This is a genomic window from Agrobacterium sp. 22-226-1 (genome assembly GCF_053522345.1).
The window spans coordinates 1-57671 of sequence record NZ_JBNWCP010000017.1 but is presented as its reverse complement, the minus strand read 5'-3'; the positions used below and the strand labels follow the sequence as shown (position 1 = coordinate 57671).

At 59.5% G+C, this 57671-nt stretch carries 48 protein-coding genes and 2 pseudogenes (1 of these 50 running past the window's edge); 29 read left to right on the top strand and 21 right to left on the bottom strand.

The window, feature by feature from the left end:
* Positions 1–702: the 3' portion of a helix-turn-helix domain-containing protein gene (locus tag ACQZ5K_RS22770; protein WP_448741496.1), read on the top strand. Its footprint begins 222 nt before the window's first position; only the last 702 of its 924 coding nucleotides appear in the window; its start codon lies off the left edge, out of view; it ends in the stop codon at positions 700–702.
* Here the strand turns inward: ACQZ5K_RS22770 and ACQZ5K_RS22765 are convergent.
* Positions 672–1433, bottom strand: a complete 762-nt coding sequence (locus tag ACQZ5K_RS22765; protein ID WP_448741495.1) for an IclR family transcriptional regulator — start codon at positions 1431–1433, stop codon at positions 672–674. The two genes, ACQZ5K_RS22770 and ACQZ5K_RS22765, sit on opposite strands and share 31 nt — an antisense overlap.
* Before the next feature lie 136 nt (positions 1434–1569).
* Between ACQZ5K_RS22765 and ACQZ5K_RS22760 the strand changes: the two genes are divergently transcribed.
* From ACQZ5K_RS22760 to ACQZ5K_RS22715, 10 genes are all read left to right on the top strand, one after another.
* Positions 1570–2277 carry a 3-oxoacid CoA-transferase subunit A gene (locus ACQZ5K_RS22760; RefSeq protein ID WP_448741494.1) on the top strand — a complete coding sequence of 236 codons (708 nt, stop codon included), beginning with the start codon at positions 1570–1572 and terminating at the stop codon, positions 2275–2277.
* Positions 2274–2969, top strand: a complete 696-nt coding sequence (locus tag ACQZ5K_RS22755; protein ID WP_448741493.1) for a CoA transferase subunit B — start codon at positions 2274–2276, stop codon at positions 2967–2969. The genes ACQZ5K_RS22760 and ACQZ5K_RS22755 overlap by 4 nt, the downstream gene beginning before the upstream one ends.
* Before the next feature lie 10 nt (positions 2970–2979).
* Positions 2980–4185 carry a 3-oxoadipyl-CoA thiolase gene (gene pcaF / locus ACQZ5K_RS22750; RefSeq protein ID WP_078053168.1) on the top strand — a complete coding sequence of 402 codons (1206 nt, stop codon included), beginning with the start codon at positions 2980–2982 and terminating at the stop codon, positions 4183–4185.
* Positions 4186–4584: 399 nt separating this feature from the next.
* Positions 4585–5613, top strand: a complete 1029-nt coding sequence (locus tag ACQZ5K_RS22745; protein WP_448741492.1) for a LacI family DNA-binding transcriptional regulator — start codon at positions 4585–4587, stop codon at positions 5611–5613.
* A 278-nt stretch (positions 5614–5891) separates the two neighbouring features.
* Positions 5892–6833: a sugar ABC transporter substrate-binding protein gene (locus ACQZ5K_RS22740; protein ID WP_080857939.1), complete on the top strand. Its 942-nt coding sequence runs from the start codon at positions 5892–5894 to the stop codon at positions 6831–6833.
* Between the two features lie 137 nt (positions 6834–6970).
* Entirely contained in the window at positions 6971–7879 is a 909-nt protein-coding gene (locus ACQZ5K_RS22735; RefSeq protein WP_448741517.1) for a sugar ABC transporter substrate-binding protein, read from the top strand.
* Between the two features lie 46 nt (positions 7880–7925).
* Complete coding sequence (locus ACQZ5K_RS22730; protein ID WP_003519788.1) at positions 7926–8822, top strand: sugar phosphate isomerase/epimerase family protein; 897 nt, start codon at positions 7926–7928, stop codon at positions 8820–8822.
* Between the two features lie 10 nt (positions 8823–8832).
* Positions 8833–9843 carry a Gfo/Idh/MocA family protein gene (locus ACQZ5K_RS22725; RefSeq protein WP_448741491.1) on the top strand — a complete coding sequence of 337 codons (1011 nt, stop codon included), beginning with the start codon at positions 8833–8835 and terminating at the stop codon, positions 9841–9843.
* 8 nt (positions 9844–9851) lie between these two features.
* Positions 9852–10637 carry a TIM barrel protein gene (locus tag ACQZ5K_RS22720; RefSeq protein WP_448741490.1) on the top strand — a complete coding sequence of 262 codons (786 nt, stop codon included), beginning with the start codon at positions 9852–9854 and terminating at the stop codon, positions 10635–10637.
* A gap of 206 nt (positions 10638–10843) precedes the next feature.
* Entirely contained in the window at positions 10844–11890 is a 1047-nt protein-coding gene (locus ACQZ5K_RS22715; RefSeq protein ID WP_448741489.1) for a LacI family DNA-binding transcriptional regulator, read from the top strand.
* Positions 11891–11899: 9 nt separating this feature from the next.
* Here ACQZ5K_RS22715 and ACQZ5K_RS22710 read toward each other — a convergent pair whose 3' ends face one another.
* The 6 genes from ACQZ5K_RS22710 to ACQZ5K_RS22685 are packed head-to-tail and all read right to left on the bottom strand — an operon-like array spanning position 11900 to position 20040.
* The gene (locus ACQZ5K_RS22710; RefSeq protein ID WP_448741488.1) at positions 11900–12949 is read right to left on the bottom strand and encodes a carbohydrate ABC transporter permease; all 1050 of its coding nucleotides are present in this window, start codon (positions 12947–12949) and stop codon (positions 11900–11902) included.
* Positions 12950–12951: 2 nt separating this feature from the next.
* The gene (locus tag ACQZ5K_RS22705) at positions 12952–13947 is read right to left on the bottom strand and encodes a carbohydrate ABC transporter permease (protein ID WP_020808843.1); all 996 of its coding nucleotides are present in this window, start codon (positions 13945–13947) and stop codon (positions 12952–12954) included.
* A 1-nt stretch (position 13948) separates the two neighbouring features.
* On the bottom strand, positions 13949–15052 hold the full coding sequence (locus ACQZ5K_RS22700; RefSeq protein ID WP_448741487.1) for an ABC transporter ATP-binding protein: 1104 nt from the start codon (positions 15050–15052) through the stop codon (positions 13949–13951).
* A complete protein-coding gene (gene pglB / locus ACQZ5K_RS22695) occupies positions 15052–16404 on the bottom strand; it encodes a polygalacturonase PglB (RefSeq protein ID WP_448741486.1) in 1353 nt (450 codons plus the stop codon). Before pglB ends, ACQZ5K_RS22700 begins: the two co-directional genes overlap by 1 nt.
* A 5-nt stretch (positions 16405–16409) precedes the next feature.
* Positions 16410–17504 carry a beta-galactosidase BglB gene (gene bglB / locus ACQZ5K_RS22690; protein ID WP_448741485.1) on the bottom strand — a complete coding sequence of 365 codons (1095 nt, stop codon included), beginning with the start codon at positions 17502–17504 and terminating at the stop codon, positions 16410–16412.
* A gap of 13 nt (positions 17505–17517) precedes the next feature.
* Positions 17518–20040 (bottom strand): hypothetical protein, encoded by a 2523-nt coding sequence (locus ACQZ5K_RS22685; RefSeq protein ID WP_448741484.1) that lies wholly within the window; start codon positions 20038–20040, stop codon positions 17518–17520.
* Between the two features lie 195 nt (positions 20041–20235).
* Between ACQZ5K_RS22685 and ACQZ5K_RS22680 the strand changes: the two genes are divergently transcribed.
* Both ACQZ5K_RS22680 and ACQZ5K_RS22675 read left to right on the top strand, forming a co-directional pair.
* Positions 20236–21516, top strand: a complete 1281-nt coding sequence (locus ACQZ5K_RS22680) for an ABC transporter substrate-binding protein (protein WP_448741483.1) — start codon at positions 20236–20238, stop codon at positions 21514–21516.
* A 250-nt stretch (positions 21517–21766) separates the two neighbouring features.
* Positions 21767–23749 (top strand): phosphatase PAP2 family protein, encoded by a 1983-nt coding sequence (locus ACQZ5K_RS22675; RefSeq protein ID WP_448741482.1) that lies wholly within the window; start codon positions 21767–21769, stop codon positions 23747–23749.
* 56 nt (positions 23750–23805) lie between these two features.
* On the opposite strand, the gene ACQZ5K_RS22670 is transcribed toward ACQZ5K_RS22675, so the two are convergent.
* From ACQZ5K_RS22670 to ACQZ5K_RS22650, 5 genes are all read right to left on the bottom strand, one after another.
* Positions 23806–25029: an MFS transporter gene (locus ACQZ5K_RS22670; RefSeq protein ID WP_448741481.1), complete on the bottom strand. Its 1224-nt coding sequence runs from the start codon at positions 25027–25029 to the stop codon at positions 23806–23808.
* Positions 25029–27458 carry a TonB-dependent siderophore receptor gene (locus ACQZ5K_RS22665; RefSeq protein ID WP_448741480.1) on the bottom strand — a complete coding sequence of 810 codons (2430 nt, stop codon included), beginning with the start codon at positions 27456–27458 and terminating at the stop codon, positions 25029–25031. The genes ACQZ5K_RS22670 and ACQZ5K_RS22665 overlap by 1 nt, the downstream gene beginning before the upstream one ends.
* 109 nt (positions 27459–27567) lie before the next feature.
* Positions 27568–28536, bottom strand: coding sequence for a FecR family protein (locus ACQZ5K_RS22660; protein WP_448741479.1), 969 nt, complete (start codon positions 28534–28536; stop codon positions 27568–27570).
* An 84-nt stretch (positions 28537–28620) separates the two neighbouring features.
* A complete protein-coding gene (locus ACQZ5K_RS22655; protein WP_448741478.1) occupies positions 28621–29127 on the bottom strand; it encodes a sigma-70 family RNA polymerase sigma factor in 507 nt (168 codons plus the stop codon).
* Between the two features lie 197 nt (positions 29128–29324).
* Complete coding sequence (locus ACQZ5K_RS22650; protein WP_448741477.1) at positions 29325–30473, bottom strand: ROK family protein; 1149 nt, start codon at positions 30471–30473, stop codon at positions 29325–29327.
* 145 nt (positions 30474–30618) lie between these two features.
* Here ACQZ5K_RS22650 and ACQZ5K_RS22645 point away from each other — a divergent pair, with 145 nt between their 5' ends.
* The 6 genes from ACQZ5K_RS22645 (at position 30619) to ACQZ5K_RS22620 (ending at position 36416) form a co-directional block, all read left to right on the top strand.
* Positions 30619–31848, top strand: coding sequence for an extracellular solute-binding protein (locus tag ACQZ5K_RS22645; protein WP_448741476.1), 1230 nt, complete (start codon positions 30619–30621; stop codon positions 31846–31848).
* Positions 31849–31933: 85 nt separating this feature from the next.
* Positions 31934–32974, top strand: a complete 1041-nt coding sequence (locus tag ACQZ5K_RS22640) for an ABC transporter ATP-binding protein (protein ID WP_448741475.1) — start codon at positions 31934–31936, stop codon at positions 32972–32974.
* Complete coding sequence (locus ACQZ5K_RS22635; protein ID WP_269313727.1) at positions 32974–33828, top strand: ABC transporter permease; 855 nt, start codon at positions 32974–32976, stop codon at positions 33826–33828. Before ACQZ5K_RS22640 ends, ACQZ5K_RS22635 begins: the two co-directional genes overlap by 1 nt.
* On the top strand, positions 33828–34691 hold the full coding sequence (locus ACQZ5K_RS22630) for an ABC transporter permease (protein ID WP_448741474.1): 864 nt from the start codon (positions 33828–33830) through the stop codon (positions 34689–34691). The genes ACQZ5K_RS22635 and ACQZ5K_RS22630 overlap by 1 nt, the downstream gene beginning before the upstream one ends.
* 46 nt (positions 34692–34737) lie before the next feature.
* Positions 34738–35634 carry a glycerophosphodiester phosphodiesterase family protein gene (locus tag ACQZ5K_RS22625; RefSeq protein ID WP_448741473.1) on the top strand — a complete coding sequence of 299 codons (897 nt, stop codon included), beginning with the start codon at positions 34738–34740 and terminating at the stop codon, positions 35632–35634.
* Positions 35631–36416 carry an inositol monophosphatase family protein gene (locus tag ACQZ5K_RS22620; RefSeq protein WP_448741472.1) on the top strand — a complete coding sequence of 262 codons (786 nt, stop codon included), beginning with the start codon at positions 35631–35633 and terminating at the stop codon, positions 36414–36416. The genes ACQZ5K_RS22625 and ACQZ5K_RS22620 overlap by 4 nt, the downstream gene beginning before the upstream one ends.
* Before the next feature lie 105 nt (positions 36417–36521).
* On the opposite strand, the gene ACQZ5K_RS22615 is transcribed toward ACQZ5K_RS22620, so the two are convergent.
* On the bottom strand, positions 36522–37271 hold the full coding sequence (locus ACQZ5K_RS22615; protein WP_448741471.1) for an SDR family oxidoreductase: 750 nt from the start codon (positions 37269–37271) through the stop codon (positions 36522–36524).
* 95 nt (positions 37272–37366) lie between these two features.
* Between ACQZ5K_RS22615 and ACQZ5K_RS22610 the strand changes: the two genes are divergently transcribed.
* Positions 37367–38275 (top strand): AraC family transcriptional regulator, encoded by a 909-nt coding sequence (locus tag ACQZ5K_RS22610; protein ID WP_448741470.1) that lies wholly within the window; start codon positions 37367–37369, stop codon positions 38273–38275.
* Between the two features lie 60 nt (positions 38276–38335).
* On the opposite strand, the gene ACQZ5K_RS22605 is transcribed toward ACQZ5K_RS22610, so the two are convergent.
* From ACQZ5K_RS22605 to ACQZ5K_RS22595, 3 genes are all read right to left on the bottom strand, one after another.
* Positions 38336–38905: a flavin reductase family protein gene (locus ACQZ5K_RS22605; protein ID WP_448741469.1), complete on the bottom strand. Its 570-nt coding sequence runs from the start codon at positions 38903–38905 to the stop codon at positions 38336–38338.
* 11 nt (positions 38906–38916) lie between these two features.
* A complete protein-coding gene (fdxA, locus tag ACQZ5K_RS22600; RefSeq protein ID WP_448741516.1) occupies positions 38917–39252 on the bottom strand; it encodes a ferredoxin FdxA in 336 nt (111 codons plus the stop codon).
* Positions 39253–39356: 104 nt separating this feature from the next.
* The gene (locus ACQZ5K_RS22595) at positions 39357–39956 is read right to left on the bottom strand and encodes a superoxide dismutase (RefSeq protein WP_448741468.1); all 600 of its coding nucleotides are present in this window, start codon (positions 39954–39956) and stop codon (positions 39357–39359) included.
* 332 nt (positions 39957–40288) lie between these two features.
* On the opposite strand from ACQZ5K_RS22595, the gene ACQZ5K_RS22590 reads away from it, so the two are divergent.
* Positions 40289–41239 (top strand): bile acid:sodium symporter family protein, encoded by a 951-nt coding sequence (locus ACQZ5K_RS22590; RefSeq protein WP_006697363.1) that lies wholly within the window; start codon positions 40289–40291, stop codon positions 41237–41239.
* A 49-nt stretch (positions 41240–41288) separates the two neighbouring features.
* On the opposite strand, the gene ACQZ5K_RS22585 is transcribed toward ACQZ5K_RS22590, so the two are convergent.
* Positions 41289–42344 carry an aldo/keto reductase gene (locus tag ACQZ5K_RS22585; RefSeq protein ID WP_448741467.1) on the bottom strand — a complete coding sequence of 352 codons (1056 nt, stop codon included), beginning with the start codon at positions 42342–42344 and terminating at the stop codon, positions 41289–41291.
* Positions 42345–42528: 184 nt separating this feature from the next.
* On the opposite strand from ACQZ5K_RS22585, the gene ACQZ5K_RS22580 reads away from it, so the two are divergent.
* Positions 42529–43434, top strand: a complete 906-nt coding sequence (locus ACQZ5K_RS22580) for a LysR family transcriptional regulator (RefSeq protein WP_448741466.1) — start codon at positions 42529–42531, stop codon at positions 43432–43434.
* Positions 43435–43514: 80 nt separating this feature from the next.
* Here the strand turns inward: ACQZ5K_RS22580 and ACQZ5K_RS22575 are convergent, their stop codons facing one another.
* Positions 43515–44300, bottom strand: a complete 786-nt coding sequence (locus ACQZ5K_RS22575; RefSeq protein WP_448741465.1) for a 2-keto-4-pentenoate hydratase — start codon at positions 44298–44300, stop codon at positions 43515–43517.
* Between the two features lie 283 nt (positions 44301–44583).
* Here ACQZ5K_RS22575 and ACQZ5K_RS22570 point away from each other — a divergent pair, with 283 nt between their 5' ends.
* The gene (locus ACQZ5K_RS22570) at positions 44584–45768 is read left to right on the top strand and encodes an AGE family epimerase/isomerase (protein WP_448741464.1); all 1185 of its coding nucleotides are present in this window, start codon (positions 44584–44586) and stop codon (positions 45766–45768) included.
* A gap of 158 nt (positions 45769–45926) precedes the next feature.
* Here ACQZ5K_RS22570 and ACQZ5K_RS22565 read toward each other — a convergent pair whose 3' ends face one another.
* Both ACQZ5K_RS22565 and ACQZ5K_RS22560 read right to left on the bottom strand, forming a co-directional pair.
* Entirely contained in the window at positions 45927–47690 is a 1764-nt protein-coding gene (locus tag ACQZ5K_RS22565; RefSeq protein ID WP_448741463.1) for an ABC transporter ATP-binding protein, read from the bottom strand.
* Positions 47691–47959: 269 nt separating this feature from the next.
* Entirely contained in the window at positions 47960–49390 is a 1431-nt protein-coding gene (locus ACQZ5K_RS22560; RefSeq protein ID WP_448741462.1) for a mannose-1-phosphate guanylyltransferase/mannose-6-phosphate isomerase, read from the bottom strand.
* 322 nt (positions 49391–49712) lie between these two features.
* On the opposite strand from ACQZ5K_RS22560, the gene ACQZ5K_RS22555 reads away from it, so the two are divergent.
* The 6 genes and pseudogenes from ACQZ5K_RS22555 to ACQZ5K_RS22530 all read left to right on the top strand — a co-directional run.
* Positions 49713–50990 (top strand): glycosyltransferase family 4 protein, encoded by a 1278-nt coding sequence (locus ACQZ5K_RS22555; RefSeq protein WP_448741461.1) that lies wholly within the window; start codon positions 49713–49715, stop codon positions 50988–50990.
* Between the two features lie 173 nt (positions 50991–51163).
* Entirely contained in the window at positions 51164–52135 is a 972-nt protein-coding gene (gene gmd / locus ACQZ5K_RS22550; RefSeq protein WP_020811463.1) for a GDP-mannose 4,6-dehydratase, read from the top strand.
* 2 nt (positions 52136–52137) lie between these two features.
* Positions 52138–53133: a GDP-mannose 4,6-dehydratase gene (locus tag ACQZ5K_RS22545; protein WP_448741460.1), complete on the top strand. Its 996-nt coding sequence runs from the start codon at positions 52138–52140 to the stop codon at positions 53131–53133.
* 461 nt (positions 53134–53594) lie between these two features.
* Positions 53595–54905 (top strand): glycosyltransferase family 4 protein, encoded by a 1311-nt coding sequence (locus ACQZ5K_RS22540; protein ID WP_448741459.1) that lies wholly within the window; start codon positions 53595–53597, stop codon positions 54903–54905.
* Positions 54906–55359: 454 nt separating this feature from the next.
* Entirely contained in the window at positions 55360–56550 is a 1191-nt protein-coding gene (locus ACQZ5K_RS22535) for a glycosyltransferase (RefSeq protein WP_448741458.1), read from the top strand.
* 348 nt (positions 56551–56898) lie between these two features.
* Positions 56899–57265, top strand: a pseudogene (locus ACQZ5K_RS22530) (transposase); the annotation flags it as partial.
* A gap of 103 nt (positions 57266–57368) precedes the next feature.
* On the opposite strand, the pseudogene ACQZ5K_RS22525 reads toward ACQZ5K_RS22530, so the two are convergent.
* Positions 57369–57572: pseudogene (locus tag ACQZ5K_RS22525) on the bottom strand (integrase core domain-containing protein); the annotation flags it as partial.
* Positions 57573–57671 lie beyond the last annotated feature (99 nt).

Genomic DNA, 57671 nt, shown 5'->3' with positions numbered 1-57671 from the left:
GTCGTGCCGCCGGGGTTCGAACACGGCTTCCGGTTTTCACGCGATATTGGCGGGGTGATCGTTACCGTGCTGCCGGGCGCCCTGCCGGCTTCGGTGCAGGCGCTGCTGCTGCGGAATTTCCAGCGGCCTGTCCTTTTGCCGCTGCGGGATTTTGCCGATGGCGAACGCCTGCGCAACGGGTTCGAACAGATTTCCGCCGAATATGAAACACGCGAAACGGGCCGGGATGCCATTATCGAAGGTCAACTGGCCATCGTGACGGCGCTTCTGGCGCGGGCGGCGCGGCCGCTCCTGGAAGGAACCGGCGAAGGTCTGGCGGAACAGCGTTTCGAACTTTTGCTGTCACTGATTGCACGCCATATTCGCGAGCCGCAAAAGGCGGAGTTTTATGCGAAGAAGCTCGGTCTTTCCGAGACCCATCTCAACCGTCTGGTTCGCTCCGTTTCCGGCCTCAGCCTGCAGCGGCTGATCGCTAAGCGTCAGATCGAGATCGCCCAGCAGGAGCTGATCTTTACCGTTTCCAGCGTGCAGATGATTGCGGAGGGGCTGGGTTTTGCCGATCCGGCCTATTTCAACCGGTTCTTCAAGCGCGAGACCGGCATGACCCCGCGCGCCTGGCGGCTGGCGGAGCAACGGAAAATGGGGGATTCCGGCGCGCGGGAGGCGCCGCTTCAGACCAGCATTCTTGCCAGTTCCCGCTGAACGGCAAGGAGGGCGGGCAGGTATCGCTCCACGAGGTCTTCCATCGAGGCGACCGAGGCGGCGAGCCCGACATTGAGGGCGGCAACCGTCTGGCCGCGCATGGTTTTCAGCGGCACCGCGATGGAGCGAAGGCCTGTCTCGACCTCCTGATCGATCAGTGCATAACCGCGATGGCCGGTGGCCTCGATTTCGGCGAGCAGGGCGTCCATGGCAATAATGGTCTTTTCCGTGCGCGCCACCAGCCTCGAGGCTTCGAGAATGTCGCGCTGCCGCTCGGCCGTCTGCGCCGAAAGAAGTACCCGGCCCATGGAGGTGCAATAGGCGGGCAGGCGCGAACCCGGCATCAGCGCAATCGACATGACCCGCTGCTGCGCGGCGCGGGCGACATAAACGATCTCGGTCTCATCCAGAATGGAAACGGAGGTGCTCTGGCCGATCTCTTCGGAAAGTCGGTCGAGCAATGGCTGCACGATGCGCGGCAGCGGCATGGTGGCAAGACAGCCGGTGCCAAGCCGCAGCACCTTCGGCGTCACGGTAAAGAACTTGCCGTCATAAGCGGCATAACCGAGTTCCGAAAGCGTCAGCAGGCAGCGCCGCGTCGTGGCGCGGTCCAGCCCGGCGATCTCGGCGGCATCGGAAATTGACAGGCGCGGCCGCTCGGCGCTGAAGGCCTCGATCACCCGCAATCCCTTGGCGAGACCGCCCATCATGTCTCTTTCGCTGACGGCCATGTCGAGGCTCCATTTGTGCGATATACGAACAAAAATCATATAACGCACAAAATCCTTGCCGTCGAGCCGGTTTCGGATTTACCTCACGCTCAGGCAGCCTTGCGGGTTCCATCCGTCCGGCTGGATGGAGGTTTTAATGGACAAGACAATCAAGAGCGCGGAAGAGGCGCTTTCCGGCATCGGTGACGGTGCAACGATCATGATCGGTGGTTTCGGCGGCTCCGGTGCGCCCATCGAGCTGATCCATGCGCTGATCGACAGAGGCCCGAAGAACCTGACGGTCATCAACAACAATGCCGGCAACGGCCGCATCGGCATCGCCGCGATGATCGACGCCGGCATGGTCAGGAAGATGATCTGCTCCTTCCCGCGCTCTTCCGATCCGCGCGCTTTCACCGACCGGTATCTGGCCGGCGAAATCGAGCTGGAACTGGTGCCGCAGGGCACGCTTGCCGAGCGCATCCGCGCTGGCGGCGCGGGCATTCCGGCCTTCTACACCCCCACCGGCTTCGGCACGGAACTGGCCGAAGGCAAGGTGATCGCGGAATTCGACGGCCGCTCTTATGTGCAGGAACGCTGGCTGAAGGCGGATTTCGCCATCGTGAAAGCCGAGCTTGGCGATACCTATGGCAACCTCACCTACAACAAGGCGGGCCGCAATTTTAACCCGCTGATGTGCATGGCCGCAAAGACCACCATCGCGCAGGTCTCGAAGATCGTCGAAGCCGGTAAGATCGATCCGGAGCATGTCATCACGCCCGGCATTTTCGTGAACGGCGTCGTGGAAATCCCCGATCCGCAACAGGAAGAAGTTCTCATTCGTGCGGGAGTAGCCTACGCATGACCCAGACCATCGACACCCGCGAAGACATCAAGCTTTCCAACGCCCAGATCGCATGGCGCGCGGCGCAGGACATCGAGGATGGCGCTTACGTCAACCTCGGCATCGGCTTTCCGGAAATGGTGGCGCGTTATCAGCCGCCCGGCCGTCAGGCGATCTTCCATACCGAAAACGGCATCCTGAATTTCGGCGAAGCGCCGCCGGAAGGCGAAGAGGACTGGAACCTCATCAATGCCGGCAAGAAGGCCGTGACGCTGAAGCCGGGTGCGGCCTTCTTCCACCATGCCGACAGCTTCGCCATGGTGCGCGGCGGGCATCTGGATGTGGCGATCCTCGGGGCCTATCAGGTGGCGCAGAATGGCGATCTCGCCAATTGGCGCGTTGGCTCCAAGGGCGTACCGGCCGTCGGCGGCGCCATGGATCTGGTGCATGGTGCAAAGCAGGTCTTCGTCATCACCGAACATGTGACGAAGAACGGCGAACCGAAGCTCGTTGAAAAATGCGCTTTTCCGCTGACCGGCGTTGGCTGCATCACCCGCATTTATACCAGCCATGCTGTCATCGACGTGGTGGATGGCCGTTTCGTGCTGCGTGAAAAACTGCCGGCGATGACATTTGAGGAACTGCAGGCCATGACCGGCGCGCCCCTGGCGGTCGATGGCGAGGTTGCCGATCTCGTCGCCCCGGAACTTTGAGGAAAAACCGATGACCGATGCATTCATCTGCGACTATATCCGCACGCCCATCGGCCGCTTCGGCGGCGCGCTTTCTTCGGTGCGGGCCGACGATCTCGGGGCGGTGCCGCTGAAGGCGCTTGTCGAGCGCAACCCGTCCGTCGACTGGGAAGCCGTCGAGGATGTGATCTTCGGTTGCGCCAACCAGGCGGGCGAAGATAACCGCAACGTCGCACGCATGTCGCTGCTGCTCGCCGGCCTGCCGGTTTCGGTGACCGGAACGACGATCAACCGGCTGTGCGGTTCGGGCATGGATGCCCTCATCGCAGCCGCCCGCGCCGTGAAATCGGGCGAGGCGGAATTGATGATCGCTGGCGGCGTCGAAAGCATGAGCCGCGCGCCCTTCGTTCTGCCTAAGGCGGAGAGCGCCTTTTCGCGCAATGCCGAAATCTATGACACCACCATCGGCTGGCGTTTCGTCAACCCGCTGATGAAGGCGCAATATGGCGTCGATTCCATGCCGGAGACCGGCGATAACGTCGCCATTGACTATCAGGTCTCCCGTGAGGATCAGGACGCCTTCGCCGTTCGCAGCCAGCAGAAGGCGGCTGACGCGCAGGCCAATGGTCGCCTCGACAGGGAAATCGTGTCCGTGACCATCCCGCAGCGCAAGGGCGATCCGCTGGTGGTCTCGAAGGATGAACACCCGCGTGCGACCAGCCTTGAAGCGCTGGCGAAGCTGAAGCCGGTCAACAGGCGCGATGGCGCGACGGTGACGGCGGGCAATGCGTCCGGCGTCAATGACGGCGCGGCCGCACTCATCGTCGCATCGGCGGAGGCCGCGAAGAAATACGGTCTGACGCCGATTGCCCGCATTCTCGGCGGTGCCGCTGCCGGCGTGCCGCCGCGCGTCATGGGCATCGGCCCGGCCCCGGCCTCCGCGAAGCTGCTGGCCCGGCTCGGGCTGAAGCAGGAGCAGCTCGACGTAATCGAGCTGAACGAGGCTTTCGCCAGCCAGGGCCTTGCGACGCTAAGGCAGCTCGGCATTGCGGATGACGATGCGCGGGTGAATGCCAATGGCGGCGCCATCGCGCTCGGCCATCCACTCGGCATGTCCGGCGCGCGCATTGCCGGCACGGCGGCGCTCGAACTTTCGCTGACCGGCAAGCGTCTTGCCCTCGCCACTATGTGTATCGGCGTCGGGCAGGGTATCGCCGTGGCGCTGGAAAGGGTCTGATTGTCTGGCGGCATTCGACATCGCCAAAACGGTGCGAATGCCGCGGCCTCGATTTCTTCTTGAGCGACTTCTGCTCGTCCGGCACTCGGTTAGCGATTCTCTCGCCTTGGTACCTCCCTCATTCCTGTGCTTGTCACAGGAATCCAGTCCACGCGCGTCTGCGCGGCGCAAGGAGTCTTTTCAGCCCAAGGACTTGGGCTGGCTGGATCTCTGTGACAAGCATAGAGATGAGGGAGGCAACGGCATTTTAAATGCCGATCTCGCAAATTCGGCGCCTGCCTGATATTCACCTCCATGGCCTTCCCTGACGAAATCCTCCGGCATGCGTTGGATTCCATCATGATCCGTGACATGTTTTGCGAGATATGACAGGAATCTTTCCGTCTACGGGGTGCCCGCATGAAACGTCCGACCATCACAGATGTTGCGACAGCCGCCGGCGTCAGCGTCGCCACCGTCGACCGGGTGCTGAACGGTCGCCTGCCGGTGCGGGAGGAAACCTCCCGGCGGGTGTTCGAGGCGGCGGAGAAGATCGGTTTTCACGCCACCAACATCATTCGCCAGCGCATGCTGGCCGATATGCCGTCCTATAGTCTCGGCATCATCCTACGCAAGGAACGGCATGCCTTCTACCAAACCTTTGCCGACGAGCTGGAGCTTGCGGCGCGCAACGTCCGGGATCGCCATCTCAATCTGCGCATCGAATTTGCCCAGTCGGGCGAGCCGAGCGAGCTTGCGGCCCTTCTGGCGGGCATGAAGGGCCGCGTACAGGCCGCGGCGGCCACGGGGCCGGACCATCACGATGTCACCGCCGCCGTCGAGGCCCTGAAGGCGAAGGGTATTCCGACATTTTCGCTGCTTTCGGATTTCGCGCAGGGCGTGCGGGAAGCTTATCTCGGCGCCAACAACATGAAAGTCGGGCGCACGGCGGCCTGGATGATCTCGCGGCTGGCGCGCAGCAGGGGCAAGGTGCTTTTGCTGCTTGGCGGCCACCGTTTTCACGGTCATTCGCTGCGCGAAACCGGCTTTCGCAGCTATATGCGGGAATATGCGCCGGAATTCGAGGTGATGGATGCGCTAATCACGCTGGAAAACCGGCGGCTGACCTATGAGCTGGTGATGGACACCATCGCCAAGCACAAGGATCTGGTCGGCATCTATTGCATCGGTGGCGGCATGGAAGGCGTCATCGAGGCCCTGCAGCAGGAAAACCGGCAGGAAGCCATCGTCTGTCTTGTGAATGAACTGACGCCCGAATCCCGTCAGGCGCTGCTGGAAAAGCGTATCAGCGGCATATTCCAGACGCCGCTCCGTGAGTTATGCACGGACCTCATCGCCACCATGGTTCACAGCATCGAACATGGCATGGCGGAAACGCCGGGGCAGCGGTTTGTGCCCGCCCATCTGTGGGTTCCTGAGAGCCTTTGATGGCTTGATAGATTCTATCATAAATTCGGCGTCTCTTTCTATCAGCCTTGATGGTTTCGGCTGCCGCTGACCCGTTGACGCCGGGCCGGGACTGGGAAATCTTGCCTGCGTGTGGAGCGGGCAGGAGGCTGATCCACGATAATAACGATGTTTCGGATTGCTTCAGGCTGCGGACTTGTCTTCGCGGCGACGAGTACTTTTTGCCGGCAAACGGTGGCGGCGCGATGGGCGCTGAACCGTGCAGCCGGTTCTTTTCAAGGGTTTTGGAGGAGAACGACATGAAAAGACATTTCGCGATTGCAGCGCTCGCCACCATGCTGGCGACGACCGCCTCGGCGGAAACCATCGGCGTTTCGATGGCCCTGTTCGACGATAATTTCCTGACCGTGCTGCGCAACGGCATGATCGATTATTCCAAGGGCATGAGCGGCGTTTCGCTGCAGATCGAGGATGCGCAGAACGATGTCGGCAAGCAGTTGAGCCAGGTGCAGAACTTCGTCGCCGCCGGCGTCGACGCCATCATCGTCAACCCGGTGGATACGGATGCGACCGTGGCGCTTTCGCAGGCTGCCGCTGCCGCCGGCATTCCGCTCGTTTATGTCAACCGCCAGCCGGTCAACCTCGACAGCCTGCCGGAAAAACAGGCCTTCGTTGCCTCCGATGAAAAACAGTCCGGCACCCTGCAGACCCAGGAAGTCTGCCGCCTGCTGAAGGCCGCTGGCAAGGCGGAAGCGAAGGCGGTGGTGATGATGGGCGAGCTTTCCAACCAGGCGGCCCGTATGCGCACGCAGGATATCAAGGACGTGGTGGCGACGCCCGATTGCAGCTTCATCAAGCTTGTCGAGGAGCAATCCGCCAACTGGTCGCGCACGCAAGGCTCGGACCTGATGACCAACTGGCTTTCGGCCGGGGTGCAGTTCGATGCGGTGATTTCCAACAATGACGAAATGGCCATCGGCGCGATACAGTCGCTGAAGGCGGCCGGCCGGTCGATGGATGACGTCATCATCGCCGGCATCGACGCCACGCAGGACGCGCTGGCCGCCATGGCGGCGGGTGAGCTGGATGTGAGCGTTTTCCAGAATGCCGCCGGCCAGGGCAAGGGCGCGGTTGATACGGCGCTGAAACTGGCAAAGGGGGATGCGGTGGACAAGAAGGTTTTCGTACCCTTCGAATTGGTCACACCCGCAAACCTCAAGGACTATCAGGCCAAGAACTGAGACCGTTCGGGCCTGACAACGACGTGACAGACCGAAGACGCTGGAGGCGGGGGGAGGATATTCCGGCTTCAGCGATATCAGTGCGATTGAACCAGCGGAGGTTTTCCGCGGGAGGAAAGACTTTGAAAAACCTGTTGATGGCGACTGCGCTCTGCATTTTCGCAACGCCTGCCCTTGCCGAGACCCGTGTTGCGGTCTCCATGACATCGTTCGACAATCCGTTCCTGACGATTTTGCTGAACGGCATCAGGGCTGAGGCCGGGCGTGACAAGAACATCGAGCTTCTGGTGGAGGACGCCCAGCTCGATCCTTCGAAACAGCTCAATCAGGTGCAGAATTTCATCGCCAACGGTGTCGATGCGATCATCGTCAATGCCGTGGATGGCGATGCCACCTTGGCGATCACCAAGGCTGCATCCGCCGCAAAAATCCCGCTCGTCTATGTCAATCATCCGCCCGCCGAACTGGAAACCGGCCTGCCTGATGGCACGGCCTTCGTCGGCTCCAACGAACTCGATTCCGGCACGATGGAGGCGGAAGCCGCCTGCAAGCTGATGGGCGGCAAGGGCAAGGCCGTGATCCTGATGGGACCTTTGGAAAACCATGCGGCGCTGGTGCGCACCAAGGATGTGGAAACGGTGTTTGCCCGGCCGGACTGCAAGATCGAAATCCTCGAAAAGCAGACGGCGAACTGGAGCCGCACGCAGGCGCAGGACCTCGTTTCCTCCTGGCTGACGGCGGGCATCCAGTTCGATGCCGTCATCGCCAATAATGATGAAATGGCGATCGGCGCCGCGCAGGCGCTGAAGGCGGCGGGCGTTTCCATGAAGGATGTCGTCATCGCCGGCATCGACGCCACGCCGGACGGCCTTGCCGCCATGCAGGCCGGCGATCTCGACATTACCGTCTACCAGAATGCGACCAAGCAGGGCGAGGTCTCGGTTCAGACGGCGGTGAAGGCCGCTGCCGGGCAAGGCACCGAGAAGACGCTTTGGGTGCCCTTTGAACTCGTGACCCCGGAAAACATGTCCGCCTACGCCAAATAAGCGGGGGCTTCGACCCGGTCCATCTATTACTACACTGGAAACAGCCATGAAACATACGCTCGACCCCCACATGTTCCGACACCTTTCGCTGGCCGAGACCTGCCGCAAGGTTGCCGAACTCGGTTATGATTACGTCGAACTTTCACCCCGTCCGGATTTCCTCTCCTGGTGGACCCGGCCGAAGGTCTATCCCGAACGCGTCGCCGAATTCAAAAAGGCGCTGAAGGACCATGGTGTCGGCCTTGCGACGCTGCAGCCCATGTATCGCTGGGCAAGCCCCTATCCGGACGAATGGGAGGTGGCGATCGACAACTGGAAACGCGCCATCGAGATTGCGGTCGAAATGGAATGCCCGATGTTCGTTTCGGAATTCGGCCGCGGCGGCTCGCCGGATCGCAGCCTTAACGACCGTTCCGGCTTGCATCGCCCGGAAACCTGCGAAGCGCAGTTCTTCCGCGCCATGGATATTCTCGTGCCGATCCTTGAACGGGAAGGTCTGGTGCTGTCGCTGGAGGCCCATCCCGAAGACTGGATCGAGGAGATCGCGCCTGCCATCGACATTATCAAGACCATCAATTCCAAGGCGGTAAAGGCCTCCTTCATCGCGCCGCACACGTTCTTCTACGGGCCGGACATGGTGGCGAACCTGCGTGCGACCGAGGGCCATCTGGTGCATGTGCGCCTTGCCGATACCTATGACCACAACAAGTCGTCGCAGCTGCGCTACATCGTCAATCCCCCCGGTTCCAAGGTCAGGGTGCACCAGCACACCGATTTCGGCCAGGGCGAGATCGACTGGGAAACCTTCTTTGCGACGCTCGCCGACATGAAATTCGACGGTGTGCTCTCAAACTGCGTGTTTGCCTGGGAAGACCGTGTCGATGAAAGCGCGCGGTTCATGCTCAGCGAAACCCGGCGATACGTCGCCAAATACTGGAAATGAGGTTTTTCAAATGACTGTCAGAATTGGTGTCATCGGCACCGGCGCAATCGGGCGTGATCATGCCCGCCGTATCAACAAGGTTCTGGGCGGCGCGAAGATCGTTGCGCTGAGCGACGTCAACCGCGCCTCCGCCGAGGCGGTCAAAAACGACATCGCCCCGGATGCCGTCGTTTTCGCCACCGGTGAAGAGCTGATCGCATCGCCGGATGTGGATGCCGTGCTCGTCACCTCCTGGGGCGCAACCCATGAGCAATATGTGCTGGCGGCCATCGCCGCCGGCAAGCCGTGCTTTTGCGAAAAGCCGCTCGCAACAACGGCGGAAGGCGCAAGACGCATCGTCGACGCCGAGGTGGCGCATGGCAGGCGGCTGGTTCAGGTGGGCTTCATGCGCCGATATGACGCCGGTTACGTGGCGCTGAAACAGGCCGTCGATAGCAGGATCGGCGCGCCGATCATGGTGCACGCCGCCCACCGCAACCCGGCGGTTCCAGAGCAATATGTCACCCCGATGGCGATCCATGACACGATGATCCATGAGATCGACGTGCTGCGCTGGCTGCTTGACGATGACTATGTTTCGGCGCGGGTTCTCTTTCCCCGTTCGGCGGCCAGAAGCCATGCGCGGCTGAAGGACCCGCAGATCGTCATTCTGGAGACGGCGAAGGGCACGATCATCGACGTCGAAATCTTCGTCAATTGCCATTATGGCTACGATATCCAGTGCCAGGTGGTGGGCGAGGATGGCATTGCCAGCCTGCCGGAGCCGATGTCGGTGCAGACCCGCCTCGGCGCCAAGCTGCAGAACGATATCCTCACCGACTGGAAAGACCGCTTCATCGCCAGCTACGATGTGGAATTGCAGGACTTCATCCATGCGGCGGCGAAGGGCACGGCATCGGGACCTAACTCCTGGGACGGCTACGTGGCCGCCATCACCTCCGACGCCTGCGTAGCCGCGCAGGAAACGGACGGGGCAGCAGTTGAAATCAAGCTTCCCGCCCGTCCCGCCCTTTATCAGTGAGGTCTTTCATGCGTTTTGCCATCAACCACATCACCGCGCCCAAGCTTTCCCTTGAGGCGTTCTTTGCGACGGCCCGTGAGCTCGGCCTTACCGAAGTCGAAATCCGCAACGACCTGCCTGATATCGTCGGCACGGTGGATCCGGCCGAGGTAAAGGCGGCGGCCGAAAAGGCCGGTGTGACGATTATCTCGATCAATGCGCTTTATCCCTTCAACGTCTGGTCGGGCGACCTGCCTGCGCGGGCCGTCGCCATGGCCGATTATGCGGCGGCAAGCGGCGCGAAAGCGCTGGTGATGTGCCCGCTCAACGACGGTACGCCGGTGTCCTTTGACGATCTCGTCACGGCGCTGAAGGCCATGAAGCCGATCCTTAAGGAACGCGGCCTGATCGGCTTCGTCGAGCCGCTCGGTTTCCCGGTCTCTTCGCTGCGCACCAAGGCCGAAGCGATCAGGGCCATCGATGCGGCCGGTGGCGGCGATGTCTACAGGCTGGTGCACGACACCTTCCACCACCATCTCGCAGGCGAGACGGAGTTCTTCCCGGAGCGGACGGGGCTGGTCCACATTTCCGGCGTGATCGATCCTGCCGTCTCCGTAGCCGACATGCTCGACGCCCACCGCGTTCTGGTGGATGGCGAGGACCGGCTGGAGAATATCGCCCAGATCAGGACGCTCGAGGCGGCCGGTTACAGGGGACCTTACAGCTTCGAACCCTTTGCGACGGAAGTGCACGAGCTGAAAGACCCCGCCGCTGCCGTAAAGAGCAGCATCGACCATATCTCCCAGGCGCTCTGACCGCCTTGCCGCCCGCGGTTCGCTGCGGGCGGCGTTTCTTGCGGGGGATTAAAAACCCAGAGAAATCAATTCCGCATTTACGGATGATGCTGTAGTCTTCGAGCGACGAGAGAGCAGCAAACAGGCACGGGTATTCTTCAGATCGACTGCGTGAGGCAGGCTTTCTGCCCGCACCGTCCGAAGTAGAGTGGTTGAATTTCCCCTTTATGAAAATAGACAGGAAAACGACGCTTAAGGACGTGGCGCGGGAGGCGAATGTTTCGCTGAGCACGGCTTCGCACGCCATCAACGGCACCGCACCCTTGACCACGCAGGTGCGCGAGCGGGTGCTGGAGGCGGCACGCACGCTCGGTTATCTCGAAAACCGGCGACAGAAGGCGACGATCGCCACTTTGCGCGTCGTGCTTCTGGCCATGACCAATGACGCAGCTCCGCAGAGCGATCTCAACATGGTCAGCTGGACGATGCTGAACGGCTTCAGGCGCGAATGCGAGCGGCGCGGCATTCGCATCGTTCCCTATGTCAGCACAACGAGCCGGCTCGACCCGGTTGCGGTGGCGGCGGCGGCGGATGCCGACAATGTCGACGGTATCGTGATCCTGAACGATGACAGGCCGCAACTGGTCGAGGCGCTGTCTGCGCTTTCGCGGCCGGTGGTGCTGATCAATGGCGAGGACCCGGCCATGATTGTCGATACGGTGACGGCCGAGAACCGTTTTGGCGCGCGGCTCGGCATCGAACATCTGCTGTCGCTCGGGCATCGCAATATTCTGCATATCACCTGGAAAGGGCGCACGACGATCCGCCGCCGATATGACGGCTATAGCGACGCGTATCTCGCGGCGGGTCTCACTGTTCCCGCCGATATGGTCATCGAGGTGGAGAGCTACGAGCCGGAATGGGGCGAGGCCGCCACCCGTCGACTGCTGGCCGAGGAAAAACCGCTCAGAAACGCCACGGCGATTTTCTGCGCCGCCGATAATCTGGCGCTCGGTTGCCTGAAGGCCTTGACCGAGGCCGGAATCCGGGTGCCGGACGATGTTTCGGTATTGGGGTTTGACGATATCATGCCGGCGGCCTTCAGTGCGCCGCCGCTCAGCACCATCCAGTTGCCCGCCGACAGGCTGGGCGGCGCGGCGCTCGCGCTGCTGGAGCAGCGGCTTGTGGCGGCCGATCCCACCCGCCCGGCGCACCGGCTGGAACTCGGTTGTCGCCTTGTGCTGAGGGGCAGCATCGCGCCGCCCCCCAAATGATTTGTCGTTTTATTTCATCCCCGTGCCGGCAATGCCTGTCGTGATGTAACGCTGCAGGAACAGGAACACGACGGTGACTGGCGCCAGGCTGAGGAAGGTCATGGCGAGGATATAGTGCCATTGCACCGAGAACTCGCCCTGGAAGGCGTTCAGCCCCACCTGCAGTGTGAAGTTTTCACGGCTGCTGAGAACGATCAGCGGCCAGAGGAAGTCGTTCCAGCGCCAGAGCACCGAGAAGATGGCTAGAACCGCAAGCGCCGGCGCCGTCAGCGGCAGGATGATGCGCCAGAAGATACGGAATTCGCTTGCCGCATCGACGCGGGCCGCCTCGATCAGCTCATCGGGAATGGTCAGCATATATTGCCGCAGCAGGAACACGCCGGTCGGCGTCGCAACCGTCGGGATGATGACACCCCAGAGATTGTCGACGAGGCCGACGCCGACGATGACCAGATAGGCCGGCACCATGACGACGGTGAGCGGGATCATCAGGGTGGAGATGATCAGCACGAAGATCGCCTTCTCGCCGCGGAAGCGGTATTTCGACAGCGCAAAGGCGGCCATGGCATTGACGATCAGCGTCAGGACGGTTGCGACGAAGGTGACGAAGACCGAGTTCTTGAGGAAGGTTAAAAAGCTGAACCGGGTGAGCGGATCGGTGAAGTTCTCCGTCGCGATGGTCAGCTTCTGGACGGGCGTTATTTCCCGCGTGTCGACGCTGACGGGCGGGCCTGGATTGGCGGGATCGACCATCTGCGCTTTCAGCCCGATGCGGCGGACCATGGCCAGTTCCCGCTCCATGCCGTCGATGGGGGCTTTCCACAGGCTGAGAGGTTTGTCGTAACCCCGCACGTCCACCTGCACGGCGGCGCGCGGCAGAAGGCTCGGCGGAAACCGGGTGATTTCGGCCTCCGGTTTCAGCGATGACATGGCGGCCCAGACGACCGGGATGAGGACGGCGAGCGTGCCACCGATGAGCCAGACCCATGACAGGATATCGGTGAGGCCGATCCGGCCGGGGCGGCGGGTGCGCGTGAGGAAGGAGATGGCGTTGGACATGGTCAGGACTCCATCTTTTTGCCGAGGCGCAGTTGCACGAGCGTCAGCGCGAGAAGCACAAGGCCCATCAGAACCGATGCGGCGGACGCAAGGCCGAACAGCCTCAGATCGCTGCCGAAGGCCATCTGGTAGATATATTGCACCACGAATGTATTGGCCGTGCCCGGCCCGCCGCCATTGGTCAGAACCCATGCCTCGTCAAATATTTGCACCGAGCGGATCATCAGGAGGATGAGCACGACGAGCAGGTTGGGTCCGAGCAGCGGCAGGGTGATGCGGAAAAGCGTGCGCCGGGGCGAGGCGGCATCGATGGCGGCCGCTTCATAGAGGTCCTTCGGGATGGCCTGAAGGCCGGCAAGCAGGATCAGCGTATAAAAGCCCATGTGGAACCAGACCGAGACCACCACGACGAAGAAACGCGACCAGCCGACATCCAGCAGGAAGATTTCCGGCGGCACGCCGAGCATCTGGAAAAAGGCGTTGAGCAGGCCGTTGCGGTCGAGGAACCATTTCCAGATGAGGCCGATGACGACGGGCGACAGCAGGACCGGATAAAAGAACATGGCGCGGAAGAAACCGCGCGCGGCAATCGCCCGGTTAAGGATGAGGGCGGTGATGAGCGCGACCAGCAGCGTGGCGACGACGTTGAAGCCGACGAACCACAGCGTGTTCCAGATCGCGGTCCAGAACAGCGATTCCCGGCAGCTTCCAGGGTCCATGTAGCTCTGGCAATCCAGCAGCTTGCCGAAATTTTCCAGCCCGACGAAGGGGCGGTCGGTAATGAGAAGTTCGGTGCCGCCGGTGAAGGCGTAACCGACGGCAATGGCAATCGGCAGGAAGGTGAAGATACCGAAGAGAACGAGGTTCGGCATCAGGAAAATATAGGGCATGCGCCTTTTGCCGATCAGCCGCTCGATGAAGTTGAGCGGCACTTCGGCAATCGCCATCACGGCATCGAGCGCACGGTCGGACAGTCTCGCAAGCGTCGGATTGGCCATGCTAAACCCTCCCTTCGCTGTTCAGGCGCGGCAACGCCAGTTCGGTGGCGGGATCGAAGACATGCACCTTTTCCCGCGCCGGCATGATCCTCAGCACCGAGCCGGAAGCCGGGGCGAAATGGCCCGCCTGATGCACGATGATCTGCTCTTTCTCGCCCTGAAGGTTGCCGTAGAGATAGGTCTCGGTGCCGAGGCTTTCGTGATACTGCACCTCGAAGGGCAGGCCGGCATCCGCGATGGTGAAATGCGAAGGGCGGATGCCCGCGAGAACGGCCTGCCCGGGGCTGACGGCTGCCGGATCGACAAGGCAGGGCAGTGACACACCGTAGCCGGCGTCGATGGCGATGCTACCGTCGCTGCCCTTGGCGATGTTGCCCTTCAGCATGTTCATGCGCGGCGAGCCGAGGAAACCGGCGACGAAGAGATTGCGCGGATTGTCGAAAAGCTCGAGTGGGCTGCCCACCTGCTCGATGCGCCCGGCGCGCAGCACCACGATCTTGTCGGCCATGGTCATGGCTTCCACCTGATCGTGAGTGACATAGATCATCGTCGTCTTGATATCGCGATGCAGGCGGGTGATTTCGGCACGCGTCTGCACGCGCAGCGCCGCATCGAGGTTGGAAAGCGGCTCATCGAACAGGAAGATATCCGGTTCGCGCACGATGGCGCGACCGATGGCGACGCGCTGGCGCTGACCGCCGGAAAGCTGTTTCGGCTTGCGGTCGAGATAGGGCTCGATGGCCAGCATCCGCGCCGCCTCGTTGATGCGGCTTTCGATTTCCGCCCGCTTGAAACGGAGGTTTTCCAGACCGAAGGCAAGGTTCTTGCGCACGCTCATATGCGGATAAAGCGCGTAGGACTGGAAGACCATGGCGATCTTGCGCTCGGCCGGGGACAGCGCGCTGACATCGCGCCCGCCAATGCCGATGGTGCCGGAGGTGACGTCCTCGAGACCGGCGATGATGCGCAGCAGCGTCGATTTTCCGCAGCCCGAGGGGCCGACGAAGACGACAAATTCGCCGTTCTCGATCTGAAGATCGATGTCATGCAGCACATGAACGGCGCCGAACGCCTTGTTGAGGTTTTCGAGTTTCAGACTTCCCATCACCTGCTCCCTTCGGGCAAGTTCGTCGTCGCGACGATCTCTTGGCTGTTCCAGCCCTCGGGCAAGGGCGTCGTTCTTTTGATGGCGACATCGCGGGCCGCAAATCCTTCCACGCCGGCAAGATAGACCGCAGGCATTCCGCCGGGATAATCCTCCATTCCGACGATCCTGCCCTCAGCATCCTGCGTCCAGGCGTTGGCGCGGCCGGCGGCATGGGGGCTTGGCGCAATATCCGCATTGGTTGGGCGCAGATCGTATTGCAGGCCGGTGCCGAGCTTGCCGGGCTGCTGCGACAGCGTGATGCGTTCCAGCCGGACATTGTGAATGCCGGCCTTCGATATGGCGACGAGGTTGATCGCGCCTTCCATCGAACCGCTTAAGTCTTCCACGACCAGATTGTCGACGCTGCCGGCCTGACGCTCGGGGCGGCGGTCGACGACGGTGACGGTGACCGCTTCGCCCGAACCCCAAAAGCCGCCCGGCGTTTCGTGGCATTCGGTCTCGATCCTTGAAAAGCGGATGTTGCGCATCGCGCCGCCATCGCGGGAAAACAGGCCGACGCCTCGATTGGACTGGACGATTTTGCAATCCTCGAACACGACATCGGTGAAATCGCCGAAGGATTCCGTGCCGAGCTTCAGCGCGCAGCTCATGCTGGAAACGGTGCAGCGGCGAACGGTGATATTGGCGCAGGCTCCAACGGCCTTGCCGTCCGGCCCGGCGCTGGTCTTCAGGCAAATGCCGTCATCGGCGGTCGAGATGAAGCAATCCTCGATCAGGGCGCGCCGGCAGGCATCGAGCACAATGCCGTCGGTATTCGGCAGGCGGCGGTCGTTTTCGATGCGCAGATTGCGGAAATGAAGGTCTTCGCAATCGACCATGTGCAGCGTCCACATTGGCGAGCCACTGACGGACAGGTTTTCAAGGCGCACGTTGCGGCAGCTTTCCAGCACCATCACGCGCGGACGTTTTTTCGCCGGGACATAGGTGCCCATGGCCTTGTCGTCGCCGACGATGAAGTTTTCACCGCCGGCCTCGATGCGGCCGGGACCGGTGACGGCGATATTGCTTGCGCCGCTCGCGATGATCATGCCGCGATCGGAGTCTTCGGCAATCACCGAAACCCGGGTAAGGGCATAGGCGTCGTAATCGGAAACGGGGGCAAGCACCGCATCTTCGACAAGGTGCAGTTCCACGCCGCTTTTGAGATGGAGGCCGGCGCTGACGTGACGCCCGGCCGACAGAGACACGCGCCCGCCGCCTGCGGCTGACACTGTGTCGATAGCCTGCTGGATGGCTGCCGTGGCATCGAGGCCACCTGCCGCGACTGCGATGTCCTGACTGATGTTCATGATGCTCACGATGCCTTTGGCCTTTTCAGAAAAACGTCGATCAGAAGCAGCATTGTCAGCGCCTGCCCGTAAGGCGTGGGCAGATTGGGAATGCGGCGGTAGAAGTCGAGATCGTGGCCCATCGGCGTGCCGTCGGAAACGCCGTGGACGACGCCTTCATCGTCGATATTGCCAAGCACCGCCTTCAGCGCGCGTTCCGCATGCGGGCGATTTTCCTCGCCGAGAATGCCGGCCTCGATGCCGCGCAGAATGCCATAGGCGATGCCGGCCGTCGCCGATGTTTCCACCGGGGAGGTCGGGTCATCGAGCAGCGTGTGGAACATGCCGTCCTCGCGCTGATATAGCCTGAGCGACCGTACCTGGCTTGCCAGCACATTGGCGAGGAAACGCCTGTCCTTTTCGCCAAGCGTCGGCACCAGTTCGAAGAGTTCGGGGATGGCGACGGTGATCCAGGAATTGCCGCGCGCCCAGAAGGCGTCAGCGAAATTATGGCGTCCGTTGAAGGTCCAGCCGTGATACCAGAGCCCGGTGACGGGGTCCGAGAGATAACGCGTATGGATCATGAACTGGTAGACCGCCTCGTCTATCCAGTCCTGGCGTTTGCAGACGACGCCGGCGCGGGCGAGGAACAGACATGCCATGAACAGCGTGTCGTCCCAGAGCTCACCCTCGTTCAGCCGCTCCTTGACGACATGCTGGAAGCCGCCATCTTCGGTTTTCGGCAATTGATGCACCAGCCAGTCGGCCCAGTCTTCCACCAGCGCCCGGAAATCCGGCCGGTCGACATGTTCGGTGAGGATGACAAGCGGCAGCATTGGCGCGGAACTGTTGATCTGGCGCGGCGGCAGGCCACGGTCGATCTGCCAGCCATACCATGTCACGAGGTCGTCAAGCGCCTTCCGGTCGTTGGCGGCGAGCGCCCGGCGCAGGAAGCCGTAAAGGCCCACACCCACTTCCCAGTCCCATTCATCGAACTGGATCTTGCCATCGGAACTGCCGCTGACCAGACCTTCCTGAATGCCCTTGAGACGGCTGAAGGCGGCGGCGACATTGTCGATCGTCGTCCTGAGAGTGTCTTTTTCCATGCTTGGCTGGTTCATCTGTCAATTCCGCTTAGGAGTAGAAGGGTTTTGCAGCGCTGCCCGAAGCTGGGTCGGCGCTGTCGAAGGTGATTTTTGGTTGCGGGTGGTCATGGTCGAAGGCCATGGCCTGCCCGCCAATGGTGAATGCGCCGTCCCAGGTCAGGGTAAGCTCAGCTCCGCCCGGTGGCGTGACTGAGAGCAGCCGGCTTTCGGCATCGAAGCTGATCTGCGTGGCGAGGATTTTTTCCCGAAAACGGGCAAACTCCGCGACATCCCCGCAGCCGATGATGCCGACCCAGCCGGCGCGGCGGCCGGGCGATCTGATCTCGCGACTGGCGGTGGCGCCGGCGGAGATGGGCTCGAGCCCGTTGGTCGCATAAAGCGCGGCAAAGCCACGGCCCGAGCGGGTGACGAGCCAGTTGCCCTCCACCATCACCTCGTCCAGCCCGTCGCGGCCGAGATAGGCATGGGTCCAGTCGTTGCGGTGATCCTGCGTATCGAAGATCAGCATTGCCAGATCGCGATGTTGCGCCACGCGCGGCAGGATGCCGCTTCCCGCCCAATAGGAGGGGCGCTGGGTGCCCCACGGATTGTCTTCGCCCGGATGATTGACCCAGAGCCGCGCCATCGGGTGGCCGGCAAGCTTGATGTCCATGACATGCTGCTGATGGCCCTTGCGGCCAGTCTTGTGATCGACAACGGTGGAAAGCTGGGCGGCCTCGTTCTTGAACAGCACGAGCTTGCCGGGCTCCAGCCCCTGCGCATAACGTGCCTCGACCATACGGCCGCCTGTTAGCTGGGAAAGGGCGGCGAGATGCGCCGGTGGCAGGTAATCGCCGCAGCAGAACATCGGCAGCGAGGCAACGCCATTGTTCAGCCAGCCCTGACCGAAGGCGACCTGCGCAAAGGGCGCCAGTTCCGTCAGCGGCCCGGCGCGTAGCTCCTTGTCATAAGCCCTCCCTTGCGAACCGGAGGGAACGCCGCCGAGCGTGTGCAATGCGATCATTTCGAAGATGAGATCGATCTGGTGGCGCGCGCGGGCGGCAAGCTCCGGTCCCGCCCAATGTTCGATGGCGAGAAGGCCGATGAAATCCACGGGATAATAGGCGGCCGAATTCCATTCGGCGAGGCCATGCGCCTCGACGCTGTCGAACCAGCGCTCCAGACGGTCGGCGGCCAGCGCCGCCTGTTCTCTGCCGGTGCGGCCGGAGGCGGTGAAGACGGCATCCGGCAGATATTCACCAGCCAATAACTGGCTGGTGTGGAAGCAGAGAACATGGTTCTCGCTCCAGAACCACATGACGTCATTGCCCGGTTCGTCCACCCAGTAGCGATAGCCGAGGATCGAGGCATCGATCCGCGCCCGCATCTCTGCCGGCAGGCGGTCACCATAGGCGCGCACCAGCCACAGCAGCGGGATCATGACGAAATCGGAGCAGTCTTCCCGCCGATCAATGGAATGCAGCGTCGCATCGACGATGCCGCCGATCGTCTCGATGTTATCGCTGCCGGTGGCGACCATCGCCAGCGCGCGGCCGATGCGCCAGGCACCGAAACGGGCGCTGAAGGAGAGAGCCGCCTTTTTTCGCTCGTTGATATCGCCGCTGGATGCTTCCGGCGCGATGTCATGCATGAAAGCGGCGTCGATGACGCGGGTCACCGTTCCCGCTCCCGAACCCATGGTGATTTTTACACCGTGATATCCGTCCGAAATGCCTGTCGTTCCAGGGATCGTCAGCGAGGATTGCCCGGCCTTCAGCACGGTATCCATTTCCGCAAGCGTGGCGCGCTCATGCCCATGGCTTTTGACGGCGATGTGCACGGGCAGGTCGTTCGCAGGCGCCGCCCCGAAGACCAGTTCGAGGGCCGTACCGGAAAACACGTCCCGCGCCGGGCGAACATCGCGCACCAGCGCGGCGAGACGCTTCGTCTCCTCCCGGTCGAGCGGCACGGGCAGCACGACGGTCAGCGGTACGGCGTCAACGACCTCAAGTTCGAAGAACCAGATGATGTCGCGTTCCGCCAGATCCTCGCAGAGCAGCAGCACCTCGTTGTCGCCGGCCGAAAGATCGAGCGTGATGTCACGGCTGCTTTCGACATTGCGGATGAAGGGTTCGAAACGGACCTGTTCGACGCCGCCGACCCAGATGCGGACGCCGCCGCAGGTGCGCAGCCGAAAATGCGCCTGTCTTGCGATCTCGCTGCGGAAGGTGCCCTTCAGCCAGCGCTGCACATGGGTGGGAACGTGCCAGAAACCGGTGAATTCGACGCGGCGATTGGAGCCCGGCAGGTTGAGGTGCGATACCGGCCAGCTGGTATCGGGTGCGATATCGCGGCCGATCATGGTCTGCTGGAAGGCCTTGCGGCAGGGCAGGTCGCCCACATCCACGAAACCGTTGATGAAGCGATAGTTCACGCGGTCTTCGGCGGGGGCTGCGGTGCCGGGAAACGACGTCTCCACCAGATCGGAGACGATCCAGGCGGTCACCGTTTCGCCGTTTGCGACGGTATATGTCGGCTGCGACGCGTTCGCCGCAAATGGTCCATCTGTCATAATGGATCGCCTCCCGTCGATCTTTATGAAATTATTTTCACAAAACGATTTTCGCTTTTCCGCGTCGATTTGTGCGATTTATGCAAAACAAACAGCTTGACGTTTATTCTGTCAAGCCGCAAAACATTATAAATCGAATTAAGCAGAGGAGCTTTCGTTCGATTTATGAAAATATTTTCATTGGGAGGATGAGCATTGATGAAATTGTTTTCGGGTGTCAGCGCCCTCGTAGTGGCCTCTGTCGCCGGTCTTGCGACGGCTGAGGCCGAGACCCGCACGATTACTTTCCTTTTTACGGATGACGACCAGGGTTACGTGCAGCGCATGTCGGAACTCAGCAAGGAGTTCGAGACGGCCAATCCGGGTGTGAAGATCAATTTCGTGTCTTCGGGTTATGACGCGGTTTCCAAGCAGCTGCCGGTGCAGCTTGCGGTGGGCGAAGGTCCTGATATCGCCAAGATCACCGATTGGCAGCTAGCGCCCTATTATCTCGACATGCGGCCCTATATGAAGGACGCCGAAGCCTTTGCGAAGCTGCATGGCTCCAGCCTTAACCAGCTTCGCCTGCCGAATGTCAACGATCCGCAGTCAATCAACGGTTACATGGCGTCGCAGACGCTGAACCTGCCCTTCATTAACAAGACGCTGTTCGAGCAGGCAGGCGAGCCCTTGCCTGGCCCGACTGCCAAGTTAAGCGAGATCGTAGAAGCGTCCGCCCGCGTCGCAAAGGCGACTGGCGTGCAGATCCCCTTCACCATGGACCGTTCCGGCCACCGCTTCTCCGGCGGCGCCTTCTCTTACGGCTCGACCTATGTGAAAGACGGCAAGTTCAGCTTCCCGGACGATGCGGCGAAGAAATACATCACCGATCTCTTTTCATGGACGCAGAATGGCAGCTTTCCGAAGGAGATGTGGGGCGCCGCTGGCGGTTCGCAGTACAAGAACATGGGTGACGAGTTCGTCAACGGCAATGTCGTGACGTATCTTGCCGGCAACTGGATGGTCAATCCGTTCCAGAACAAGATCGGCGACAGTTTTGAATGGACGGCGATCAATGCGCCCTGCGGCGATGCCGGATGCTACGCCATGCCCGGCGGCACTGCCATTGTCGGCTTCAAGCGCACCAAATATCCGGAGGATGTGGCTCACTTCATTGAATTTCTCGGCTCCGAAAAGGTGCAGCGGGAAATCGCCGAGAACTACGTCATCCTGACCGGCGCGGAGATCGTCGATCCGCAATACAAGCTGAAGAGCGAAGACGCCAAGGCGGCGATGAAGGTGTTCCTCGACAACAAGAAGAACGTGCCGCAGGCCGCCCGTGAGTTCGAACGCGCCAAGGGCGGCAGCGCCATGTATCAGCAGATCGTCCAGCGCATGAGCCAGCTCATCGTCGGCGAGTTGACGCTCGACCAGACCTACAAGGTGCTGGAAGATGACGTCGCCAAGATCAACGAGGCCGTCGCGGTCAAGAAATAACGGCGCGACCATCTGCTTCTGGCGGATTGAAGAAGCCATCGAGAAATATGCCCGGAGCATTTCTCTAGGCATATTTCGCTTCTTCTTCTGTAGACCGCGTATCCTCGCCAGGGAAGCTGCCGCAGATCCGTTCCCGTCGACCCATCGAAAAACTGAAATATGCTTCGTTTAAACCTGACGATGGGGTGCGCCGAACGCGGTGCTGCCTGTTTTCGTCACGTGTCACTCGCTGAAAATCATAGGATTCGTCATGGCCAGACTGAAGATGTCGTCTTTCTTTTCCGCACGCTCGAGCCTGCTCGCCACCGCCGCATTGGTGGTTCTGGTTCCGGGCGCGCAGGCGTTCGATAGCACCCGGCCGGCAGGTCAAGGTTATGCCATCGCGGTGCCGGAACCGGCAGCATCATATCCGCTTCCGCTTGCCGACAATTATCGCAACCAGACCGGCAAGAATGAGAAGGGCGAGGCGGTTCGCGCCTATGACGACCGGGACAATCCGATCATCGAAATCCTCTCCGGTTTCAACCGCATCTGGACGCTTGGCGATGAAAAATGGGCGGATGGCGGGGCCAATGGCGATGGCCCGGCGGATTTCAGCCATGTGAAGATCGTCGATCCCGCCGTCTGGCAGGAAAACATGCGTTACGTGCTTTCCGTGACCGGCGAGAACCGCACCCGCGCCGCCGCTTTCGAAGCCTATATGAACGACCGGCGTTCGCAGGGCTACAGCGTCATCGACGGCATGGGGCCGCTTGCCGCCTGGTATCGCGAAGGGGCGGGCGCGACGACGACGATCAATCATACGCTCGCTGATTTCGATCCGAACGAGGTCATCACCCGCAAGGAAGACGACAAGGGCACCGAGGCAGGTGCAGCCGATAGCGAACTGAAGGATTTCGTCGCCTTCATGAAGGTGATCCGCGGCCCGGAGGGCACGACGTCGCCGGCGAAATATTTCTATTCCACACCACGACCCTGGCGCATGAACGACAAAGGCGAGGTGATCGAGACCGGCAAGGAAACGATTGGCGACCGCAGCTTCGAAAGCCATGAGAGCGATCCGGGCGTCATCGTGCCGGCGCTGAAATATGCGCGGGAAAATCGCGGGCGCGGCAAGGATGGCGGTTTCCCGAGCGGGCACACCAATGCCGCCTATCTTGCCGCCATTGCCTATGCCTATGCGGTGCCGGAGCGCTTTTCCGAATTGCTGGCGGCTGCCTCCGAACTCGGCGAGAGCCGCATCGTCGCCGGCATGCATTCGCCGCTCGATGTGATCGGCGGCCGCATCACCGCAACCGCCATGGCCGCCGCCATGTTGCAGGACCCCAAAAATGCCGAGGTGAAGAAGGCCGCGCATGCGGCCTTGCAGGCCTATTTCGCTAAACGTCTGCCGCAGGGCCAGTCGCTCATCGATTTCGCCCATGGCGCAAAGCCGGATGTCGACCAATTTGCCGACACGGCGAAGAACGGGGCGGATTATCGCAGGCGCATGACCTATTCCTTCAGCCGCGACAGGGCCGCGGGTGACGCGCCGATGGTGGTGCCGAAGGGGGCGGAGGTCCTGCTGGAGACACGTTTGCCCTATCTCGATGCCGCCCAGCGCCGCACCGTGCTGTTTTCCACCGGCATCGAGGCCGGTTATCCGCTGCTGGATGACAGCAATGGCTGGGGCCGCATCAATCTGGTCGCTGCCGCCAGCGGTTACGGTGCATTTGACGGCGATGTCGAGGTGACGATGGACGCTGCCGCCGGCGGGTTCAATGCGGCGGACAGATGGACGAACGATATTGCCGGGGCAGGGCGTCTCGTCAAATCCGGCAGCGGAGCGCTGACGCTTGGCGGCCATAACAGCTATGGCGGCGGCACCATTCTCAGGGAGGGAACGCTGGTGGCGTCGTCCGCCGATGCGCTTGGAACCGGCGGCGTGCTGGTCAGCGGCGGCACGCTTTCGCTCGGCGGAGAGACGGATCTTGTCATCGGCGGCGACTATGCGCAGTCGGGTGGCACGCTGGCGGTCGATCCGAAAAAGGCTGCGCTTCGGATCAAGGGCAATGCGGTGCTGGACGGCGCGACGCTGAAGCTCGTTTTCGATGGCGACGCGCCGGCTGCCGGCACGCGGTTTGACGTGATTTCCGCCAACGGCCTGACCGGGGCATTCGCCACGATAGATGCGGGCAATGTGAAGCTGCGGCCGGTCTATACCGGTTCGGCACTGTCGGTGGTGGTCGAATAGGCCGATGCAAGAGGCCTGCCGGGCGCGGTTTAAGCCGCCGCGCCCGGAGGTTCGGTTCAAGAGTCCTGCCGTCGCATCAGCAGGAAGATGACCGGTGCGGCGAGCAACGAAACGATGGAGGCAATGATGAAGGAGGCCTGATAGCCGAATTTTTCGGCGATCGCGCCTGCGCCCAACCCGCCGATCATGCCGACAACGCCATCCATGCACTGGAACAGGGTGAAATCGACCCCGGCCTGCCGGGGGTCGGACCAACCCATGAAGCAGGCGTAAAGCGCGACGAAGCCGATGGACATGATGCCCGACGAGCTAGCCACCGCAACCGCCATGACGACCCATTGCGAAATATCGCGATGAACGCTGAAATAGGCGAAAAGGCTGAGCAGCGCCGTCTGCACGAAGATGGCGATGAGCAGGATTCGTGACGCCCCGTAGAGGCGTACCAGCGTGCCGCCGAGCAGCGCGCCGGCGAAACCGACGATCATGCTGCCCACGCCATTCAGTGCGCCGATGGTGGCGAGATCGAAACCGTAATCGACCAGAAACGGGCCGAGCATTGCCAGACCCCATTTCTGCGCCGCGACATAAACGGCCGCAACCAGAAGGCCGGTGCGGACTTCCCGTCGCTTGAGCGCGTTTTTGATCGATGGCAGGTGGTCCCGTGTTTGCGTGACCGTTCTTGCCGCCGGGCCGAACAGGAAGGGGAGCGCGAGCAGGATGACGAGCCCGGCCATGACCAGCGTGGCGCTCGTCCAGCCGGCGCGCTCCACCAGCACCAGAAACAGGCCGGCGCCGATGGCGGAGCCGAGATAGGAGCCGCCCACCTGTGCGGCATTGCCCCAGCCATGATGCTCTTCCGCCAGCGTTTCGACCGCATAGCCGTCGCAGGCGATGTCGACTGTCGCCGTCACCAGCGCGATCACCGACAGGATGGCGATTGCGACGGAAACCGGCGACGGGCCGGTGAAAGCAAGAACAGTGAGGCCGCAGGCGCAGGCGGCGATGCCCGTGCCGACGATCACCCGCGACCGGTTCCTGCCGACGGGCGGCAGCCGGTAACGCTCCACATGCGGCGACCAGAGGAATTTCAGCGCCCAGGGCAGAACGACGAGATAAAGCAGGCCGATCTGGTCCAGCGGCAGCCCGGCGGTTCTGAGCACCGCCGGCAGGCCGAGAAAGGTCAGCCCGCCAATCACGCTCTGGCCGACATAAAGCCCCCCGACCGCCACGAAGACGGCGGCCGGCGACGGCTTGGTTGTGGCAGGGTTCTGCTGCAGCATCAGAAGCGATACCGGATGCTGCCGACGACCTTGCGGCCTTCGTCATAATAGCAGAAGCCTGTGGTGCAGACCTGTTTCACCTCGTCGAGAAAGTTGGTGGCGTTGATCTGCAGTTTCACGCCTTCCAGCGAGGGCAGGGCCTTGCCGAGATCGTAGCGTAGCGAGGCGTCGACGAAGGTGCGGGCCTCGTTGTCGAGAATGGGCGTGTGCTGGTTGTCGCCGAAGCTCGATCCGACATAACGAACGCCCGCGCCGATGCCGATGCCTTCGAGCGCACCGCTCTGGAACTCGTAATCGGCCCACAGCGAGAAGGTGTGATAGGGCGAGGAATTGAGCTGCTTGCCCACCGTTTCCGACGTCAGTTTGGTAATTTCAACGTCGTTATAGGAATAGGAGCCGATGAGGCTCCAGCCATTGTCGAGCGAGGCCGTGGCTTCGAGTTCCACGCCGCGCGAGCGCAGGTCGAGCTGGCGCAGCAGGTTGATGCCGGACGAGGTCTCATAGACCGTCGCATTGTCCTGATCGAGATTGAAGAAGGCGGCGCTCAGCAGGGCGTTATATTGCTGCAGGGCATATTTCACGCCGAGTTCATATTGCTTGCCGACCGTCGGCTGCGCCTGGCCCGTTACCGTTCCCGTGGTGATGATGACGCCCGGATTGGCGACGAAGGAGGTGCCGTAGCTGACATAGGGCATCACGCCGCTGTCAAAGACATAACCGAGGCTGGCGCGGCCGGTCGTCTTGGTTTCATCGCCGTCATAGGTTGGAGCCGTTGCGTCTCCGACGGTCTGGGCCTGATATTCGGTATCCAGCCAGTCGTGACGAATGCCGGCCGTCAGGCGCCAGCGGTCGATTTCGACCTGATCCTGCGCATAGATGCCGAGCGTGTTCATCCGCTGGGTCAATATCAGCGATACATCCGGCGTATAGGTATAGGTGTCGGTGAACAGGCCCGGCCCGCTGCCCTGTTTCGAGGTGTAGGACATGTGGCTGAAGTCGATACCGGTCAGCAGCGTATGTTTCGCCGGGCCGGTGTCGAATTCGGTCTTCAGGTAATTGTCGGCGGAGACGCCTTCATTGTCCTCGATGGTGATGCCGGGATAGTTGGCGAAGACCCATTGCTGGTCGGCCGAAAGGGCCGAATAACGCGCCTTGCTGTAGAAGGTGACGTTGTCGTTGATTTCATGCTCGAACTCATAGCCGATACGCCATTGTTTCTGCTCGAAATCATTAAAACGGGAATCGCCGCCATAAACCGGCGTCGCGCCGATCGACTTGCCGTCGCTGCCGTAATTGTTGATGTATCCCCAGGTGCCGCCGGTGGTGCTGTCCATATATTCGCCGAGCAGCGTCAGCCTGGTGCCGGCATCCGGCTGGAAGGTGAAGGCCGGCGCGATGAACAGCCGGTCGTCCTTGATGGCGCTGATTTCGTTGCGGCCGTCGCGGGCCACCCCGGTCAGGCGGTAAAGCATGGTCTTCTCGTCATCGACGGCGCCGGAAAGATCGAAAGCGCCCTGCACGCGGCCGAAGGAGCCATATTGCAGCTCCACCTCGCGCAGCGTTTCTTCGGTCGGGCGTTTCGAGATGATATCGACAATGCCGCCGGAGCTGCTGGCACCATAGATGGAGGCGGCGGGACCGCGCAGGATGGAAACCGCTTCCACGCCATAGGGCTCGAGCCGGGCGCTGCCGTTTTGGCTGCTGACCTGCCGCAGGCCATCGCGGAAGATGCCGGTGGTGCTGAGATCGGTGCCGCGCACCTTGAAGGCGTCGAAACGCGGCTCCGCGCCATATTGGCCGATGCGCGCGCCGGGCGTGTAGTTCAGTGCTTCCGAGAGGTTCTGCGGCTTCAGGTCATCGAGCTGCTTGCGGCTGACGGTGGTGATCGACTGGGCGGTTTCGGCAACCGGCGTATCGGTCTTGGTGGCGGTGCGGCCGGATTTGCCGACATAGCCATTGCTCTCGATGATGCCCCTGGCGCCTTCAAGGCCGGTGCCCTGCACGGTGATCGGCGCAAGCAGGGTGCTGCCGGCAGCAGCCGAACCGCCGCTTTCGCCGGTCTGGCTGGCGGGATCGAAAATGCGGACGGTATTGCCGCCGGCCAATGCATAGTTCAGTCCCGATCCGGCCAGAAGCCCGCTGACGGCCGCCGATACGCTGAGTGTGCCCTTGACGCCGGCCGTGCTGCGGCCCCTGGTGATCGCGGAGGGGTAGACCATGCGCAGATTGGCCTGACGGCCGAAGCTGAGGATGGCGTTTTCCAGCGGCCCTGCGGGAATGGAGACGGTGACGGTGGCGGGTGCGCCGCTTGCGGCGGGCGGTGTCTGCGCGCTGGCGGCCGTGGCGCCCGGACCTGCGGCGACGATACCCCCGATGATCGCCGTCGTCGTCAGCCAGAACCAGCCGCGTGCCTGCTTGCCCAAATTCATGTCATTCCCTCTCACTCGTGATCTCATGCCCCCCGCTGAAACGGGTCCTGATTGCCTAGAGTGAAAAGGCGGGCCGACTCCTGACGTCGGATTTGCGAAAAAAGTTATTTTATCGCGAGCGGACGAAAACCAGCATTCCGGAAAGCCGCGATACCGAAACGGGAAGGCTTTCTTCGAGAATGGTGAGCGCCTGATCCGTGTCCTTCAGGTCGAAGATGCCGGAGACGTGCTGCCTCGCCGCCGCCTCATCGAGGATGACGATGCGGCCCCGGCGATATTGCGAGAGAATATCGAGAACCTCGCGCAACGGCTGGCCGGAAAAGACGAGCTTGCCTTCGCGCCAGGCCATGCTGTTGGCGACATCCTTGCGGGCGCGCACCAGCCTGCCGTCGCCGCCAAGGGTCACAGCCTCTCCGGGTGTCAGCACGGCGATCTCGGCGCCTGTGGTCACTTCCACCCGGCCTTCCTCCACCTGCACCTCCTGCGGCAGCGAGCCATTGCCGGTGCGCACCGAATAATGGGTGCCGAGCGCCTTTGCCGTCAGCGCTCCATCCTCGACGATGAAGGGCCGCTCCGGGTTTTGGGCGACATCGAAATAAGCTTCGCCGCGAAGAAGGGTGATACGCCGTTCCTTTCGCGAATAATGAACCGCAATCGCCGTGTCGGTGTTCAGGCTGATGCGGCTGCCGTCTTCCAGCGAAAGCATGCGTGTTTCGCCGATTTCGGTGTAATAATCCGCCTGCCAGCGGTCCTTCAATCCGCTTTTCTCCGCAAAAAGCGCTGCAAGCCCGATGAGGCAGAGACCGGCAACACCCGCCAGCATTGCCCGGCGAGGTCCGCGCCGTTTTCGCTGTTCAACCGGCGCAAGCTCTATATCGCCAAGCTCGCCCCAGAGGCTCTGCATGTCTTCATAGGCGCTGGCATGGGCGGCATCGGCCCGCAGCCAGACATGAAACGCCTCGCGCTCCGCTTCCGTCGCGTCTCTGGATTGCATGCGCGCCACCCACAGCGCGGCCTCTTCGGCCAGAGCCTCATCGGTCAAGCCGTTATCCTTCAGACCGTCCGGGCGCTTGTTCATGTCCTGATCTGCCGTTTGTTGCGTGCTAAGATGTGGTCCTTTTCCCTTATAGAGTGAAAAAGGATGCGAACACCTGATGCCGGTCTACATTTTTATTTGCGCGCGGACCTGACGGCAGTGCAGCAGCGCCTTGATGATGTGTTTTTCCACCATGTTGCGGGAAATGCCGAGACGAACGGCGATCTCGCCATTGGAATGGCCATGCAGGCGGCTGAGTACGAAGACCTGCTGGCAACGCCTGGGCAGAGCCTCGATGGCCCGCGCCATTAAAATAAGGTGCTGCCGCCCGGCGACGATCCGCTCCTGCCCCGGCTCTTCGCAGGCAACGGCAAAGCCGTCTTCGTAAGGTGCGAATAACGGCCGCTCACGCGACTGGCGAATGGCTGTCAGGCGGGCGACGGACCGGGCGATCTGGAAGAGATAGGCCTGTGGATTGTCGATCAGCGTCGCATGAGAAACCTCCAGCGCCCGCAGCAGGGTTTCCTGCATGGCGTCGGCGGCGTCTTCCCGGTTCTGCAGGCGCCGGCGGAAAAACCGCATCAGGCGGCTTTCCTCCTCGGCATCGAGAACCTGTAACAGGGCTTTGCTCATCAATCGACCCGGTGGCGTATTGGCCTGGCGCATGAAGCAGCCGGATATGCTGCGTCATGTCGCGATAAACATGATATTTATAATCATATTTATCGCCTTCGGATGCAAGCTGCCAACCAGTAAAAAACCGGGGGCGAAATCAGGCTCACGTTTCCGTGATGATTGTTGCGGGATTACATCAGGCCGCCTGGGCTGAGTTACAGGAAATAACGCACCCTGAGCGGCAGCAGCGCCGCGCCGAGAGCCGAGGGATCGCCCTTAGCCTCGCCGAGAACCAGCTTCGCCTCCTTCGGGCCGACACCATAACGATGTTCGCGCCGGGAGGGCATGTGCGTGCGTTCGATCATCATCCGACCAAGCGCACGCGGCAATTGCCCGCCAAAGACGATAGCCTGCGGATCGAGAACCGCGATCAGGCTCGCCACCAGCCTGTCCACCTGCGGCATCGTCTCGGCGAGCCACTCCTCGACGCCCGGCCATGCGGGGTCGAATTGCTGGTAGAGCGCTTCGATGGAATGGATGTCGACGCCGTTTTTCTGGAGCGTGGCGATCAGATATTGCAGGGCCGGGCGTTTGGGCGATTCATCCGGGCTGTATATGCCGCTGAATTCGCCGGCATTGCCATGAAAGCCGTGAAACGGCTGGCCACCGAGGATCAACCCGCCGCCGAAACCGTAATTGAAGGACAGATAAGCGAAGGTCTGGCACCAGGAGCCGACACCACGAAGACTTTCGCCGATCGCGCCGGTGGTGGCATTGTTCTCCAGCCAGACCGGCAGGCGGAACCTCTCTTCGAGGATCGGCTTCAGGTCCATCAGCGACCAGTCGCGCAGGGGCTCCGGCGCATTGAAGGCGCGGTCCTCAGACACGAAGAAGCCGGACATTGAAAAGCCGAGGCCAAGCAGGCGCTCCCGCGGGATGCGATGTTCCGAGAGCAGCCTGTCGAGGGCCAGAGACAAAGCGACAAGCGTCTCCTCCCGGTCCTCCGGAAGCATCTTCAGTTTTTCTTCGACGACCACGTCGCAGCGAAGATCGGCGATACAGATCACCACGGAGTCGGTGTTGATGGAAATGCCAAGCGAATAGGCCGCTTCCGGCACCAGTTCGATGGTGGGGCTCGGCTGGCCGCGCGTGCCCTTGAGCGGCGCGCCGGTTCGCAGAAGCCCGCGCTCCAGCAGACCTTCGATCAGCCGGTGCACGGATTGCTGCGTCAGGTTGGTGTGACCGGTGATCGATGCGCGGGCGATGGGGCCGTGGCGGCGGATGATATCCAGAATGAGACGCTCATTCTCGCTGGCAAGCGGCTGGCGATCGAAGGTCTGGCGCGGCGTCTGATCTGTTGTCATGGCCTTGGATAACGGCTGTGCGGGGCGGCGGCAACATGGGGCATCCGTTTGCGACAGCATTTTTCACTGGACTGTCACAAATATTACACTTAGAGTGTATTAATAAGGGGCCGGTCTACAACGGGTCCCCAGGAGGAACCATTCAATGCGCATGAAATTTCTTGCGATCGCCACGCTTGCGCTGGCGACGACGGCAGCGCCGTGCCTTTCCGCTGACAGCAATATGAAAAACCTCGACTTCGATCTGTCGAAGGTCACACGCGACAATTTTTACGAGATCGTCGTTCCCGCCGCCAAAGCCGAGGGCTCGGTGACGATGTATAATTTCGCCGGCAGTTTTGCCGATACGTGGAAGGAGCTGATCACCCGTTTCGAAGCCAAATACGGTATCAAGGTCGCCTATAGCGACGTGAAGGGCGATCAGGCGAACCAGCAGCTGATCGCGGTGCAGGCGGCAGGGCAGGATTCGCCCGTCGACGCTTATTTCGCCGGTGGCGGCAGCTATCCGCTGCTGTCTGCCAAGGGTGTTGTCGGCAATATTGCGCTGACGAAAATCCTGCCGAACATGGCCAACTACAATCCGGAACTGGCCGAAACCGTCTTCGGCAAGGCGCATGGCGGCAGCTTCCCGCTGGTGCATCTCAACCAGACCGCAATCGGTTACGATTCCGCCTTCGTGAAGGCCGAGGATGTGCCGAAAAGCTTCGAGGATCTTCTCATCTGGGCCGAAAAGAACCCCAAGCGGCTTGGCGTTACCCTGCCGGCCAAGGGCGGCTCGGGCGGCGGTTTTATCTATTCGGTGGCTCTCAATTATCTCACCGGCGACTGCCGCAAGCAGCTGACCGACTATAACCAGACGCTGCAGCAGGCCGAAGACTGGGCGATGGAGTCCGAGTGCCTTACGCCTGTCTGGGACTATTACCGCCGTCTTCTGGCCGTGGCTGAGCTGACCAATGGCAATGCCGATACGCTCAACCTCATCAACAATCAGCAGCTTTACATGGGCACGGTCTGGGAAGATCAGGTCATGAGCTTCCTCGGCACCAAGCAATTGCCCGACAGTTTCCGCGTCACGCTTCTGGAAAAGGGTCAGGTTGGCTCTGGGGACGCCATGTTCGTGCCGGCCAACGCCAAGAATGTCGCTTCGGCGCTGCTTCTGATCGACATGGCGATGAGTAAGGAATTCCAGCTCTGGAAGCTGGAAAACAAGGCCTCCCGTTCTCCACGCGCCGATGTCACCAACGATCTGATGCCGAAGGCTGTGCAGGAGCATGTGCTGCCCCAGAGCGTCTATCCGCGCCTGTCGCTGCCGGCTTTCTGGGACATGTCGACGGCGCTTGCCGAAGCGCTCGATGAAAAAGTCCTCAACCAGTAACGCCATCAGGATGACCGGATCGTGCGGCCGCAAGTGCCATGCTCGGTTCGGATACCCTTGGTCAAAAATATGAGGGAGGCTCGCCATGAGTGAACTCGAGATCAGCAATATCTGCAAGGACTACGGGGCGAGCCGGGCGCTTCATCCCGTGTCGATCGCCGTGGAGCGGGGCGAATTCGTCACCATTCTTGGGCCCTCGGGTTGCGGCAAGTCCACGCTTTTGCGCATCCTCACCGGTATCAGTCAGCCTTCGGGCGGTGAAATCCGGCTCGGCGGCAAGCGCATCGATCAGGCGCCGCCGGAAGCGCGCGATATCGCCATGGTGTTCCAGTCCTATGCGCTTTTCCCGCATATGTCGGTCGCCAAAAATCTCGGCTTCGGCCTGAAGATGAAGAAGGTCGCGAAGGACGAGCGGGCGCGTCGCATCGCCCATGCGCTTGATATCTGCAATCTCACCGGTCTGGTGGATCGCATGCCCCGGCAATTGTCCGGCGGCCAGCAGCAGCGTGTGGCGCTGGCGCGGGCCATTGTCATGCAGCCGAGCCTGCTTCTGTTCGACGAGCCGCTCTCCAATCTCGATGCCAAACTCCGCGACACACTGCGCCATGAGCTGACCGAGCTTCACCGCCGCATCGGCGCCACCAGCCTTTATGTGACGCATGATCAGGCCGAAGCCATGGCGATGTCGGACCGGATCGTCGTCATGAATGCCGGCCGGGTGGTCGAGATCGGCACGCCGCTCGAGCTTTATCGTGCGCCGAAACACGCCTTTACCGCCGGCTTTCTCGGCCAGACCAATCTTCTGCCGGTCTCCGCTGAGGGCCAGCAGGCGCAATTGCCCTGGGGCCAGTCCGTGACGCTTGATCGGGTTGCCGCCGGCAATGTCCAGATTTCCGTTCGTCCGGAAAATATTCACATCCGCGCCGATCAGGCCGGTGAGGGCACGGTTTCCTCCGTTTCCTTCATGGGCGCCAATGCGCTCTATACGGTCGAGATCGGCGGCCGCCAGATAAGGGTCAGCCAGTCCGGCGCGGAAACCCTGATCGACGCCGGGCAAAGGGTGGCCCTGCAGTTTCCCGGTTCGGTCCATCTTCTCGATGACAGGATGGCGGGGGAGGCGGCATGATGGCCCGGCTTCTGCGTGACAGGCGCGCCCAGCTTCTGTTCCTGCTCTTGCCGGGTGTTGGGTATCTTCTGGTCTTCTTCGGCGGGCCTCTGCTATCGGCGCTGATCGGCAGCTTCAGGCAGGAGGACGGCAGCTTCACGCTGATGTTCTATGAGCGGATTTTCACCCGCGCGTCGATGATCCGGGGGCTCACGACCTCCATCTATTACGGTGTCATGCCTGTCATCGTCTCGCTTGCGGCCTCGGTGCCACTGGCGCTTCTGATCCGCAAGAGCTTTCTCGGACGAAAACTGTTCAGCGGCCTTTACAAGCTGCCGATGGCGGTGCCGGGCATCATCGTCGGCCTGATGGTGATCGTGGTTTTCGAAAGGGGCGGGTTCCTCGACCGGCTGGTCGCGCCGCTGGGGCTCGAACTGCCCAAGCTCGTGCGCGACGACTGGGGCATCGGCGTCATTCTCGCCAGCGTCTGGAAACAGATACCCTTCATGACGCTGATCATCACCAGCGCCTTTGCAGCCATTCCCGAGGATATACGTTATGCTTCCCGCACGCTTGGCGCTTCGCGGCTGAAGACATTTTTCTTCGTGGAAGTACCGCTCGCCATGCCAGGCATCACGGCCGCCATTCTTCTCACCTTCATCGGTTCCATGGGCTCTTACGCCATTCCGGATATCGTCGGCCCGCCGACGGCCCGGCCGCTTTCGGTGCTGATGGTCAAGGAATTCAATCAGGGTCGGTTTAATCAGGTCTATGCCATGGGCATGGTTCTGAGCCTCTTCGCGGTCTCCGTGCTTATTCTTTATTATTCCCTCACATCCCGCATCGGCCCCGGGCAAAACCGAGGAGACGCATGATGAGTGTTATCACCATCGACCCCGCCATCACTCCCCGCCGCCACGCCTTCACGCCCGAGGACCGGATTTTTGTCTCGATCGGGCTGTATGGCGCGCTGACGCTTGCCATCGCCGTGCCGCTGGCGCTGATGTTTCTCTGGAGCATTGCCGACGGCTGGTCGCCGCCGCTTGTCGTGCCGAAGGATTATACCACGGCGCGCTGGGCAAGCATTCTGAGCGACGGTAGCCTCATCCGCGCCGCCGTCAACAGCGTCGTCATCGCCATCGTCGTCACTTTCCTGACGGCAGTCATAGCTCTTCCGACCGCCTGGGCGATGGCGCGGTTTCCCTTCCGGCTGAAGCGGCTGGTGGAAATCTTCATTCTGGCGCCGATCATTATTCCAGGGTTGGTCGTCGCCGTCGGTATCGGGCAGGTGTTCCTGCTTTTCGGCCTCGCCTATTCGGTAACGGGGGTCATCCTCGTGCAGATCGTCGGCACCCTGCCGCTGATGATCCGGCTGATGACGGCGGCGCTGGAGACCATTCCAGACGACCTCATCCATGCCGCCCGTTCGCTCGGCGCAGGAACAGTCGGCATCGTCCTCCATATCATATTGCCGCTGGCGGTGCCTGGGCTTCTGGCCGGCGGGTTGATGTCCTTCATCGGCAGCTTTGAGGAGTTCGATAAGTCCTTCATCGTGGGCGCGCCCGTCGTCGAGACGCTGCCGATCAAGCTTTACATGTATCTCGATCCCTATTCGATGCAGCTGCCGCTCGCCTCCATCGTCTCCTTCATCCTGCTTCTTCCCGCACTCATCGTCTTCATCATCGCCGGCCGCATCCTGCGCGACGACCTGATGGCGGCGGGCATGGGGAAAATCTGATCCGGGCGCTCAAACCCGGTAATTGCAACGTCCGAAAGTGAAAACCATGCACCAGACCCTTGCCACCTCCCGAAAGACTTCCACTCCCTGCAATGTGCTTGCGCTCTGCACCCGCGACAATGCGGCCATCCTGACCGTCGCCCATCGCGGCTTCTGGACGGCCACCGCCGAAAACTCGCTCGCCTCCGTCCGCGCCGCGGTCGCGGCCGGTGTCGAGATGATTGAGATCGATACGCAGGCGACGGCCGACGGCCGGCTGGTCGTCATTCACGATGAAACGCTCGACCGCACCACGACTGGCAAAGGGACGGTGAGCGAATTGCCGTTCGAGCTGGTTCGCGCAGCCAGGCTGAAGTCTGGCGCGGGCGGTGATGCGGCTGATGTGACCGACGAGTGCGTGCCGACGCTGGAAGAATTGCTGGAAGAGGCGCGCGGCAGGATCACCGTCAATATCGACACCAAATTCACCCGCGATCTGCCGCAGGTCATGGAAACCGTGCTGCGGCTTGGGGTCGAGGATCAGGTGCTGGTGAAGACCGATATCGATCCGGAAGCCGGCCATTTCGAAGTGCTGGATGCCGACTGGTTCGGCAAGATCCCGCATATGCCGATGTTCCCGGTCCGGAAGGGCAAGTTCGCCGAGGATCTGCGCCGTATCGAGGCACTGAACGCGCCGATGATCGAGGTGAAATTCACCGATATTGCCGATCTGGCCGAGGGCCGTGCCGAGATGGAGCGCCAGAATATCCGGCTGTGGATCAACACGCTCGATGTGTCCCATTGCCTTGATTTCAACGATACGCGAGCGCTTTCAAGACCCGAAGCCGTCTGGGGTGCCCTCGCCGAGGCCGGTGTCGGGGCGATCCAGACCGATGAAGTCGAAGCCTTCACCGGCTGGCTGAAGGCGGGCACTGGCGAAACCGGCAGGGAGTGGAAACGATGAGCGAGCGTCTCGACCGCGCCGTCGCAATTATCGAAGAAGCGATGGGCCTTGCCCTTCGCTTTTTCGAGGCGCGCGACGCCATCGCCACCCGGACGAAGGGTTTTCAGGATTTCGTCTCAGAAGCCGATGTCACGGTCGAAAGGTTCGTCCGTGACCGTCTGGCGGAAGCCTTTCCCGGTGAAATGGTGCTGGGCGAAGAAATGGGCGGTGTGGCCGATGACGCCTACTGGATCATCGATCCCATCGACGGCACCGCCAATTTCCTGCGCGGCTCCCCGCTCTGGGGCATCTCGCTCGGCTTCGTGCGGAGCGGCCGACCGGAACTCGGCGTCGTCGCCATGCCGGTCTTTGGTGATATCTACGCGGCGGCGGATGGAACCGGGCTGATGCTGAACGGCAAGCCGCTTGTCCGCCATGTACCCTTCGAGGCTGTGCAGGTCATGTCGCTCGGCGACAGCGCCGCCGCCGATGCGGAAGAGGTGGCGGCCCTCAATGTCGGGCTCAGGCATGCGGGCTGGGTGGTGGAATCCATCCGCTCGACATCGATTGGTCTCGCCTTTGCCGCACGCGGCATCTTCGACGGCCATCTGCAGAAGCTGACCACCATGTGGGATATCGCCGGCGGCACCGTTCTCGCACGGGAGGCGGGTCTCGATGTCCGCATCGGAAACAGGCCCGGCAGCGGCATTCCGTGGGTTGCCGCAGGAACGCCGGCATTAATGGCGGTGACGGAGGGGTTGTGGCTTGAGATCGCAGGAAGAGTGCCGGCGGAACCTGCGTGACCTCCGGGTAAAGTCGATGGCAGATGTGCTGAAACATCTGCCATCTGCATATCGCCGGCTGAAACGCCGCAACCGAGCAATGTCCGGTCAGGCCGCTATCGATCGTCAGTTCGCCCGAGACAGCGCAATTGCGTCAGGACCTGCGGGAAAACGAAGCTGGCCGGATAGGTCATGGACGGCGCTCCAGATCGCTTCGGCAACATCGCCTTCGCTGGTCGTCATGGCCGGTTTGGCGAAGCCTTCGAGGATTGGCCCTGCAAAGTCCATGTAATCGTCCGGCAGCAGCTGCTCCAGCGGCAGGATGGCGTTTGTCGTGAAGCGGGTGGTCGGGGCATAGCCCGGTTCCACCAGTTTCACCCGGATGTTGAAATGACCGAGCTCATGCGCGAGCGAGCCGGAGAAACCTTGGACAGCCTGCTTGCTGGCGGTGTAGGCGGCGGCGAGCGGGAAGGAGGCGAGCGTCGCGCTGGATGTGACGTTGATGATCGTGCCGGATCGGCGCTTTCGCATCTGCGGGATTATCGCCTGCGTCATTGCCATCAAACCGAAGCTGTTGGTGTCGAAGATCGTGCGGATCGCCGACATTGGCGTTGCCTCAAAAGCGCCGACCATGCCGATGCCGGCATTGTTGACCAGCACGTCGAGCGGACCTGCCGCATCGATCAGCGCCGCGATGCTTTGTTCGTCCGTCACATCCAGCGGCAGGACGCGCAACCGGTCCGTGTCGCCAACGAAGCGGTCGGGATCTGGATGCCGCATGGTCGCAACGACATTCCAGCCGCGCGAAAGGAAGAGCTCGGCGGTTGCCTTGCCATAGCCCGATGAGGTGCCGGTGATGAGGATCGTTCTGGTCATCATAATCTCCATTGTTCGATATGACCGGAGATAGACGATGTGTTCTGGATGATATATGCTCTTAACACCAAAATTTATTATTGATCGTCCGGAGAATGGATCCTCTTAGCGATATCATCGATCTTTTGCGGCCGAACGCCGCCGTTTCGAAGCCGATTTCCGGACGAGGCCGATGGGGCGTGCGTTATCGCGCCTATGACGCCCCGGGTTTTGCAGTCGTCCTGGCCGGTGCCGCTTGGGTCATGATCGATGGCCGGGAACCGCTGCGGCTGGCGCGTGGCGATTTTCTGCTTTTGCCCTCCACGCCCGCCTTCTCGCTCTGCAGCGATATTGACGTCGACTGCATTCCGGTCGAACCACAAGATCAGGCGGTGCGGCATGGGGAACAGCAAGGGGAACCCGATTTCGTTGCGCTGGGAGGAAGTTTCACGTTCGAGCGGGTCAATGCGGCGCTGCTGCTTTCGTTGATGCCCGAGCTGATCCATGTGCCGGCGGGTGAGGGCGGAGCATCCCGGCTGGCGCGTCTGATCGAATTGCTGGCGGAAGAATGCACGCGCGAGGATGCGGGCAAGGAACTGATCATCCGGCGCATGCTGGAGGTTTTGCTGGTTGAAGTGCTGCGTCGGCCGAATGCGGGCAACGAGGCAATTCCGGCGGGACTGGTGAAGGGAATGCGTTTGCCGGGGCTTGCCCGCGCATTGTCCGCCATGCACGCCAATATCCGCGCGAACTGGACCGTGGCCGAACTGGCCGGTATCGCCGGCATGTCGCGCTCGGCCTTCGCAGCGCGTTTTCATGAAATGCTCGGCTGCGCGCCGATTGAATATCTGGCGCGATGGCGGATGGCGCTCGCCAGGGACGCGCTGATGCGCGGGGTGAAGTCTCTCGACGATATAGCGGAGGAGATCGGTTATGAATCCGCCAGCGCATTCAGCACCGCTTTCCGCAGGAGAACGGGTGTCGCTCCGGGCAGCTTTGCCCGTGCGAACAGCGACAGACACTGACTGCGCGGATTTTCCCTAGTCGTGCCGGTCACAGCGAGGGCAGGAGCCTTTTCGGACCATCTAGAGGGAATGACGTTGATCCGTGCCGGTATAGGCGCGTTCGCTCCAGAGCAGGGCTTTGCGCAGCCTATCCGATATTGCTTCGGTTATGGCGCCCACGAACAGGATATGGTCTGCGGCATCGATGGAGCCGACAAGTTCGCAGTCCATGGACAGAAGCGCATCGGCAAGTCTGGGGCTTCCTGACGGCCAGGCATCCCAGGCTCCGACGCTGAACCGGTCCGGGTGATTTGCCTTGCCCGCAAAGACATCGGCAATTTCCTCCTGTCCTCTGGCCAGTGCCGCAACGGAGAAGCGTCGGCTCGCTGTGATGAGATCGACCATGCGACTGCTGGCGTCGATGGAAATCATCAGAAGCGGCGGTTCTGCGCTGAGCGGCATGAAGGAGGTGATTGTGCGCCCAACCCGCTCTCCGGCGTGGCAGGCCGCGGCCACCGCAACCGTGAAGGTTAGGCCGGCCATTGAATCCTTGAATTCACGCGGGGAGATCATCGGAGAGGCGCAAGCTTTCAGCGGAACATGCGCGTGATTGACCACGCCGCCATCGATCAGCCTGAGATTATGAGACATGGCGTGCCGGGCTAACCGCCCGCTCCCGGATTTTTCGAAAAAATGGACATTTTTGCCGCAGCGCCATTCATGATGTCGGCATTGTCAGGCGGTAACTTTTTCTCATGCACGCGCGGCCAGATGCCGGAATAGTGACGGTTGAGGTCGAGCCAGACATGCAGCCCCGCTTCGGTATCCGGCCGGATCGCGGCGGCGGGACATTCGCCCTCGCAAATCCCGCAGTCGATACATTGATCGGGGTGAATGACGAGCATGTTCTCGCCTTCATAAAAACATTCGACCGGACAGACTTCCACGCAGTCCATGTATTTGCAGGCGATGCAGTTTTCGGTGACGACATAGGGCATTGAGACGCTCAAAGGGAGTTGCAGCCGGACGGCGGCTGTCCGGCTGCGCCTGATCCGGCCGGCCGCCCAGGGCAGCGGGACCGGCCGGATCGGTGGGGCTCAAATCAAAGGCGGGCGGCGACCGCCTGCCAGTTCACCAGATTGTCGAGGAAGTTTTCGAGGTAAGCGGGGCGCTTGTTGCGGAAATCGATGTAATAGCTGTGTTCCCACACATCGCAGCCAAGAAGCGCCTTCTGCCCGAAGCACAGCGGATTGACCCCGTTTTCGGTGCGGGTGATCTTCAGCGAACCGTCGGTATCCACCACTAGCCACGCCCAGCCCGAACCGAACTGGGAGGCGCCGGAGAGGGCGAAATTCTGCTTGAACAGCGCGACCGAACCGAAGGACTGCGTCAGCGCATCTTCCAGCACCTTGGGGATCGCATGATTTTCCGGCCCCATGATTTCCCAGAAGAGATTGTGGTTCCAGTGCTGGGAGGCATTGTTGAATATGCCGGATTGCGCCACCGCGCCCGTCTCATAGGTGCCCCGGACGATCTCTTCGAGGCTCCTGTTTTCCCATTCGGTGCCGACGATCGCCTTGTTGAGGTTATCGACATAGGCCTTGTGGTGAAGATCGTGATGGAACTTCAGCGTCTCCTCGGACATGCCCGAGGGGGCGAGCGCATCATGGGCGTAGGGGAGGTCGGGAAGCTGGAAAGCCATGGGGTGTCCTTTGTCAACTGTTCGCTCAAGAGCATGGAAAGAGCCTTGCGAAAACAAGGTGACAGTACTTCTAGGACCTCAACCATGGTTCAGGTCAAGAGGTTTTTTTAAGAGTAAGGGAACCGCAATCGGCTGCCCGATTTGTCCCGCGATCCGCCGGAAAGCGGCAGCCATGGATTGCGATCTGACATCGCCGAAAGCCCGGTCGCCGCGCCATCGGCGTTCAATCTTTTTCCAAATAGTTCATCGAGCGGCCGCTCGTCGTTCGTTGTGACCTTGACACAGTGACATCGCGGCCTAGACGGGTCAGGTGTTCATTTTGGAGTATAGACATGAAAACACTGGCAGCCGTTTCGGCTTTTGTAGGCAAGACCTTTGCCGCCTGGGTCATCCTGTTCGCCGTGCTCGGCTTCTTTTTTCCGGATACGTTCAAGCAGATTGCGCCGTGGATCGTCACGCTTCTGTCGATCATCATGTTCGGGATGGGGCTCACACTTTCGGTCGATGACTTCAGGGAGGTCGTAAAAAGGCCGTTCGATGTGACGATCGGCGTGCTCGGCCAGTTTCTCATCATGCCGCTTCTGGCGGTGCTGCTCACCCGCATCATTCCCATGCCGCCGGAAGTCGCGGCGGGCGTCATTCTGGTCGGCTGCTGCCCTGGCGGCACATCTTCCAATGTCATGACCTATCTCTCCAAGGGCGATGTCGCCTTGTCCGTTGCCTGCACCTCGGTCACCACGCTTGCCGCGCCACTGGTAACGCCATTCCTCGTCTGGCTGTTTGCGAGCCAGTTCCTGCCGGTTGACGGCTGGGCCATGTTCCTCAGCATCGTCAAGGTCGTTCTGGTTCCGCTCGCTCTCGGCGCCGCCCTGCAGAAGCTGCTGCCCGGTCTCGTCAAGACGGCCGTTCCGGCTTTGCCGCTGGTGAGCGTCATCGGCATCGTCCTCATCGTTTCTGCGGTGGTGGGAGGATCCAAGGCGTCCATCGCCCAGTCCGGGCTGATGATTTTTGCCGTCGTCGTTCTGCATAACGGGCTTGGCTATCTCCTCGGTTACCTCGCGGCAAAGGCAACGGGCCTGTCGCTTGCCAAGCGCAAGGCCATTGCAATTGAGGTGGGGATGCAGAATTCGGGCCTCGGTGCGGCGCTTGCGACGGCCTATTTCTCGCCTCTCGCCGCGGTTCCGAGCGCCATTTTCAGCGTCTGGCACAATATTTCCGGTGCAATCCTGGCAAACTGGTTTTCGGGCCGGGTGGATGCAGGCTCCGCCAACAAAGCCGCCTGAAGCTCCGCATTTGTCAGGCCGCCTGTAATTCAGGCGGCCTGACCCTGCGTTAGAACGGCATAGTCCGGCGTGCTACGGCCGGTGGATTAAGCCGGGCAAAGCCCTCCTGTCGCTGATACGGGAAATGCGGATAGGGAGCAGTCGTCTCGCTGGCCTCGTCCAGCGTCGCTACCTGTGCGGACGTCAGTTCCCATCCCACGGCATCGAGGTTCTGGCGAAGCTGCTCCTCATTGCGCGCGCCGATGATGACCGTGGAAACAGTCGGGCGTCGGAGCAGCCAGTTGAGGGCGACCTGCGGCACCGTCCTGCCGGTTTCTTCCGCGACAGCGTCGAGCGCATCGATCACGCGGTAGAGATGTTCATCATTAACCGGTGGGCCGAAGCTCGCGGTCTCATGCAGGCGGCTACCTTCGGGCAGCGGTGTGCCGCGGCGGATTTTTCCGGTTAACCGCCCCCAGCCAAGCGGGCTCCAGACCATTGCGCCAAGACCCTGATCCGCGCCGAGCGGCATCAGATCCCACTCGTAATCCCGGCCGATCAGGGAATAATAGACCTGATTGACCACATAACGCGGCCAGCCATATCGATCCGCGACGGCAAGCGATTTCATGATCTGCCAGCCGGAAAAATTCGAGACGCCGGTATATCGCACCTTGCCGGAGCGGACGAGCGTATCGAGCGTCGACAGCACTTCCTCAACCGGTGTGAAGGCATCGAAGGCATGGAGCTGAAGGATATCGATATAGTCGGTCTTTAGGCGGTGCAGGGCGTCATCCACCGCGCGCAGAAGCCGGAAGCGGGATGACCCGGCCTCGTTCGGCCCGTCACCCATCGGCAGGCTGGTTTTGGTCGAGATCAGAACGCTGTCGCGCCTTCCCTTGACGGCTTCGCCGAGCACTTCCTCCGATGCGCCATTGGAATAGACATCGGCGGTATCGAACAGGTTGACGCCGGCTTCCAGACAAATATCGACCAGGCGCCGGGCTTCCGTGGCGTCCGAATTGCCCCAGTTGCTGAAGAGCGGGCCGGAGCCGCCGAAGGTTCCGGTGCCGAAACTCAAGACCGGCACTTTCAGGCCGGATTGGCCAAGATGACGATATTCCATGGGGCGTTCCTTTGTTGCTTCGAAATGGTCACGGGCGGGGCTCTGGCAGCGCCGCGCCCTGTCCATCCCATCATGATTGGCAGATGAAGGTTGCGATGCGTTTCAATCGCCGTCTGAAGATAGACGCACGCTCTTCAATGAAATAGAATGCCGAAAATACTATCACTTGTGAGATGAAGTCATCATGGCGCGACTGGAGATCAACCGGGCAGGGGAGATGGAAATCTTCGTGCGGGTCGTCGAACTCAGCGGTTTTTCCCGCGCGGCCGCGGCGGCGAACATGACGCCTTCGGCTGTGAGCAAGCTGATCGCACGGCTGGAAAGCCGCCTGGGCGCGCGCCTGCTCAACCGTTCCACCCGGCAGCTTCAGATAACGCCGGAGGGCTGCGCCTTCTATGAAAGGGCCACCCGCATCCTCGCCGATCTCGAAGAGGCCGAACGCGCCGCGGGTGAGGGCGAGCAGCCTGTCGGCCGCGTGCGGATCAACACCAGCGCTTCTTATGCAACGCATATTCTCGCGCCCATCCTGCCACGGTTTCTGGCGCTTCATCCGGGCATCACGCTCGATATCGTCCAGACGGATATGGTGGTTGACCTCCTTGCGGAACGTATGGATGTGGCGGTGCGCGCTGGGCCGCTTAAAAGCTCAACTCTCGTTGCCCGGAAACTCGGTGAGACAGGGATGATCATCGCCGCCGCCCCGGCTTATCTGGAGCGTTGCGGCGTGCCGCAAACCATCGCCGATCTGGAAGATCACAATCGGCTCGGATTCGGTTACGCGCGGTCAGTCGACGGGTGGCCGTTGCGGGACGCCGGAAAGACCGTCGTCATTCCGGCGACGGGGCGCGTGCAGGTCAGCGACGGCGAAGGCCTTCGCCGTCTTGCCCTTGCCGGTGTCGGGCTGGTTCGCCTTGCCGCCTTCACCGTGCGGGAGGATATCGCCGCCGGCCGGCTCATACCGGTCCTCGATCACCTCGATACGGGTGAGACGGAGATGTTTCATGCCGTTTATGTGGGCCAGCGCGGGCTGCTTCCCGCACGCATCCGGGCCTTGCTCGATTTTCTCGGCGAGCACGGGCGAGTGAAATGATCTTTTGATGGCATCGGAAGTCGCGGCGGGGATGAATACGGCAGGAGGGTGAAAAAAAGAACGTCCGGCTGACCGGACGCCTATGGTCTCGGACCGAACAGCGTGAAGGCGCCAGCCGATTTCAGCGCAATGTGCGTCTCGCCGGCAAGTGTGCTTGGTATCGCGCCGCAAAGGCTGCCCGTCGTTACGACATTGCCCGCCTTGAGCATTTCGCCGGTGTTGAACGCCGCATTGGCAAAGGCGACCAGCGGCGCGAGCGGATCGCCATTCGGATGTTTTACCCCGGCATCGAACAGCGATACCGACCCCTCGGTAACGATGAGCTGCGGCAGGTTCTCGCCATTTCCGGCAAAGACATCCACGATGTGCTTATCGACTTCCGGGCCGATGACGAAACCGTGGTTGGCGAGGCGATCCGCGAGAAAAAGCGGAAACGGCACCTGATTTTTTTCCACCAGCCTGTAGCGGAGAAGTTCAGCACCAAGATGGACCTTGTCGATAAATCCTATCAGGTCCTCCCTGGTCAGCGGTCCCGCCGCCGCCGCGGGAATATCCGCCGAAAGCGTAAAGCAGATCTCGACCTCGATGCCTTCGGTGCCGTCATGGGGAAAAGAAGCGGCATTGGCTTCATCGACCCGCACACAATCGAACATGGGCGCCCCGACGGCCTCGCCATCCGCGCGGATCGCCAGTTTCCAGCCGGCAACCGGTGCTGCCCAGCTCTCAGCAAAAGCCCGCTGGACCGCCATAGCCTCTCCAAGCGTAGCGGGAATATGGCCCTTCGCCTGCACCGCCGCCAGAGAAATCTTCGCCCCCTCGCGGCTCGCTGTGATGAAGCTTTCCGCCAGTTTTTCGATTGCCGCCATTGCGTCCATGGTCTCCGTTGTTCTTGAACGCCAAAATGTTGTCACGATTTGACGTTCACTGCCAAGGCCATCAATGCCGGGTTTGACCACATCGCCGACTTTAAGGACGTGCGGCGAGGGCCACTGTAGAGCGAGTACCCTTCCTCGCGTGCCGCGGGCTTTATGAGAGAGCAAATGATAGTGTTTGTGGTTGACAGCGTCACAAAACATAAATTCAAGCGTTTGCTTCTGGGATCCCTTAGCGTATTCGTCCCTACCAAAACGTAGAACAGAGAGTTGACGTATGACATTGCAATTTCCGAGCATCGCGCAGACGCTTGCCGAAGAGATCGGAAGATTACGCAAATGGCTGGATGAGGACGCCCTGCCCCTGTGGTGGGAGGCGGGTTCGGCCCGCCCGGATGGCGGCTTTTACGAACGTCTCGGCCAGGATGCGAAACCGGTTTTTTCCGATGACCGCCGCGCCCGTGTGCAGCCGCGCCAGGCCTATTGTTTCGCCGCCGCCGGCCAGCACGGCTGGCAGGGACCGTGGAAAGACGCGCTCCTGCACGGGCTTTCCTGGTTCGAGAAGGTCTATCGCCTTGAAAACGGCCTTTACGGCAACCTTGCCGACCAGACGGGCCGGCTGATCGATCCCTCCTTCGATCTCTACAATCAGGCCTTTGCGCTTTTCGCCGCCGCACAGGCGGCCGCAAGCCTTCCCGAGCGCCGGGACGGGATGCGCGGCCGGGCGCTCGATATCCTTGCCATCCTCGAACGCGACTACAAACACCCAGTCGCCGGCTTCGAGGAAGCGAACCCGCCGCGCACGCCGCTCTGCTCCAATCCGCACATGCATCTCTTCGAGGCGATGCTGGCCTGGGAGGTGCAGGACCCGGACGGCCCGTGGTCGGCGCTGGCCGACGAGATCGCCGATCTTGCGCTTAACCGCTTCATCGATGGCGGCAATGGCGGCTTGCGCGAATTCTTCACCCATGACTGGACACCGCATGACAGCGACAAAGGCCGGATCATGGAACCCGGCCACCAGTTCGAATGGGCCTGGCTTCTGGTGCGCTGGGGCAGCCTGCGCGGCAATGGCGAGGCGATCGACAAGGCAAAACGGCTGTTCGAGATCGGTGAAGAGCACGGCATCTGCCCGCGCCGCAAGGTGGCGGTGATGAGCCTCTATGACGATTTTTCGGTGCATGACGGGCTGGCGCGGTTATGGCCGCAGACGGAATGGCTGAAGGCTTCGGTGCGGCTTGCGAGCGTCACGGGCGGTGAGGAGCGTCAGCGTTACCTCGCCTCCGGTCTCAGCGCCATCGGCGCGCTGCAGCCTTTCCTCGACACGCCGGTCAAGGGCCTGTGGTTCGACAAATGGCCGGCCGACAGGCCGATGCTCGACGAGCCGGCGCCGGCAAGCACGTTTTATCACATCGTCTGCGCCATCTATGAGGCAGAGGCTGTGCTGGCGGTCAGTGTGTGAACTCAGCACACCCAGCCGGTGGGCGTGCTACATTCGCCACCCTCATTTTCAGGGCGGCGAGACAGTCAGTATTAATATGCTGCAAGCAAGCGGTTTGTCATAACTGACGCACTCGGCGCAGATCAAAGTCGCGCCTTTCGTGTGTCGAATCTTTCCCACTAAGCTACATCGGCATCAAATTGGATGCTGTGAAGCCGTTTATAAAGGCCATCATTTGCAAGAAGCTCACGTCTGCTGCCCTGCTCGGCAACCTCACCATTGTCCATAACGACAATTTTGTCGGCGCGATTGATAGTGGAGAGACGGTGAGCAATGACGATTGATGTCTTGTTGAACGTCAGTCGTTCAAGTGCATCGCGAACGAGAGCTTCGGATTCTGAATCCAATGCGCTGGTTGCTTCATCGAGGATCAAAATATCCGCGTCTCTGAGCATGGCGCGGGCAATTGCAACACGCTGCCGCTGTCCCCCGGACAATCCGGAGCCATTTTCACCGAGCCTGCTGTCATAGCCTTCCGGCATGCTCATGATGAAATCATGCGCATTGGCTGCTTTGGCGGCTGCTATTATCTCTTCTTCGGTGGCATTGTCGCGGCCAACGGAAATATTGTGCCTTATGGATCCCGAAAACAGGAATGTTTCCTGCCCAACGTAAGAAACGTGCTCGCGCAAGCTCGAAAAAGAAACGTCACGCAAATCCATGCCGTTGATTTCTACTGAGCCGGTTTGCGGATCGTAAAGGCGCATCATGAGATTGATAATGGTGGATTTGCCGCTGCCGGATGGGCCGACCAGCGCGGTCATCTTGCCACCTTCGAAGAGCAGGCTGACATCCTTCAGAACAGGCTGGCCTGCAACATATTCAAAGCTCACATTTTTTAGTTCGACGTCGCCGGTCGTTTTGGGGAGAGGCTCGGCGTCTTTTTTCTCGGCAAGCGTCAGCGGCGCGTCCAGCACCTCAAACATCATCCGCACGCCAATCATGCCGCCTTCGATCTGTACCCGCATGCGGGCGAGGCGTTTCGCCGGTTCATAGGCAAGCAACAGGGCGGTAATAAAAGCCATCAAATCGCCCGGCGAGCCGCCTTTTTCGAGAACGGTATAGCCGGACACGGCAATAACGACAGCAATTGCGAGGCCTGATAGCGTCTCCATGATGGGACTGGTTGCGGCCTCCAGTTTGGCAATGCCATTGGCACGTTGCTCTACGTCGGAAACCGCCTTGTTCATACGTTGACGCATAAGTTTCTCAAGGGAGAATGCCTTGATAACACGTACACCTATGCTGGTTTCCTGTACGACATTGACAATCTCACCGAGCGAAGCAAGCTCCGCCTCCATGATCTTGCGTACGCGGCGCAAAACAAGCCGAACGCTGAAGATGGCAAGAGGACCGATAATCATGGAGATCGCACTCAGAAGGAAATTCTGGGCGAACATCACGATAATCAGGCCGATAAGCGAAAACAGGTCACGTACGAAAGATGTGACAATCGTATCTATGACGCTGCGCGCCGCCTGTGCATTGTAAGTAACGCGAACCAGCAGTTCCGAGGAAGGCAGATTCTGAAAGAAGGAAACGCCCTGTTTCAGGAGCCGATCGTAGATCTTGCGTTGTTGCTCCGCCACGATGCTATTACCAGCTTTGCTGAGATAATAGCTCTGCACGAAGGTTGCGAGGCCTTTGACGATGAAGATAGTCGCGACTGCAAATGCAATCTCGAGAACGACGTCAAAGCCCTGCTTCAGATAAACGCTGTTGACGATATCGCGCATGATCCATGCGCTGAGAGATGTCGTGCCGGCGACGACGAGCATCGCGGCAATTGCCGCAGAATACCAGCCAACATGCTTTCTGAAATTTTCTTTGAAAAGTCGCACCAGCAACGTCTTGTCGTTTTCAGACAAAAAAGATCCGATCACGGAGATATCCTTAGTTAGCTGATACCACTACGATTTGAGAAATTGATGGCTGTCCATTTCGATCATTTTTGACCAGGAAACCAGTCCACTATCTGTTCCGAATAGGTAAGCCGCATTCTACTTCGTTTCGTAATCCCGTATCAACTGGCTTAATAATTTCTCTCGGCGCTGGAAAAGTCCTCAGACTCGTTGTTCAAGCGAACCAAATAGTGCGGTGGCCGGCGAGTGTCAACATCCCGCCGACCCGGTCGAAGATTCGAGATGCACCGTTACCGTCTTTTATAATCGTCCTCGATGCGGATGACATCATCCTCACCGATATAGGCTCCGGTCTGGATTTCGACCAGTTCGAGCGGGATCTGCCCCTCATTGGCAAGCCGGTGCGGCTGGCCGATCGGGATATAGACCGACTGGTTTTCCGTCAGCAACTTCGTCTCCTCGCCGATCGTCACCGTCGCCGTGCCCTTGACGACGATCCAGTGTTCCGAGCGGTGATAATGTTTCTGGAACGAGATGCGGTGGCCGGGATCGACCGTGATATGGCCCACCCGGTAACGCTCGTCCACATACATGTGTTCGATATAACCCCAGGGGCGATAGACGCGTTTGTGGCTTTGCGTCTGCGGTGCGTGTTCGCCGTCCTTCAGCGTCTCCACCAGACCCTTCACATCCTGCACCCGGTTTTTCGGCACCACCAGAACCGCATCCTTGGTGGCCACCACCACCATGTCCTTCGCGCCCACCACCGTCGTCAGCAATTGCGTCGAATGGATGAGGCAGCCTTCGGAATCGATGAAGACGCCGTTGCCTTCCAGCGCATTGTTGTTGCCGCGCTTGTCGGCGATCTCCCAGATCGCATCCCAGCTGCCGATATCCGACCAGCGGAAATGGCCATGCACCACCGCCATGCGTTTGGTCTTCTCGATCACCGCATAGTCGATGGAGTTTTTCGGCGAGGCCTCGAAGTTTGCCTGATGCAGGCGCACGAAACCGAGGTCGCTTTCATATTGCTCGACCGCCTGCGTCACCGCTGCCAGAATCTCCGGCGCGAAGGCCTTCAGTTCGGCGATCATCACATCGGAGCGGAACAGGAAGTTGCCGGAATTCCAGAGATAACCCTTTTCCAGATAGGAGATCGCCGTCTTCATATCCGGCTTTTCCACGAAGGCGTCGACGGTGCTGAGGTCTTTTTCGCCATCGATCGCATCACCCGGCTTGATATAACCGTAGGAGGTGCGCGGTTCGGTCGGCACCAGGCCGAAGACGACGATATTGCCCTGATCGGCAGCTTTTGCGCCGAGTTTCACGGCGTCGGAGAACTTGTCGGCATCGAGCACCACATGATCGGCGGCAAGCGCCAGCACCAGGCATCCGGGCTCGCGGCGCTCGGCCAGCACGGCGGCGGCGGCCATGGCGGCGGCGCTGTCGCGGCGGGCGGGCTCCAGCACTACCGTTGCCGGCAGATCGATCTCTTCGGCCTGACGGCGGGCGAAGAACCGGAAATCCTCATTGGTGATGACGAGCGGCTCGGCATAAAGCCCCTTGTCACCCACCCGCTGCAGCGTCTGCTGATAGGTCGAAAGATTGCCGACCAGCGGCTGGAACTGCTTGGGCAACTGATCGCGCGATACCGGCCAAAGCCGCGAACCAGCACCGCCGGCCAGAAGAACCGGCGTGATCTTTCGAGCGTATGTGTTCAAAATGAAACCTCTCAACTTTCTATCGCCCCTTAACTTTCGTGATATCGGACGTGAGGTGACGCTTCAAATGCCGGATAGAGCTTTCCACAGCGAATAGAAACAACCTAATTTTTGCTTGATGAACCGATGACTGCCGAAGTTTTCACGGGTGATGAGCGCATTTGACAAGGGTTCAGAACCACCTGTATAAGCCGCGCACATCTCTCCGCCCCGCGCCAAAAGTTAAGGGTTGAAAGCGGGGCGTGTCCCCGATGTGGGTGATTTAGTAACGCTGCATCGGCGTCAACTGCCACTTGGTGGGGCATGAGGATATGTCTGCAAGATGACTGAAGTTTTTTTCGATCTTTCCGAGCTTTTTTTAAATTCAGGCGTAAAATTTAAATATTATGGTATCTCCAGAACTGTGATGGAGGTCGCTTACGAACTGACAAAATTGGATTCCAGAGTCCGATATGTCATATATTCTCCGTATCATGGTCGGTTTTTTGAAGTTTTCCCAAGGGTTGGAGACGCATCGCCGACTGGCGTGCTGGACCACAATCTTCCTCCTTCGGCTACCCCCCTTCGGCTGCGCCAAAGCCTCTTTAATAATAACCCCGTCAAATCTTCCGTTTATTGGGCAATTCGAAAGGTCGTCGATTTCAGAAACCGGCGGCGATGGGCTACGGTCCCGGATGGGTCGGCTAAGGAAGTCGATCTCTCCGGTCATGTGCTGATATCCCTGGGCAGGCCGAAGATTATGTCCGACTATCTGGCGGCCCTTGAAGCGCGTGGAACAAACGTGATCTTTGTCCCACTTCTGCACGACATGATCCCGTTGCATGATTTCACGCACAGGAATCAATTCTCTTTCCCGAAGAATTTTCTGCACGACAATCAGGTGGCGATTAAAGCATCGTCACTCATTCTCACGAATTCGGAATTCACAGCTCGTGAGGTTCTGCATTTTTCGGAGAAAGGCGTGTTGCCGCCTGTATCGAAGGTCATTGCCGTGCCGCTTTGCAACGAGTTGCGCCCGACCTCGGAGCCTATAGAGAAGCGCGGGCCGTCAGGACGTTACATCTTATGCGTGGGAATCTATAATGGCAGGAAAAATCTGGAATGCGTAGTTGAGGCCATGATGTCCCTTCACGAGCGGGGAATGGATGTCCCCAATCTCGTATTGGCTGGCGCGAGACGCAAACGTGTGGAGAAATTTCTAAAGAATAAGCGATTTCTGCCCCTGTCCACAAACTTTCATTTCGTACACAACCCGAACCAGGCGGAACTGGCGGAATTGTATAAGCGTGCATTTGCGCTTGTTCTCCCCAGCCGGATGGAAGGATGGGGCTTGCCCATAAGCGAGGCATTATGGTGCGGAACACCTGCACTGGCGGCGGACGTTCCGGCGCTGAGAGAGGCGGGGGGCGATCTGGCGCGCTATTTCGACCCGGAAAAGCCAGATGAGTTGGCGGACGTTTTGGGTGAGTTGTTGGGGAATCACGCAGAGTACGAAGCTTTGCGTCTTGAGATCGCTGAACGGAAACCCTCTATGCGGACATGGCACAATGTCGCATCTGAAATACTTTCAGGAGTGAAAAATACGCTTTTAGCGACTTGAAGCGCTTCGGATATCGCGTTGGCAGCGGATATCTGTGCGTTCAGAGAAAAGGACTCGGTAAATACCGACAAATGTCATAGAAGAGGTTGCTGTCCGCGCATTTTTTGGAATTCGTGCTGGCATGTAACGCAGGATGACCAGAAGATCTTGGTTGATTAGATTACAGGTGGAATATGAAAAAGGCGTTGGTAACCGGATTAACTGGCCAGGATGGAGCCTATCTTTCGCAGTTTTTGCTGGAGAAGGGTTATGAAGTATACGGCTTGGTGCGCCGCTCCAGTACCGCAGATGTTAATGATACTAGGCTGAAGTGGCTGAATATCGACAGGCATGTTCGTTTTATTGATGGAAATCTTACAGATCTCTCCAGCATAATTCGGATTATGCGTGAAGTGCAGCCTGACGAAATATACAATCTGGGAGCGCAATCATTTGTGAAGTCTTCCTGGAACCAGCCGCTGCTGACAGGGCAGGTGACCGGCATCGGTTGTGCAAACATGTTGGAGGCGACGAGACTTGAGGCGCCGGGTGCGCGCTTTTATCAGGCTTCCTCTTCTGAGATGTATGGCCTCATTCAGGAGGCGATGCAGAACGAGACGACGCCGTTTTATCCTCGTTCCCCTTATGCTGTTGCGAAGCTTTACGCGCACTGGATGACGGTAAACTACCGTGAGAGTTTCGGTTTGCACGCCTCCAGTGGTATTCTGTTCAATCATGAATCGCCGCTGCGTGGGATCGAATTCGTAACCCGCAAGGTTACAGACGGTGTGGCCAGAATTAAGTTGGGGCTTCGCGACGAGCTACGCCTCGGCAACATTGATGCGAAGCGTGACTGGGGTCACTCCAAGGACTATGTCCGTGCAATGTGGCTGATGTTGCAGCAGGAAATCCCGGATGACTATGTCGTTGCAACAGGGCGCACCGTTACTGTTCGAGATATGTGCAAGATCGCTTTCGGGCACGTTGGGCTGAATGTTGATGATTATCTCGTAATCGATCCGGAGCTGTTCCGCCCGGCTGAGGTTGACGTACTTCTTGGTAATCCCAAGAAAGCAAAAGAGAAGCTTGGTTGGGAAGCCACAATCACGCTTGAAGAGATGATTTGTGAAATGGTTGATGCGGATATCAGTCGGCTTTCGAAGTGAATATGGCGCAGCAAAATTCTGTCTCTAATCCCCGTATCTTGATAACGGGCGCGAATGGATTTGTTGGACGTTGGCTGCGGGAGGAATTACAAAAAGTCCTCCCGTCGGCCGCTCAGATAATTTCCACCTTCAAGGGAGGCGGAAATGACGTTGCCGCTCAGTCACAAGGAACTGAGGTCTCAATTGCGTTGGACATTGAAGACGAAGAGGCTGTCGCACAGGTTATAGAGACTTGGCGACCGACCGTGGTTATACATTTGGCTGCGGTCTCTCATGTATTGGAAGCCTCCGCTTCTCCGAAACAGACATTTGCCGTCAATCTTAACGGAACGATTGCGCTGGCATGTAGTGTTCGCAAATTTTGCCCAGAAGCCCTGTTCATAAATATCGGGTCGTCCGAGGTTTATGGGAGCAGCTTTATCGGTGCGACAAGGCCTTTGGACGAGGAAACGTTACTTGCTCCGACAAATGTCTATGCAACGTCAAAAGCGGCGGCAGATCTCTTCATTGGCCAGATGTCAAAAAATGGGCTGAATGCTGTTCGATTTCGGCCATTTAACCATACCGGGCCGGGGCAGGCGGAAAACTTCGTAGTGTCGGGTTTCGCGGCGCAGATCGCGCGGATTGAAAAAGGTTTGCAACCACCGATCATCAAGGTTGGGAATCTGGAAGCGCAGCGTGATTTTACGGACGTCAGAGATATAGTCTCGGCTTATGTGGCGGCGGCCCTTCTGCCACCAGAGAGATTTAAGGACGGCGTGATCTTAAATCTATCCTCCGGAACCGCGCGCCGAATTGGAGATATTCTAGACAGTCTGCTGGCAATGTCCCAGGTCAAGATTCAAGTCTTGGAAGATCCTGCTCGAATGCGAGCGAGTGAAGTGAGCTATGTGGCAGGGAGTTCGGCCAAAGCTGGTCATCTTCTCCGATGGTCGCCGCAAATTCCCTGGGAAACAACATTACGTTCGGTTTTGGATTATTGGCGAGCCAGTGACTAAACTCAGGCCAGTCACGAGATCGATTGGATTGATATGCACTCCAAATACATAGTCTTGGATTGGCTGCGTTAATCGAAAAAAGAACCGGTGTTGCCCTGCAGTCACCGCTAGTCTCATTGAATTTTGAGGTTGCGCGTTGCCATCTATGCTCTGCAGGCTGTAAAGCTTTCAGGCGAGTTGGTCTTATGCTCTTTACTTGCCTGAAAGAGGGGGCCTTAAATTTCCTCCATGGAAAGCACCAAGCGACAAAGAAGTAGTTTTGCTATATGGGCAATTTTACTTTGATTCCAAGATGATTTGGGGACATTATGTCTAGTGGCAGTGAAAGAATGCGCGTATTTTTTGATATATCCAGCCTTGTGTCGTATGTTTCGAAAATAGATCGATACTCCGGAATTCAACGAGTTCTCGTAAATATAATAACGGAGCTTGGAAACAGGGCGTCGGACGCGGAGTTTTATTTGTGCTTCCACGAAGGCGTGGGAAAAAAATACGTTTGCGTATCTTTCGACGATTTTGATGTCGCTAATTTCGATGACCCGCGGGCGCTTCGAGGCGCTTTGAATATTGGAAAATCAAAGAGCGCGGCAGATATTGATGTAATTTCAAAATATAAGTCGAGCGCTGCGAAATATTACTTCCATCGAACGAGGCTGGATATACTGGCATTCCTCGGCTCGAAGAGTTCGTTTCTCAGATACAACATAACGCCTGAGCGTTGGCTGGAAATGCGCTTTCCCAAGGATGGAAAGGCTCGGAGGGACACGGTAAGAAAGAGTTTTCTGGCCATGTGTCGTCCTGGAGATGCCTTGGTCAATCTCGATAGTTCGTGGTTGCCTTTACATGAAAGAGCATTTTCCGCCGCCAAGGAAAAAGGCGTAATATGCTATACGCTTGTCTATGATCTGATTCCCATTTTGCTGCCGCAGACGACCCATGGGATGATGCCTCTCATCTTTCATAAATGGCTGGCAAACAGCGTCGAGTACACCTCGAAGTACCTCTGTATCAGTAATGCTACGAAAAAGGATCTGCAGGATTTTTTGGCTAAGTACGGTTTCGAACGCGAGGTCGAAGTCTTGTCCTTGGTACAGCAGGGAATAGATAAAAAAATCTCTCCCACAGCCCTGGGGCCTATGTCCACGCGAGTTAACAAGGATGCGTATCCGTGGCTGTATGAAGTGGCCGAAATTTCTGACGATGTACGTAATGTGGCGACTGTTCCCTATGTTCTATGTGCCGGAACAATTGAGGCACGGAAAAATGTATGGCGCATCGCTCAGAGTTGGCAACGCTTGCTTCAAGAAGGGAACTACGACCTTCCACGGCTTGTGTTTGCTGGTAGAAAGGGCTGGCACATAGAGGCGTTCGAAAATTTCCTGAAAGGTTCGGGTAATCTCGATGGTTGGATTCAGGTAGTTGAAGCGCCCAGCGACGCTGAGTTGGCGTTCCTATACAGGAACTGCAAATTCTCGATTATGGCAAGTCTTTACGAGGGTTGGGGACTGCCCGTCGGAGAGGCGCTTTCCTATGGGAAAACGGCAGTGGTGGCCAATAATAGCTCGCTGCCGGAGGTGGGTGGCGAGTATGTCGAATATTGTGATGCGGCCTCGATTGAGAGTATTGCTGCTGCTTGTCGTCGCCTTATCAGGGATCCTCAGCGCCTCCACGAGTTGGAAAAGAGTATCTCCACTGCGAAAATGCGCAATTGGGAGGAGGTATGTAGCGACTTGCTCAATATTTTAGGGCTTTCTGGTGAATTCGTAGGCTAACGAGGTTGGATAATTATTTCAATCTGTGTTTGGAATATTTGATTTGTATTGTATGTTTCTATTTTGTTCTTAAATTCGAGATTATATTGAGAATTGCTTGGTCGAATGCAGAGACATACTGCTTACCTTCAGGGCTTTACTACCGTTGCTCAATAGGATGGATCGTCTGAGATCGTCATTGCGCTGATTGGAAGTGCGGAGCACCAGCTCTGCCAAAGACAGTAAACGCGGTCAACGTCTATAGAATTTTACGCCTTGGATCGCGAACTCGGGAGTGGGTGCAACGACTTGCTCGGAAATGGTGTCGTCGGTTTCTCAACCTCTGTGTCGCCGTCGTATTCCTCCATCAGGATTGTCGCCGACAATATCGTGTTCACGGCGTCATAGTCGGGGCTTGTGTATTCTGTGTTCATCGGCAAAGGTGCCTCGAATTTCAATTTTGAGGAAGTTGCCGATGAACCGTGTTTTCTATTGGTGCGGACTGACGGTTACCCAGCCATTCAACACCGGCATCCAGCGAGTCACCCGTTGCCTCGCTGCTGAACTGCAGAAGCGTGGTACCGAGATAATCCCGATCAAGTGGAACGCCAGAAAGAACGGTGTTTCCATTATCAACGGGAAAGAAGCGGAGATTTTTGCGGCCTATTCGGGACCAAATATTTCTTTGCCGGATCGCCTGCCCATGAATCTCAAGGGCGAATGGATGATCGTTCCAGAGGTGATTGTCCCCATGGTTGTGCCCGGATCGAACCCGGTTCGCTGGGCGAATGATCAAGGAATGAAGACGGCAGCCATCTTCTATGACCTTATCCCGCTTAAGACGGCTACCGACCTTCACGCCAAGCACCTCGAGCTTTTTGCGGAGTACTGGCGAATGTTCGCAGAAGCAGATTTGGTTCTCCCGATCTCAAAAGAATCGGAAAGTGACATGGTTTGGTGGCTGGGGCATAACGGTCACCACATTCCGGAGGTAAAGACCGTTTACCTTGCGGGCGAGCTTCCCGGCATACCGCGATCAGCGAAGAGTAAGAAAGAATCGAAAACATTCAATCTCGTGTCGGTTGGGTCAATCGAGCCGCGTAAAAATCATGTCGCCGTGATTAGGTCCGTGCTGGATGCTCGTGAACAGACCGGGGTTGACATTCGGCTGACGATAATCGGTCGGACGATACGCGATGCCTATCCTGAACTGCATGTCCTTGTCGACAATCTGATGGCGAAGTCGAACGGAGCGATAACCCTAAGAGAGTCCGTCGGCGATGAAGAGATGAACGATATTCTTTCCGACGCCGACGCTACGGTCTTCGGGTCATGGTTGGAAGGGTTCGGGTTGCCGGTGCTGGAGAGCTTGTGGCGAGGCCTTCCGTGCATTTGCCATAACGGCTCGTCTATTGGCGAGATTGCACCTGGCGGCGGCACTGTTATGGTTGATATGACGGCTCAGGATCGCATTACCGACGCAATCATTGAACTGGCGACGTCTCCCGATCAGCTTGAGGAATTGACCGCTGAGGCCTCTAAGCGCCACGTGAAGACGTGGGCAGAATATGCGGATGATGTAGCCAATGCCTTGGATATAGAGAAAATCGACCACACGCCGTTTTACTTTATGATGACTGATTATCTTTTGCGGCGGAATTTATGAGCGTGCGAGTGCGCTGCCTTAAAATAAAGGGGCGGCCAAGTGCTTTCGTGCAATCGTTCTTGGGCCGGATGATCGAACGTAAGAAAATATTTCGACGGCAAACTGCAAAGATACGAACATGCTCACCAATGTGGCGGTAGCAATTGATTGGTTTCTCCGCCGTTGTTTACTATCGTCGTCTGCCAACAGTAGCCGCGCGGAACACCAAGAAACTCTTCATGGCGGCCAGGGCAGTCGTCGAGTTTGTAAATTAGAGCACGTCCATTGAACGGGGAATCGCCTTGAGGATTCCCCTGGCTGCCGAATTCTGATTCCATCGCCCCGACTGTTGATTTGGTCGGAGGCAATATGACCCGAGCTTTCAGTGATGATCTGCGTAGCCGCGTTCTGGCCGCGTCACATGATGGCATGTCGGCGCGATCAGCGGCGGCCCGATTTGGAATTGGCATTTCAACGGCCATCGCCTGGATCGCCAGCGCACGGTCGGGTCGGTTGACGCCTGCAAAGCAGGGCCGACGTGGTGGCTCACGCCTCGATGCTCACGAGGACTTCATCATCGGCATGATCGAAGAGGAAAAGGATATTACGCTCAACGAGATGGTTCTGCGATTGCGTGAGGACAAAGCCGTATCGATCGGCCGCAGCGCACTTGACGTCTGGCTGCGAAAGCACGGCTGGACTTTCAAAAAAGACCGCACATGCACTGGAGCAGGAGCTGACCTGCCACTGAACTTTCATCCAGCGGCGACTAGAGCCCCGGCGGTTTTGAACCGCCCCAGGTTTCTGGACCAACTGAGGCTGGAGTTTTCCGGCTTCATTCAGGGAGGCGGGCTGGTTGAGCCTCCTGATTTCATCAGCGAGATCGGTACCTTATTGCCGATCGCACCATGCGGCCGAAACTCATTATAGTCTATACGCCAATCCTCCATCTTTTCGCGGGCATCCGCAAGGGTCAGGAACCAGTGCTGATTCAGACATTCGGCGCGGAAGCGGCCATTGAACGCTTCAATGAACGCATTGTCATACCATCGCTCAATGATCAGAACTCATTGGCCCATTTGCGGTGACCGATGGACATGATGCGCCATGGCTGGCTTTCGAGTTTCCGCCAGGCGTCGCAG

Excerpts from the sequence above, each read along its gene's own strand:
- ACQZ5K_RS22585 (WP_448741467.1), bottom strand. The coding sequence starts at position 42,344 with ATGGAATATCGTCATCTTGGCCAATCCGGCCTGAAAGTGCCGGTCTTG.
- ACQZ5K_RS22555 (WP_448741461.1), top strand. The coding sequence starts at position 49,713 with ATGACTGAAGTTTTTTTCGATCTTTCCGAGCTTTTTTTAAATTCAGGC.
- ACQZ5K_RS22635 (WP_269313727.1), top strand. The coding sequence starts at position 32,974 with ATGGCCCGGCTTCTGCGTGACAGGCGCGCCCAGCTTCTGTTCCTGCTC.
- ACQZ5K_RS22745 (WP_448741492.1), top strand. The coding sequence starts at position 4,585 with ATGAAACGTCCGACCATCACAGATGTTGCGACAGCCGCCGGCGTCAGC.
- ACQZ5K_RS22715 (WP_448741489.1), top strand. The coding sequence starts at position 10,844 with ATGAAAATAGACAGGAAAACGACGCTTAAGGACGTGGCGCGGGAGGCG.
- ACQZ5K_RS22755 (WP_448741493.1), top strand. The coding sequence starts at position 2,274 with ATGACCCAGACCATCGACACCCGCGAAGACATCAAGCTTTCCAACGCC.
- ACQZ5K_RS22545 (WP_448741460.1), top strand. The coding sequence starts at position 52,138 with ATGGCGCAGCAAAATTCTGTCTCTAATCCCCGTATCTTGATAACGGGC.
- ACQZ5K_RS22605 (WP_448741469.1), bottom strand. The coding sequence starts at position 38,905 with ATGTCTCATAATCTCAGGCTGATCGATGGCGGCGTGGTCAATCACGCG.
- ACQZ5K_RS22640 (WP_448741475.1), top strand. The coding sequence starts at position 31,934 with ATGAGTGAACTCGAGATCAGCAATATCTGCAAGGACTACGGGGCGAGC.
- ACQZ5K_RS22535 (WP_448741458.1), top strand. The coding sequence starts at position 55,360 with ATGAACCGTGTTTTCTATTGGTGCGGACTGACGGTTACCCAGCCATTC.
- gmd (WP_020811463.1), top strand. The coding sequence starts at position 51,164 with ATGAAAAAGGCGTTGGTAACCGGATTAACTGGCCAGGATGGAGCCTAT.
- pcaF (WP_078053168.1), top strand. The coding sequence starts at position 2,980 with ATGACCGATGCATTCATCTGCGACTATATCCGCACGCCCATCGGCCGC.
- ACQZ5K_RS22740 (WP_080857939.1), top strand. The coding sequence starts at position 5,892 with ATGAAAAGACATTTCGCGATTGCAGCGCTCGCCACCATGCTGGCGACG.
- ACQZ5K_RS22720 (WP_448741490.1), top strand. The coding sequence starts at position 9,852 with ATGCGTTTTGCCATCAACCACATCACCGCGCCCAAGCTTTCCCTTGAG.
- ACQZ5K_RS22685 (WP_448741484.1), bottom strand. The coding sequence starts at position 20,040 with ATGACAGATGGACCATTTGCGGCGAACGCGTCGCAGCCGACATATACC.
- ACQZ5K_RS22580 (WP_448741466.1), top strand. The coding sequence starts at position 42,529 with ATGGCGCGACTGGAGATCAACCGGGCAGGGGAGATGGAAATCTTCGTG.
- ACQZ5K_RS22575 (WP_448741465.1), bottom strand. The coding sequence starts at position 44,300 with ATGGCGGCAATCGAAAAACTGGCGGAAAGCTTCATCACAGCGAGCCGC.
- ACQZ5K_RS22735 (WP_448741517.1), top strand. The coding sequence starts at position 6,971 with ATGGCGACTGCGCTCTGCATTTTCGCAACGCCTGCCCTTGCCGAGACC.
- ACQZ5K_RS22760 (WP_448741494.1), top strand. The coding sequence starts at position 1,570 with ATGGACAAGACAATCAAGAGCGCGGAAGAGGCGCTTTCCGGCATCGGT.
- ACQZ5K_RS22705 (WP_020808843.1), bottom strand. The coding sequence starts at position 13,947 with ATGGCCAATCCGACGCTTGCGAGACTGTCCGACCGTGCGCTCGATGCC.
- ACQZ5K_RS22645 (WP_448741476.1), top strand. The coding sequence starts at position 30,619 with ATGCGCATGAAATTTCTTGCGATCGCCACGCTTGCGCTGGCGACGACG.
- ACQZ5K_RS22710 (WP_448741488.1), bottom strand. The coding sequence starts at position 12,949 with ATGTCCAACGCCATCTCCTTCCTCACGCGCACCCGCCGCCCCGGCCGG.
- ACQZ5K_RS22630 (WP_448741474.1), top strand. The coding sequence starts at position 33,828 with ATGAGTGTTATCACCATCGACCCCGCCATCACTCCCCGCCGCCACGCC.
- ACQZ5K_RS22675 (WP_448741482.1), top strand. The coding sequence starts at position 21,767 with ATGGCCAGACTGAAGATGTCGTCTTTCTTTTCCGCACGCTCGAGCCTG.
- bglB (WP_448741485.1), bottom strand. The coding sequence starts at position 17,504 with ATGAACCAGCCAAGCATGGAAAAAGACACTCTCAGGACGACGATCGAC.
- ACQZ5K_RS22725 (WP_448741491.1), top strand. The coding sequence starts at position 8,833 with ATGACTGTCAGAATTGGTGTCATCGGCACCGGCGCAATCGGGCGTGAT.
- ACQZ5K_RS22625 (WP_448741473.1), top strand. The coding sequence starts at position 34,738 with ATGCACCAGACCCTTGCCACCTCCCGAAAGACTTCCACTCCCTGCAAT.
- ACQZ5K_RS22615 (WP_448741471.1), bottom strand. The coding sequence starts at position 37,271 with ATGACCAGAACGATCCTCATCACCGGCACCTCATCGGGCTATGGCAAG.
- ACQZ5K_RS22665 (WP_448741480.1), bottom strand. The coding sequence starts at position 27,458 with ATGAATTTGGGCAAGCAGGCACGCGGCTGGTTCTGGCTGACGACGACG.
- ACQZ5K_RS22765 (WP_448741495.1), bottom strand. The coding sequence starts at position 1,433 with ATGGCCGTCAGCGAAAGAGACATGATGGGCGGTCTCGCCAAGGGATTG.
- ACQZ5K_RS22660 (WP_448741479.1), bottom strand. The coding sequence starts at position 28,536 with ATGAACAAGCGCCCGGACGGTCTGAAGGATAACGGCTTGACCGATGAG.
- ACQZ5K_RS22590 (WP_006697363.1), top strand. The coding sequence starts at position 40,289 with ATGAAAACACTGGCAGCCGTTTCGGCTTTTGTAGGCAAGACCTTTGCC.
- ACQZ5K_RS22610 (WP_448741470.1), top strand. The coding sequence starts at position 37,367 with ATGGATCCTCTTAGCGATATCATCGATCTTTTGCGGCCGAACGCCGCC.
- ACQZ5K_RS22570 (WP_448741464.1), top strand. The coding sequence starts at position 44,584 with ATGACATTGCAATTTCCGAGCATCGCGCAGACGCTTGCCGAAGAGATC.
- ACQZ5K_RS22655 (WP_448741478.1), bottom strand. The coding sequence starts at position 29,127 with ATGAGCAAAGCCCTGTTACAGGTTCTCGATGCCGAGGAGGAAAGCCGC.
- ACQZ5K_RS22620 (WP_448741472.1), top strand. The coding sequence starts at position 35,631 with ATGAGCGAGCGTCTCGACCGCGCCGTCGCAATTATCGAAGAAGCGATG.
- pglB (WP_448741486.1), bottom strand. The coding sequence starts at position 16,404 with ATGAACATCAGTCAGGACATCGCAGTCGCGGCAGGTGGCCTCGATGCC.
- ACQZ5K_RS22595 (WP_448741468.1), bottom strand. The coding sequence starts at position 39,956 with ATGGCTTTCCAGCTTCCCGACCTCCCCTACGCCCATGATGCGCTCGCC.
- fdxA (WP_448741516.1), bottom strand. The coding sequence starts at position 39,252 with ATGCCCTATGTCGTCACCGAAAACTGCATCGCCTGCAAATACATGGAC.
- ACQZ5K_RS22730 (WP_003519788.1), top strand. The coding sequence starts at position 7,926 with ATGAAACATACGCTCGACCCCCACATGTTCCGACACCTTTCGCTGGCC.
- ACQZ5K_RS22650 (WP_448741477.1), bottom strand. The coding sequence starts at position 30,473 with ATGACAACAGATCAGACGCCGCGCCAGACCTTCGATCGCCAGCCGCTT.
- ACQZ5K_RS22700 (WP_448741487.1), bottom strand. The coding sequence starts at position 15,052 with ATGGGAAGTCTGAAACTCGAAAACCTCAACAAGGCGTTCGGCGCCGTT.
- ACQZ5K_RS22670 (WP_448741481.1), bottom strand. The coding sequence starts at position 25,029 with ATGCTGCAGCAGAACCCTGCCACAACCAAGCCGTCGCCGGCCGCCGTC.